Raw genomic sequence first — 57,671 nt, 5'->3', positions numbered from 1 at the left:
GTATCTACCGCAACCACAGGTGGCGTTGCAAACCCCATCTTATCTACAGGGGAATGGATTGGTGCTGCAGTCTTGTCAGTATTGGCCTTTTTAGTCCCATTTTTCGTGGTGATCTTAGTGATTGCGATCGTGATCTGGTTGGTTCGCCGCATTCGCCAAAAACGAACTGTACAAGTCGATACCCCTTTATAAACCAGTCAATATTCCACTCTAAAATGAATCCATCTTTTAGAGTGAGTGATCTGCGTTATGTTTAATAAATATAGAAATAAAAATCCGAAACTGAGTTTTTCAGTGGTTGATAAAGATTATATAAATTATAAAAAGTGCTACTGAGACAGAGAGCATCATACAGTTAGCGACGAGTAATATAGGTTGTCTGATTTGGACGCCGTATTTGTTAATGCCAGTTCAGGTGAAAAATACCTTTATTCAACATTCCAAGCACTCGGCTTAAGCGCAAAAAATGAAATCGAGCAATCCCACCTATCCATCCTAAAAGAGCACATCATTCTGCGTTTAAGTCATCCAAGAGACGCCTAAAAATATCTTTAAAATATGGTTGATTTTTAAACAACAAAGGCATAATTTTAGTATGTGATTATAAATCACATAATTTTTATATGGATTTATTAATCTTTGAATTTTATAAAAAATAATGAGGGGAATGGTAGATGATTAAATTTATAGTCGATGAAAATGCCTTAACGAATGGCTCGCATTTAATTCACAATGGTTCGCAAGGATGTGTAGACATGCCGCAATTTGACCAGCAAATATTGATTGGTTATTTTGCCAATTTCGAACTCGCTTATAAGCGTGCACGAATGAGCTGGCCAACAGAAAAAGTTGTCGGTTGCGATAAATGCTGTAGTCAAAGCTAGAAATTCAACATGCATTAACCTTGAAATAAAGCTGTATATCCAAGAATAATGGCGCAGAAATTGCTAACTAAAACAGGTAATCGCGTTATTAATAGGATATACAGCATGACCACAGAAACCATCCGTTCTACAAAATATCCAGCAGTGGCACATGCCTATGCAGCATGGCCTTTGATCCTGATCATAATTGGTGGTGCGATTGGACTGGTATATGCCGTGATTGCTTATTTGATCAATCTCAAAATATATGCATCAGACCTCAGTCGAATGAATAAAATTTTGGCCAATTTACTCTGTGGTATGGCGGCATGTAGTGGTTGGTGGTTTAGCGCACAGTGGGTACAAAGCTATTTAGCTCATTGACCAATAATGCATTGAATAGATCATCCATTAAATAACTGATGTTACACACTTAAAAGTAGTTTTGCATTTTTAAAATGATTTTTAATTCTATTCGACGGTGTCTTATATCTAGTGATTGAATAAAAGGATTAGCCTTCGGCTGGAGGTACTCTTACGAAACGTTGTTTCTCATTCGGCAAAATGAGAAGCAAAGCTTCGCAAGGAAACCATCTTGCGGAGCAATGCTCCTCACCGCAAAACTCGCTCATTACCGTCAAATTATTCACAGTATCGCAAAAACATTTTTGATTAAAAGTAGCCCTGTCTCAAACACTTGCGGATGACGTTACCGCGTATCGTTCATTTATTTGAAGCAAATTGCGCTTCTGATGTTACTGCGTAACCTCAGTTCAATAAGTAGAACAAAGATAGATCTAGATCATTAGTTACTCACTGAGCGGTGTTTTGTGAGTCGTGTTCAACCTAGATGGATGAAGCAAAGGGGATGAATGCTCAGTGGCGATACATTTTAGAATTTGACGCTGTGTTCGGACATTTGGTCTGTTGTGAAAGAAAAATTTCTTATAATTGGGTAAATCTGCAGATAAAAAACGCTGAAATGAGCTGAAAAGATAAAATATCCTGCTAAACCTAAAATGGCTGAAAAAATTTGCTGAATTTGCAGAAAATTAGAAAAACTTAGGAAATTAATCCCGATGCCCTTTGGTTAAAGTATATCTCAAGGGTGTGATAGAGATTGAAAAGAGTAGCATGCTGTCAGTGGTGCAAAACACGCGTACAGTACTCACCCAAAAGGTCTCGATTCAGCTTAGGACGCTATAAACCAGAAGTTTATAGGCTATAAGATCATGATTTACAAAGTGATGATAGTTGAAGTAAACAACATTGTTTTCTCTTATACCACCCCAAAAATTTAAGCCAAAATAAAAAACAATAATTACTCCTTTAATCCACACAAAACAAACCACACCAGTGAAATCAGCACAAGCTCAAAGATCGTCAGGCATCTCTCTTAAAAATAGTCCTAAGCCAAGTGTTAAATCTGAAGGAATTTCATTTTCATCACATTTTCATCGCATTGAATAGCCTCTGTACTTTTTGCTACTTTTTTCAAGCACACCTCAATTTTCAAATCTCGCTGTGGTATGCATTATTGACTCTTAATCCAGTTGGAGAACTCATTTCAATACAAGTTCTCATTGGTTAAAAGTCCTGTATAAAATTCAAATGATTCCGATGGTTTGAGTGCTAAGCTATGGCGAAAATTCTCGGGAAAAGTCATTTATCAGATGGAAAAAATGCTAAAACTTGATGCAAGAAGAAAATATTTTCAATATATCTTTAAATGTGAAAAATATTTTTAAAATAAGCCAAAAACAGTGATTTTCAGGGAAACAATCCCTCATCGATACCACTACTATATATCTCAAGGGTGTGATAGAGATTGAAAAGAGTAGCATGCTGTCAGTGGTGCAAAACACGTGTACAGTACTCACCCAAAAGGTCTCGATTCAGCTTAGGACGCTATAAACCAGAAGTTTATAGGCTATAAGATCATGACTTACAAAGTGATGATAGTTGAAGTAAACAATACTGTTTTCTCTTACACCCTAAAAAATTTTCAAGAATTCAATCGAATAATAAATCTTTCTATCTTTTTCAAAATTCCAAACTTCGCATTCATTCCCAACACACTTTGATCACTGCTGATGTAATAAATATTACGCAGAACAACTCAAACTTAATCTAAGCTTCAGATTGTCCTTTTTCACAAAGTTGTTATGCTTAACTATCTAAATTTTAAATAATTTTGTTATGGGTTATCTGAATCAATTGATACAGGATTGTCTACAGGCACAGCAGACTAAAGCTGAGCGTATATTTGAGTTTTCAAGTTTTGATGATCTTGCTCAACACGCACATTATATTTATGTGATAGAGCAGGTTGGTGGCGATATACAGCAGACATATCAGGACTATGCTGCATTTAAGTCATTGAAAACCCATGCCTGTGCCAAGTTAAATCAACCCAATCACATTCTGTATGTTGGATCATCACGGACAGGTATAAAGAATCGTTTAAAACAACATTTAGGTTTTGGGCCTAAACAAACCTATGCCTTGCATTTGTCGCAGTGGTTTCAGGGCGAATATCGCATCACACTACATCAGTATCCATTAACCACGAGTTCAAGCATCTTACAATTACTGGAGGATGATTTATCTCATTCATTAGCACCTGCCTTTGGTAAATTGGGGACCAATAATCGTTAGGGTAGAACCTGATCGGTCAAAGTCGATTGACAGCGAATTAGTCAGTTGTTATTTTGCCGACATTCTCCCAGTACACAGTCTGTCCATGCCTTTAGATCCCAACTTTGTCTATGCGCCGCCTCAAGGTCCTCTACGTATTTTGTATGAAGATGCAGACTTGGTTGTCATCGAAAAACCAGCGGAATTGCTGTCGGTTCCGGGACGTTTGCCTGAGCATCATGACAGTGCCTATCTTCGAGTTTTGCAACAGTATCCAGCAGCAAAGATTACCCATCGTTTAGACATGGCAACATCAGGCATTTTGATGTTTGCGAAACACCGCGATGCAGAAGTGGCGGTGAGTAAAATGTTCCAAGCGCGAACGGTTCAAAAGCAATATGTAGCTTTGGTTCAGGGTAAGCTAGAAGGTGAGGGCAGTGTTGAAGTGCCCCTCATTACGGACTGGGAAAATCGCCCACGTCAGATGGTGCATTTTGAATTAGGCAAACCTTCAAAAACCTTGTATCAAGCCATTAGCTATGACGCAAGCAAGGATATTAGCCGAGTATTATTAACGCCAGTGACAGGGCGTTCTCATCAGCTACGTGTACACATGATGCATATTGGGCACCCCATTACAGGAGATCAACTGTATCATCCGAATGCAAAACAGAGCTCACTCGGACGGATGGCGTTACATGCTTGCGATCTGGCATTTACCCAGCCCTTAACCCAACAAGCTGTTCATATTCATTGTGCGGCAGAATTTTAAAGCATATTCATGTGAATGCTCATTGTTCATAAAAACTGCTGCATTGAATTAAAACCTTTGGGACTCGTAAAAAGCGCAGAATATCTACAGCTTTAAATAGGTTTTTCTGCTTAAAAATGATTCATGATATACACTATATCCCCAATTCTGGGGATATATAAATAATTTAAATATCTCTATAAAGTATGTGAAAAATTTAGAAAGATTGATATTAAATTTCTTTGTAGCTTTTAGTAAATAAACGCCATTTTTAAGGTTTTATTATATTTTCTAATGAATATTGAATGATTAATTTTTTAATATAAAAATATTTTATTAAAATTATTTAAAACAGCATTTTAGTTAAATTGTGTGCAAGTGTGTATTTGGTCAGATAAATACAGTTTTTTGCATTTATTCTGCTAATATGAAATAAATTATTGATTTTAACTTTTGTAACTTGGGTTTGTTTTGGGGAATAAACTTAAATTATTGAAGCTTATTTTGAGGATTAGCAAATGATCAATATTGCTTTAATCGTCCTTATCATCCTATTAATTGTGGCTCTCCTTTTTGTTTATAACCGCAAATTGAAAAATGATAAAACCCTACGTTCACTGCAGGAAAACTTCGATCGTGCGCGGTTAAAACTGGCTGAAACAGAGTCGCAACAAGATGAACTGAATTATGAAATCAGTCAATTACGCATTCAAAACAGTGGCTTAAAAATCCAAGTCGATAAAGTAGCGAAATATCAGCATATTGTGGATATTGAACAATATGTTGAGTATCGAACTTTACAGGCTGATGGCTTGTTAGAAGTCACCAAGGCCAATGCCGATATCATGTTGAATGATATTCGCGCACAGATCGAAGAAGTGCGTCAGTATTTAAGCAAATATCAAGAAAAAGCCAAATTACAAACGCAGGAACAAGCTCGTGCTGAGTTAAAGGGTTTATATAGCCAAGCGCTGGATCAACAGCATTTGGAAAATATCAACCGTGCTTTGGACAACAAAATACGGGGCTATCAGTCAGCGTTCTTTTTGCCATTACAGAGTATTTTAGATCAGCTGATGGATGGCATGAATGAATCTGCGGCAAAGCAAAATTTGACTGCGGTGCGCTGCAAAATGATTGATGCGATGGAGCAGCAATCGACTGCAAACTGTAACTATGTCGATGAAGAGCGTCGTTTGGCAGCAATGCAATTATTCACATTGGTGTTTAATAGTCGTGCTGACTTGTATTTGGCTCAATTAAATACCGAAAACTTAGGTGAATTATTGCAGGCTTTGGCGGATGATTTCACCTTGCTCAATGCGCATGGTGTACATTTTAGCCAGGCACAGGTACTCGACAGTTATCTTCAGTTACGCTTAGAAGAATTGAAAATGGCTGCTTTGGTTTTACATCTCAAAGAAACTCAGGCCAATATGGACTTTGCGGTTTAATTTGAATTGTTATCAGAAAGATCGCTTCGGCGGTCTATTTCTGATTAAAGAGATTTAGCTAATGCAAATTGCAACAATTATCCGTTAATCTAAGTCAACAGAATAAAATTCATAAACGATAAGGGAAAGTACAATGACTCGTGATTTTAAACAATTTCCAGATGATGATAATGGCAATGTGCTGTGGCAGATGCAGCAAGATGGTGATGATTTATCTGTGCCGCACGAAATCGAATATTCAATTGCCTTTTCGAACGAAGCGCAGGCTGAACAGTGTGCATTGTATTTATTGAAAGAAGAGCAAAAAATTTCGTTGTTCCAAGATGAAGAATCAGATCGCGAGGAATGGATTATCACGGTCTATGTCTATATGGAACCTGATTATGAAGATATCGTTGATTTAGAGCAGTGGTTTATTAAAATTGCGGAACAACATTCGGGCGAATATGATGGCTGGGGTTGTATGGCTTATATCTATGAAGATGATGATCTGGAAGAAGATGAAGCACAATTGAGCTAAGTCTCACTATTGCATCTTTAGCAACAAGAACCCAGTCTTTCAACTGGGTTTTTTATTATTTAAATTTTAGAGAAATTGTGTAAAATTTTGATTTTTCAATATTTTTATAAAAAAATCAATATGAATGCAGCTCACAAAACATAACACGGCATTGCGTTAAAGTGATGGGATCAATCTGTAGGATTCGCTATAGTATTGAACAGTAATACACCTTTCTCATACGTCGTAACACTGTTTCGCTTAGATCGTTTCAGTGTGATAAAAATGGACGATAAAGCGAGGGTGAATGCATGTGGATGATTCAGTGAAAACAATGACAAAAGGACATCATCATGAGTAATACTGTTCGATTACATCGTGTTTTTAGTGCACCTGTAGAGCGAGTTTATCGTGCCTTTGTGGAGCCAGATGCTTTGGTGAAATGGATGGCACCGCATGGATTTACCGCCCATGTGGAACATTCGGATGTGCGTGTAGGTGGCTCGTACCGCATGTCGTTTCAAAATTTTTCAACCGGAACCACACACGCTTTTCATGGTGATTATCATGAAGTCGTGCCGAATCATTTACTGCGCTATACAGACCAATTTGATATGCCAGAGTTGGCCGGTCAAATCGAGGTCACTGTTGAGTTTAAAGCGGTATCAGTAGGAACCGAAGTGACGATTGTACAGGCAGGGTTGCCGAGCGTTATTCCACCTGATGCTTGTTATTTGGGTTGGCAGGAGTCTTTACAGTTACTGGCTTTTTTAGTAAATCCAGCGATCCCCGATGAATAATCTGAAGAATGATCGAAAAACTGCAAATAGATGAGGGAGGGCTTAATGACCGTACACATTAAACGTATTTATGATGAGATCAGCCCAGATGACGGTAAACGCATTTTGGTCGATCGCTTGTGGCCGCGTGGTATCAGTAAAGTGAGCGCAGCGCTAGATTTGTGGCCGAAGGCATTGACTCCATCGACAGATTTACGTCGTTGGTACCATCAAGACGAAGAAATGGTTTCTCGATGGGACGAGTTTAAGCAGCGCTATTTGCAAGAAATACAGACCCATCAAGCTGAGTTAGAACAACTGCGCACATGGGGAAAAGAGGAGCCCCTGACCTTACTTACAGCGGCCAAACATATGGATAAAAATCATGCGCATATCTTAAAAGCGTTGATATTAAACACCTCATTAGAGATCTAAAATTTAAACCGATTAGTGCTGTGGCGTTGTGTTATTTACATCGTCATAACTTCACTAAACCATACGATATTTATGGTTTTTAAGTTTATGAAATACATAAAAATGTTATATTAAGTTTTTATGGATTTTTGCGTCCATCTTTTTTTGAGGTCTTTTATGTCTTTACCCAATTGTCCCCAATGTAATTCTGAATATACCTATAATGATGGCGATTTATTGATTTGTCCTGAATGCTCACATGAGTGGCGTGAGGGCGAAAGCGCTGCAGATGAACAGGTGCTGATTAAAGATGCCAATGGCAATGTATTGACCGATGGTGACACGGTTACTGTGGTGAAAGATCTTAAAATTAAAGGTTCATCTTCAGTGGTGAAAGTTGGCACCAAAGTTAAAAATATCCGTCTTTTAGTCGATGCAACAGATGGTCATGACATTGATTGTAAAATTGATGGTATCGGGGCAATGAAGCTCAAATCTGAATACGTGAAAAAAGTTTAAGTTTCGTTTTTGTTCGCTCCAAAGCAACTTTCAATCATCCTAAGCGAAGTCAACACTTGGCTTAGGATGTCTACTTAAAGATGAAATAGATAACTAATCCGCTATAGATTTTATTTTTCAGCCTGCATAATAGACGCATTACAGGTTTGAAATGTCTTTACTATGCCGCATATTCATTTGGAATATTCCAATAACCTTGAGCTTGAGGCTCGTCCTTTACTTAAAGCGCTGAACGCTGCCTTATTTGAATCGGGTCATGTGAGTGCCATCAATGATATTAAGAGCCGTGCTGTCGCTCAGCAAGATTTTGTTGTGGGTTTGGATGAACATGCCCAACATGCATATATGCATGCCAAAGTTTCATTATTGACGGGTAGAACGGTTGAAGTGCAAAAGCAAATTTCATTGTTGTTATTGGACGTGTTGAAACAACATGTCACAGCTTCAGCAGTAGAAGTGCAACTTTGTGTAGAAATTTTAGAAATGAATAAAGCGACATATTCAAAGCAGATCGTCAGTCCTTAAAGTCTTTATTCAATGCGTTGAGCAATGTACCTCTATTCACAAATACATCATGATGAAAGAATGATGAAATCCGACTTCGGTCGGATTATTTTTTATTGGAATTATTTATTAAAAATCATTTTCTTAGTGATTAAATTTTAAGCCTTTACTCTGATCAAAAAAGACATTGAAAAATGTGACCGAGTTCATTTATATTCTGTAGATCAGGTTGAATTTCCAACAACAAATCCTGATCGAATAATAGATAAAACAATGAAAATGAAGGGGTAACATATGTCGGGATGGTACGAGATCAGTCATTCTAATGATCAGCAGTTTCGTTTTGTATTAAAAGCAGGGAACGGTGAAATCATTTTAACGAGTGAATTATATAAAGCGAAAGCATCAGCCCAAAACGGGATTGAGTCTGTACAAAAGAACAGTGCAGATGACAGCCGTTTTGAACGACTGACTGCCAAAAATGGCAAACCATATTTCAATTTGAAAGCGGCAAACCATCAAATTATTGGGACTAGCCAATTTTATGCCAGTGAGCAATCGCGAGATAAAGGCATTGAATCAGTTAAAACTAATGGTGCAAGTACCCAAATTAAAGACCTAACGGCTTAAATTTGAAACAACCTGATCGAGACAGTCTTAGCAGGATGAACAAAACCTGAAGGCTCGTCAAAATCACAAGATCAAAAGCAATATGGTTCTCAGATAAGCGCTGTTAGGTAGGATGCTATTCAATCTAGATCAGGCTTATTTGACGGTACAAGGAAGTACCACAACTTCACTGGCTAGAGTGGTGAAAGATGAATAAGCAGAATCATATTTTGTATTATGGGCTCATTGCGATCTTGATCATCGTCGTGGGGTGGATGATTGCGTCTCCGTATTGGGTGCTTTACCAAATACGTCAAGCCTATGAGCACAATCAACCTGAAAAAATTGCTCAATATATCGATTTTTCGGCAGTCAAATCGAGTCTAAAACCACAAGTCGAAGACCTCATTCAACAGAAAACTGGGCTACAGCATTTACCTGAATTCGCCCAGTCTTGGGGTGGGCAGCTCAGCACAGTCCTGAGTGCAACGCTAGTCGACAGTCTGGTCAATCCAACCAGTATCATGCTGCTTTTACAAGGCAAAGCATTAAAAGAGTCGATCCAACTACCAGAAATAACCAGACTGACCAATCCGAGCATGATTAGCCCAGGGATTGAACTATTCACGCATGCTGAAAATAAGGTCGCAGCACCACCTCATGCGTCAACATTATCCAAAAATGATGCAACTACAACCGCTGTCGCTTTAAAACAAAGCCAGCCACTTGAACCCAAAGCAAGCTATAGCGCTTGGAATCGATTTGATCTGTATGTGCCGCTCCAAGGCCTAAGCGAAGCAAAATATACCGTATTTAGTATGCAACGCCGTGGTTGGAGCTGGAAGATCGTTGCAATTCAACTTCCAAACGCCGCCCAGAACAATGCTTCATAAAAAATAAAATAAATAGGTGCCAGAGATGCAAGATAAAATCAAAATAGTCGGTGACCAACAGGCCGCTGACGAAATTCTACAATTTTTAGCCAATTGGGATGAGGTCATCTGCCAATTGAAAATTGAAAATATTGCTGAATCCTGCGCAGCAGATGTGTACTTTTTTGATGCCAGTTGTGAAATGCGTGGCTTAATGGCATATCAAAAAATGTGGGAATTTTATCGGGAGTATTTTCGTGAAGGCTTAAAGATATTTAGGCGGGAACTGGTCATCCATGCAGATCCTGATATTGCCTTTCTGCATTGTTATTCTAAAATTGATGATCAGAGCGGGATACCGACACCGGGGATCTCGTGGTGTCGTAACACCATTGGGATGAAAAAAACGCAGTCTCAATGGAAGATCGTTCATCAACATATTTCTGTTCCAGTGGATATTGTGACTCATCAAAGTAAAGTGATTACCTTTTAATTCCTCTCGAAACGCAGTATGAAAACAGAGCTATAAAGCTCTGTTTTTTTCTTTGCAAATCATTACATGAAATGCGTATGCAGCCCTAAAACTTCAGCCTAAATTAAAAAATAATGACCATCGTTCAGGATAAGAAAATGGATCATAAAAATAATAAATTAGCGCAAGAATTTGAATCATCACCATCAGGTCAAAAGCAAGGCTTGCAAGACCTGAACGCATCGAAGCAAATGCCCCCTGCAGATTTACATAAAGTGATTCGAATCACAGCAGGGTTTATCATCGGCAGTTTGCTGATTGCCGCCTTATATCTTGGCAAAGATATTTTTATTCCATTGGCACTCGCAATTTTATTGGCTTTTTTAGTTGATCCTTTGGTGATGAAACTACGCGGTTGGGGACTTCCGCAGATGCCATCTATATTTATTGTGGTCGGTTTGGCTTTGGCGATTTTATCCGGCGCGGCCTCTTATTTGGGTTATCAACTGGGGCAATTAAGCCAAGAATTACCGCAATATCAGGGCACAATTCAAAAGAAAATGGATTCTATTCGTCAATTTGCACGCGGCCCAAGTGTTTGGGATGGCGCAAAAACCACCATAGATACCGTTGAAAACTCGATAGATGATGTGGTGCCTGAAGAGAAAAATCCTAAAGTGCAGCAAGTGAAAGTGGTGGGGCAACAACAAACCACGGCTGAAGCAGTCATGGCTTGGAGTGAGCGGGTACTCAATCCTTTGGCAACTGCGGGTATTGTTTTTTTGTTTGTGATTCTGATTTTGGTTAATCGGAAAGATTTGCATGATCGGTTCCTTAAGCTGCTGGGCGGAAATTTAAATATCGGAACAGACGCCTTAGATGAAGCGGCCAATCGTATAGGTAAATATTTACGTATGCAGCTGATGGTCAATGTGACCTACGGTATTCCGATGGCCTTGGGACTATGGTTTATTGGGGTTCCGGCAGCAATTATGTGGGGAATGGTGGCGATTGTGATGCGCTTCGTTCCCTATGTCGGCCCGATGATTTCCGCGATTTTCCCCATTGCATTGGCTTTTGCGGTAGATCCCACATGGAATATGGTGCTGTGGACAGTCGGCTTAATCCTGCTCTTGGAATTGGTCAGTAATAATATTATTGAGCCTTGGTTATATGGGGAAAGTACTGGACTTTCGACCTTAGCCATTATTATTGCCGCCATGTTTTGGACGGCGGTGTGGGGGCCAATTGGTTTAATTTTATCGACGCCTTTAACCGCGTGTTTATTGGTGCTTTCGAGCTATGTGCCATCCTTAGGTTTAATTAAAACCCTGATCGGTAGTACACCTGCATTGGCGCCGCATGAGCGCTTTTATCAGCGATTGGTCGCTGATGATGTGCAAGATGCCATGGATGTTGCACAGACTTTTATTGCTGAAAAGTTACCGAAAGATGCCACGGATGAAATCAAGGCACGTCGGGTCAATGCGTTTTATGCCAAAGTGGCGATTCCAGCCATACGGATTTTTTCGAGCGGACACAACACCGAGGCTAGTGCAGAGCATCGACTACACTTACATCAAGGCTTAAAACTGTTTAATCATAGTTTTCAACGGGCATATCCAGTGGCACAGCAGGATCAGAAAGCAGCGGTGTTATGTATCGGCGCACGTTGGGAAATTGATGTTCAAGTATCGGCTATGTTGGCGCATGGGCTAAGTTTAAGGGGTATTCCGGCTCAGGCATTTAGCGACGTATTGATTCAAAATCAGCATCAAAGTATGGATGATATCCAAGAGGATATTCAGATCGTATGTATTTCGATTTTCCATACAGCACCAGAAGCTCAAATTCGCCTTTTAAGCCATGTTTTTAAGGCACAGTTTCCAGATATAAAACTGATTTTTGCACTGTGGAGCTGTGATGAGATATCCCAATTAGATGCGATCAAAGAAAATTTCACCGTCGATGCAGTGGTCAATAATATGAATGACTTGTTATTAACCATTGAAGCTTTTCAATTGAAGCATGGTGAATCTTGGTTGGATGAGCCTGATCCTAGCGTTGAAGCGCAGCGCTTAAAAGCATTAGAAGAACTGAATGTTTTGGATGAGCGGAATTTACCGATCTATGAACAATATATTGAAGAAGCCAGACAAGCCTTCGATGTGAAATATGCACAAATTTCTTGGGTCAAGCAAGACTGGGTCTATACCCCAGGTAGCCCTTTGGCTGAGGCTACCGAGCAACCGATGCAGATACGTCAGTCGAAGCAAGATTCGATCTGCAGTCATTTGGTGTATCAAAATGAACGTTTGATTATTGAAGACCTACAACGTGACCCACGCTTTGCGCATTTACCTGAATTGATGCATAACCGCATTCGCTTTTATGCTGGCGTTGCACTTAGAGACCGCAATGGGGTGGCATTGGGAAGTTTTTGTGTTTTAGATCGGCAGCCGAATCAAATGACCGATGATGATATGAGTCTGTTAAAAGGCCTGGCAGCAGATTTGATGAATACGCTCAGTGATGAAAATGTGAAGCGAAAAAAATGTGAGGAGATACAGCAACTGAATGATTCGTCTTCATAATTTCAAATGATGCAGCAGATCTTTTTAGACTGGAGTTTCAGTGAAAAGCATTTTAAGATGGTTCTAATATAATTATTTTGAGCCAAAGACATGAACAAAAAGAATGTCATCTGGCAACTTCTATTAGGCTACGTTGCTGCATTGGGTTGTAGTGTGAGCTTTGCTCAAATTCAAGGAAACTATTTTTCACATAAGGATTGGGAAATCGCTTGTGATAATACGGGGACTTGTCGCGTTGCAGGTTATCAAGCGGAGGGTAATCAGCCCGCTATTTCTGTGTTATTACAACGTGCTGCGGGCGCTCAAGCGCAAGTCAGCGCACGAGTGAAACTCGATCCTGAAACCTTAAGTGTGGCAAATCAACCACTTCAACTTTACATTTTAGGTAAAAATCAGGGAACTGTGCAGCTTGATGCCAAAACTGCGGAAGGTCAGTTAAGTGCAGCTCAAACTCAAAAACTGATTCAAGCCTTACAAGCCAATCAACCGATTGTGTGGAAAGGCAACAACAAAACATGGTTATTGTCTGTGCAGGGCGCAAGCGCAGTATTACTCCGTATGGATGATTTTCAAAAGCGCATAGGGACAAATTCAGCATTATTGCGTAAAGCCAATAGTAGTTCGGCCAATGTACTCAAACCGAAAAGTATTCCGAAAGTGAATATTCAAAATTACAGTAAGGGCTTACAAACACGGTATGCCGTCAATGCGCCCACAGCCAAACAATTGTTTGGATTGATAAAGAAGAAAACGACAGTAGAAGATTGTCCTCAACTCTTTGATGCAAATTTCTTAGAGGATGATCGGGTCGTGGTGTTTCCAATCAATGGGAAAAATGCCTTGGTCGAAGTGCCATGTTGGCGTGGGGCATATAACAGTGGTAATGGCTATTGGCTGATGGATCGAAATTTAAAGCAAATCAAACAATCCGTGACCTTTTCCGGAAGTGGCTTTAGCGAAGGGCAGATTTTCTCCAATCAACGTGGACGAGGCATTGGCGACTGTCATAGTACGGGGGAGTGGTCATGGAATGGTCAGCGTTTTATCCAAACCTATATGGCAAAAACCACACAGTGCAAAGGATTTGCTGGTGGTGCGTGGGAAATTCCAACCTTGGTCTATCGCGTTCAACTCGACTCTTAATTTGAAAAAGCCCTGATATTCAGGGCTTTAAATGATATAGCGTTTTATTCTATGGGGTTTAAATAAATAACCGAGTACTTTAAAAACGTTTTGGTATTTTTTGTCCACCGACAACCGGTGATTCAGCGATTTTCAACACACCAAATAACCATGTTTCGGCATGATGAACAGCCGTTTTGAGCTCATCACCTAAGGCTAAACGCCCTGCAATAAAACTCGCCAATGAACAGCCCGAACCATGATATTCCCCATCCAGTCGTGGACAACGGGTTTCAGAGACTAATTCACCCTGAACATATAACGAGTTTTGAATATAGTCAGGCGTATTTTCATGCCCACCTTTTACTAATACCGCTTGAGCACCCATCGCAAAAAGTTGCGCAGTTGCTTTAGAAATATCCTCTTCACCTGTGAGCGCACGTAATTCTACGGTATTGGGTGTAAGCACAGTGGCAAGTGGAATTAGTTCTGCAAAGGCTTTGACCAAAGTTGCTTGATCGCCCAAAGAGCCACCACTATTGGCAACTAAAACGGGGTCGAGAACATAATGATATTCGGGATGTTCACGTAAAAACTCAGCGAGAGCCGCGATATTTTCAGTCGTTCCTAGCATTCCTGATTTTACACAGCGAATAGGGAGGTCACCGACGACGGCATGTGCTTGAGCCAGCAATAACTCACGAGAGGTTGCTTCAAACGAATACACTTGTTGTGAGTTTTGAACGGTTAATGCTGTACACGCAATGGCAGCATGTGCGCCACTTTGACCAATGGCTTCAATGTCCGCTTGCAGTCCTGCACCACCTGAAGGGTCAAGACCTGAAAAGCACAGTACAGTAGGGCGCACAATGATGTCCTTATTACACAAAATTTGCGATAGTATAGGCAACTTTGAGCGAACACTCGATAGTATTTTTGCAGAAGTGAATGGATAAGGTAAAAGCTGTGATTAAGAATATATTGATCGATCTCGATGGAACATTAACAGATCCAAAAGTTGGCATTACCACTTCAGCACGCTATGGACTGGCGAAAATTGGACATCCCATTTCGGATGAGACCAATATCGATTGGATCATTGGGCCACCTTTGAAAGCCTCTTTGGCCAAAATCCTCAATGTCGATGTGCATAATGTACTTGCAGATCAGGCTTTACTAGGTTATCGCGAGCGCTTTGCAGTGACCGGCTTATTTGAAAATAAAGTTTATCCTGCCGTTGCCGACACTCTAGCAACTTTACAACAGCAAGGCTTTCACTTGTACGTCGCTACAGCAAAGCCGACGGTCTATGCCCGCCAAATTTTAGAACATTTTGATTTGGCAAAATATTTTACTGTGATCTATGGCAGTGAACTGAACGGTGAGCGCACCAACAAAGGCGATTTAATTGAATACATTTTGCAGCAAGAACAGTTGGATGCGAAGGAATGTGTGATGGTGGGAGACCGTGAGTACGATATTTTAGGCGCACGCCGTAATGCAGTGCATAGTATTGCTGTGAGCTATGGTTATGGTAGTGCAGAAGAAATTCAAACGGCTGCACCGGCACTGGTGATTGATCGTTTTAACGATTTGATTTCGAGTATTGAGCAATTGCAGCAGCAGAAAGTGTCGTAGTTGCACCTAATCAAGAGAATGATGCTGATTATTTAAAGATAATCAGCAAAATCAGAAAAATCAGCCCACAGAAAAACCATTTGAGCAAAGGTGACTCATCATTTTTGATGGTTTCTGCTTCGAGTGCGATGCCATGTTTATCGTAGACAAATACAAAATGTGCATTTGCGCTTAGAGCCATTTCTTGAATGGCTTGTAGCTCGAGTGCGCTGACTTCTTCACTTAAGCGTTCTTTTAACTGAATAAAAATAACCGGCTGTCCAAACTCATACCACTTGAAGTGGATCTGTTGTATGAGTTGGTTGAAGCACTGTTCTGCAACATGATAGTTTCGGACAAAACTTCCACGTTCTATAAAAGCCAGAGGGCAGTTTTGTTCAGCTACAATTTGATGATCACGCGTTAAAACTTGCATTTGATCATAATGAATCTGTACCCAAACTGCGTCAGGAAAAGACGCTAATTTTTCTTTTAACATCACTTTTAGATTTCATTATTTTTTTAATTACTAGCAGTATGTCATTAAAATTTAGAGAAAAATATAGCTGAGATATAAAAAACACATTGATCTATCGAGTTTTTGTCTTAAAACGTCTTTCGCAGTTTTGTCACTTTGAATTTTTACTTCCATAATTGAAATATCTAACGCTTAAGTAGGTTTTTAAAACCATTATCCTTTTTCTAGAAAACTGTTTCTCATCTGATTTATGTAATCGATCTTGTAACTGTTTCAGGCTTTTGAAAAAATTCAGACAGAAAACAATAAAGCTGAATGCTATGTCCAAATCATTTTTATTCCCTAGTCAGTGGCTCAAACCTTTGCACCCACGTGATCCACATGAGCATCATCGTGTCGCGACCTCTTTAGAATTGCTTTTTGACTTGATCTTTGTCGTGGCGATCGCAACAGCAGGGCAGCAACTGCATCATGCCATTGTTGAAAATCATTTAGCTCAGGGTTTAACGCTGTATGGCATGGTGTTTTTTGCCTTGTGGTGGGCGTGGATGAACTTTAGTTGGTTTGCTTCGGCGTATGATAATGATGATGCGCTCTATCGAATCTTAACTTTCGTACAGATCATTGGTTCTTTGGTCATTGCTGCAGGTATTCCAAGCGCTTTTCAAAAGCAGGATTTTGACGTAATTGTGATTGGTTATGCCATTATGCGTCTGGGCTTAGTTACAGCAGTGGTTTAGCGTTGCAAAGCATGATCTGTCCCGTCGGAAAACAGCATTACGCTATGCTTTTGGCATCATACTGGTGCAAGTGGGGTGGCTGTTCTTTCATTTTTCACCGCTGCATTTCACAGTTTATCTTTTCATTTTGCTCGCAATTGCTGAACTGTCTATCCCAGTTTTTGCAGAAGCTGCAAGCCGTACACCTTGGCATGCGCATCATATTGCAGAGCGATATTCACTGCTTACCATTATTGTTTTAGGCGAATCTATTGTCGGATGCTCGATTGCCATAACCGATGCATTAACGAATCAGCGTTTTAGTACTGAACTGATCTTTTTGATGGTGGGCGGCCTGATGATGATGTTCACCATGTGGTGGTCTTATTTTGATACCAGTATTGCAGAGCGTTTAAATAGCCGAAAAATGGCATTTACTTGGGGGTATGGACATTTCTTTGTCTTTATTAGTATTGCGGCGATTGGTGCTAGTTTAGCTGCCGCAGTCGATGTGGTTTCGCATGAGGTACTGATTAGTTCTGAAAAAGAAAGCTACTTTGTGGCGATCAGCCTCGTGATTTATACGACAAGTTTATATTTACTCCATGAATTGCATCATCAAAGTGGCTTTAGAAAACTTTTATATCCTTTAACCGTGGTGATTGTTTTGTGTATTCCGTTGTTTATTACTCCTGCGGGTTATGCAATATTTGCGATGGCAGTGGTATATGCATTGAGATTGATGTTTACAAAATGCTATTTGGCAAGATAAGTTAATGATATGATATTCATCAATAATTCGTTATATTGCTGATGAAAATAACGTCCAAGAATCATCAAATAAAGATAAAACATAGAGGATTATATGAAAGGGCAAATACTCGATTTTTCTGTTCAAAATAATACAGGCATCATCAGTGGAGATGATCAGAATCGTTATCAATTTTCTGGAAGCGATTGGAAAGGACAAACTGTTCCTGCTCGTGGACAATTTGTTGATTTTGAGACAAGTGGATTGGGTTACGCAACCGATATTTACTTAGTCGCTGTGCCGAATGCTTTAGGCACGCAATACGGTCAAAAGAGTCGTATTGTTGCTGCACTCTTAGCATTCTTCCTTGGTGGATTTGGTATACATAAATTCTATTTGGGTCGTATTGGATGGGGGATTGTGTATCTGCTATTCTGTTGGACCTTTATTCCATCCATTGTTGCTTTTATTGAATTTATTATTTATCTATGCACTTCAGATGAAGATTTTGCGCGTAAATATGGCTAAAGTTTTTTGTTAAAAGATAAGGCGCATTGTGCGCCTTATTTTATTGTTGCAGATCTCTAGCGGGTTGACCCCATTGGTTGTTCTCGGCTTTGGTGTCTGTAGCCCACCATATAATCAGTGGAATGATTCCAATGATTGTGAGCATTAAAAGTTGCCACCAACCTGAACGTCCTGTGTCATGTAGTCGACGTGCGCCAACAGCTAAGCTAGGAATGAGTAAAACGATATTGGTAATATTTTCTAGCCAAGGTTCACTGCCAATAACGAAATCGCAAACAGAGGCAAGTATAATGACCAATATACAAAATAGCCAAAAGAACCAGAACTCTTTACGTCGAGCACGTCCTTCAAATTCAGCAAACTTTTTCAGTGGTTTGAATGACCACGCGAAAAAGTCATAGTTTTCCTCTTCTTCACTGTAGTTTGTTCGCGTATTCGTGGAAAAACTTTGTTGGCGTAATGCAATATAGACTTGAATTGCTTGCCCACTTTCATCCAAAGCAAAATCAACCTGTTCTCCACGTGTAGGTGGTCTTTGACCTCGCCATTCATGACCAGCAAATTGATAGTGTTTTCCATCTTCAGCACTAATCACCCCAGTATTAGTTTGAATCGAAAAATCTAGTATTTGTCCTTTCATATTTTTCCTGAGTTAATGTGCTGTAGATAGGGTGGCTACATAAATAGTAGCCACGATTTTTTATTTATTTGGCAGGTTGTCCCCATTGGTTTACTTCAGGTTTGGTTTCTGTTGCAAGCCAAATTAGAACCAGAATTGGTCCAACGAGCGGAATCATTTGTATTAACCAATACCAACCAGATTTATTAATATCATGTAAACGACGTACTGCAACGGAAAGGGACGGAATAACCATTGCTAAGATGAAAATACCTGTGAATATTCCTTTGGTTCTAAGCACTGAATCGACAATCAGAGTAATAATCATTGCGATAAGATAGACCAATACAAAAAACCAATATTCTTTACGGCGTGCACGTCCAGTAAAGTTGGCATAATTTTTTAGACATTTGACAAACCAATCAATCATGTTGAATTTTGATTCAGCTTGGTCTTGGTTTGAAATTTTATCGAGTTGCTGTGAAATTTGTTGAATAGGATTACTGCTGCCAAGAGCATTGAATACTTGAACAGCTTGACCTTCTGGACTGATATCGAAATCTACATGATCGCCGCGTTTAGGTGAGTTTTGGCCACGCCATTCTGCACCTGTAAACTCATAACGGTTTTGATCATCTCCACTGATAATGCCTGAATTGGTTTGTACTGAATAATCTAAAATCTGACCTTTCATTCTGTCCTCTTTTATTATGTGATTTTTATTAATTGATGTATTTTTATACCGTTTTATATTAGCAGAATATGAATTAAATTAAATGCATAGATTTGCTTGGGTGAATGAAATTCTTCATAAAAAAAGCGGAACACTTTGTTCCGCTTTTGATATTTCGCTGAAAAATTTATTACCAGCTTAACGCTCCACCAGTTTGGTAGTCAGTTACGCGAGTTTCAAAGAAGTTCTTCTCTTTACGTAAGTCCATCATTTCTGACATCCACTGGAATGGGTTATTCACACCAGCAAATTGTTCAGGTAAGCCTAATTGGCTCAAACGACGGTTACAGATGAACTTCAAGTATTCTTCCATCATGCCTGCATTCATACCCAATACACCGCGTGGCATAGTGTCACGTGCATATTCGATTTCAAGCATTGTACCTTCAAGAATCATTTGAATGATTTCTTCTTGGAACTCAGCAGTCCATAGGTGAGGGTTTTCGATCTTGATTTGGTTGATCATGTCGATACCAAAGTTCAAGTGCATAGATTCATCACGTAAGATGTATTGGAATTGCTCAGCAACACCATTCATCTTGTTACGACGACCCATAGACAAGATTTGGCTGAAACCACAGTAGAAGAAGATACCTTCAAGTACGCAGTAGAACGCGATCAAGTTGCGAAGCAAGATTTGGTCGTTTTCAGGTGTACCTGTTTTGAACGTAGGATCACTTAAAGATTGTGTATATTTCAGACCCCAAGCTGCTTTACGAGCCACTGAAGGAATTTCACGGTACATGTTGAAGACTTCGCCTTCGTCCATACCTAAAGATTCGATACAGTATTGGTAAGCGTGCGTGTGAATCGCTTCTTCAAATGATTGACGTAAGATGTACTGACGGCATTCAGGGTTGGTAATGTGACGGTAGATTGCAAGAACCAAGTTGTTTGCAACCAATGAATCCGCAGTCGAGAAGAAACCTAAAGAACGCATAACAATGGTACGCTCATCTTCGGTTAAGCCATTTTCAGACTTCCAAAGTGCGATGTCATGGTTCATGTTCACTTCTTGCGGCATCCAGTGGTTTGCACAACCGTCTAGATATTTTTGCCAAGCCCATTCGTATTTGAACGGTACAAGTTGGTTTAAGTCAGCGCGGCAGTTGATCATCGCTTTATCGTCAACTTGAACACGCTGAGCACCCATTTCTAACTCTTCTAAGCCAGGTGCAACGTCTAGATTTTCTAGAGCGTTAGATGCTCTTGCCAACGGATCGGTTGGATCTGTTGGTCGATTTGTACTGGTTCGAGCGGGTTGTGCAGCTGCCAAATTCGGCGATGAGTGCTGTGCATTAGATACCACTTGCGAATCAGTCGTTTTTTGCGGTTCGACGGGCGCAGGCTGGTGAGCTTGTGCAGCTTGTTTCGGTTCATCATCTTCGAAATCGTCCCAACTTAGGATAGACATAACAGTTCTCTCTTCGTTGCTTTATATCTTTTATAGACATCCAGCGTCGCTGAGATGTCCTACTATACGCTCAATTTGTGTAAGCAAAATTAAGTTTTGTCGATCACTGCTCTAAAAGTGTTCGGTAGAGCAAATATCCCCACTACTTATTTTGATTACGCGATTTATATGCCTTAAACCAGAAATAGGCGATCGGGACATAAAAAGTCAAAATAAAGGAAACCACCAAAGCAATAAGCCCTAACTGATAGTTATGCGTCATATGTGGCATTGAGGTTTCCTTTTTGTTAAATAAACATATTTAAATATGTTTATTTATCCAATTCCATGTTTCTTGTCTCAACCATCCAGAATGGTTTTTTGACACTTGTATTACAAAAATCAGATCGTTGTCATCAGTATGCTTTCGTAGTCTTTCTCTTACTTGTTCAGCAGATAAAACAGCACTGATGAGCCAATAAGAATCCATAACATGACAACAATCAGCGAAACTTTTAATTTCTTTGATTAGATCATCATATTTTTGACCAGACTTCATTAAGTCATAACTTATAGAATAAACTGTCATTTTGCTTTACCTCGCATATATGTTGGACAGTTGTTACTTAAAAGTCCTTGACGATATTGCGAGATCAGGCGATCATTCACCTGCTTTTTGCGAAGCAATACGTCGAAGAACTCGCTTCTTAGACTGGAAAGGGGATCTGTAGGAAGATTCCCTTTTTTTATGTCTAAAATTTATCTCTTAGGTTTGGCTGTAGGATGTGCTTTGCCTTCGAGTGTTATGACTATTGAAATAATCAAAACAAAATTTCTTTCAATTTTTTAATCCCCCTAAATCCCCCTTTTGCAATGGGGGGACTTGCATCCCGCCATTTGCTTCGAGGAATCTCCCTCCTTTATTAAAGGAGGGTTGGGGAGGATTTAAAACCTGTCAGATTACTGACAAGCCTCACAATCAGGGTTGTCAATTGAACATGCCATTGGCACTGGAGCTGCTTGACCAAAACCTTCTTCTTCAGCAGCAACTTCAGCTTTAGGTTCTTCTTTCGCAACAGCAGTTACAGGTGCTGCAACAGTAGCAGGCTTAACCGCGTTCAATGCACCAGTATTAATGGTTGATTTCTCAGCAGAAGTCGCACCTAATGCACGTAGGTAGTAAGTAGTTTTTAGACCACGTAACCATGCCATTTTGTACGTCATGTCGAGTTTCTTACCGTTTGCACCAGAGATGTAAAGGTTAAGAGACTGAGCTTGGTCGATCCATTTTTGACGACGTGATGCAGCATCAACAATCCAACGTGGCTCAACTTCGAACGCAGTCGCGAAGATTGCTTTAAGCTCTTCAGGAATACGTGCGATTTTTTGAACCGAACCTTCGAAGTGTTTCAGGTCGTTGACCATTACAGAATCCCAAAGACCGCGATCTTTTAACGCACGCACTAGGTACGGGTTGATCACTGTGAATTCACCAGAAAGGTTAGATTTCACATACAGGTTTTGGAATGTTGGTTCGATTGACTGTGATACGCCACAAATGTTCGAAATGGTTGCAGTTGGTGCAATCGCCATCACGTTTGAGTTACGCATACCGTCTTTTTGAACTTTAGTACGTAAAGTATCCCAGTCCAAACGTGTTGTACGGTCAACTTCGAACATACGGTCAGGACGTGCTTTTTGTACGATATCTAAAGAGTCAATTGGCAAGATACCTTGATCCCAAAGTGAACCTTTAAATGTCTCGTAAGTACCACGTTCAAGTGCCAAGTCGCTAGATGTTTGAATCGCGTAGTAAGAAATCACTTCCATAGATTCATCAGCGAACTCAACCGCAGCATCAGAACCATAAGCCAATTTCATTTCGTATAAAGCATCTTGGAAGCCCATGATACCCATACCCACTGGACGGTGTTTCAAGTTCGAGTTACGAGCTTGAGGAACAGCGTAGTAGTTGATGTCAATCACGTTGTCGAGCATACGAACAGCAGTTTTAACTGTACGAGCAAGCTTTTCACGATCTAACACACCGCCTTGAACGTGTTGTACAAGGTTAATTGAACCTAAGTTACATACTGCGATTTCATCTTCGTTAGTGTTCAGCGTAATTTCTGTACACAAGTTAGAAGAGTGAACTACACCAACGTGTTGTTGTGGTGAACGTAAGTTACATACGTCTTTGAATGTGATCCAAGGGTGACCAGTTTCAAACAACATAGACAACATTTTGCGCCATAAGTCTTTCGCACGGACTTTCTTATGTAGCATGTTGGTTTCTTTCGCAATGCCTTCGTAGTAAGCATAGCGTTCAGCAAATTCTGCACCTGTTAGGTCATGCAAGTCAGGTGTTTCAGATGGTGTGAACAGAGTCCATTCAGCATCTTCGAATACACGTTGCATAAACAAATCTGGAACCCAGTTCGCTGTGTTCATGTCATGGGTACGACGACGGTCATCACCTGTGTTCTTACGAAGCTCTAGGAATTCTTCGATGTCCAAGTGCCATGTTTCAAGGTATGCACATACTGCACCTTTACGTTTACCACCCTGGTTGACTGCAACGGCAGTATCGTTGGCAACTTTAAGGAACGGTACAACACCTTGTGACTTACCATTTGTACCTTTGATGTACGAGTTAAGCGCACGAACTGGCGTCCAGTCATTACCTAAACCACCCGCCCATTTAGACAACATTGCGTTATCACGCATTGCGCCATAAATGTTGTAAAGGTCATCTGAAATCGTTGTTAAGTAACAGCTAGATAACTGTGGACGTAAAGTACCCGAGTTAAATAGAGTAGGCGTAGACGCCATGTAATCGAAGCTAGACAATAAGTTATAGAATTCGATTGCACGTGCTTCACGGTTGTCTTCGTTCAATGAAAGACCCATTGAAACACGCATGAAGAATAATTGTGGTAATTCGAAACGTACGCCATCTGAGTGGATGAAGTAACGGTCAAATAAGGTTTGTAGACCTAAATAAGTAAATTGGTTTGAGCGTTCTGGTTGAATCGCAGCAGCCAATTTTGCAAGGTCAAAGTTAAGAAGTTCTGGAGAAAGAAGATCAAGTTCGATACCTTTCTTCAAGAAAGTTTCTAAAGCGTCGCCTTCGTTCGTGTCAGTATCTAAACCTAAGAACTCTAACCCTGTAGCAACAAGGTCGTTACGCAATAAACGCGCAGTCACGTATGTATAGTTTGGCTCTTGTTCGATACGTGTACGAGTAGCCATCATCATGGTCGTTGAGATGTCTGACTCTTTTACGCCGTTATATAGGTTTTTCACAGTCTCATCGATAATCGCTTGAACATCGATGCCTTCTAAACCTTCAGCTGCTTTGACAATATTTGCCTCAAGCGCGCCAAGATCAAGCGGTTTAAGCTGACCGTTTGAACCCGTCACTTGTAAAGTAGGGTGGTGGTGAGCACCAGTTTGTTTACGAGCTTCAGCACGTTGTTCGCGGTAAATCACGTAAGAGCGAGCAACTTTTTGCTCACCTGTACGCATAAGCGCAAGTTCAACCTGATCCTGAATTTCTTCAATATGAATGGTACCGCCAGAAGGTAAACGACGGTTAAAGGTATTCAGTACCATCTCAGTTAATTGAGAGATACGGTCATGAATACGACTGGAGTCAGCGCTTTGCTGGCCTTCAACGGCCAAGAACGCTTTACCAATCGCCACAGAGATTTTTTCTGCATCAAAAGGTGCAACGTCACCGGTGCGTTTAATCACCTGAATTTGACCAGGGGTTGAATTCGTTACGCTCATGCTAGCATAGCTCCATTTGTCATCTATTTTTATGTTAGGACCGTTTGAACTGGGCAATTTTTATGCCACAGTGTTTGAGGTTTAAACACAAGACCTAGTGGTTTAAAAATTTATTGAACACAAGATACGGGAAAATTCAGGGTATATCAATATTGACATTTTACTAAATGCTTTGAACATTTCTGGCAGAAATCCATCTCAAAAAATCCCTATTTTTTATCTTTGTTATATATGCCTTATCCGACAAGGGCATAGCATAGCAAACTCGAAAAAGAGTGCTTATAGATAACATTGTGGATAACTTCAGAAAGCCTAAAAAGTTGTGAATTAATCAGTCAGTTTTTATTCGATGAAAATGTATCCAAATTTATAATTGTTGGTATTGTGAGCAATAGGGCATGGAAATGATTGGTAAATACGGCTGCAAAAATGTAGCAGGTTAAAATTTATTACAAAATACGATATTGATGTATCAGTTTGGTGAATGCCATCTTGTTTACAATGTAAACGTGTGTATATTGCAAACTATGTTTAAGCGTATCTATCGGATTTCAAATAGGATACGCCCAATCAAATAAGGGGCAATCAATGAGCCAAGAAGAAAAGTTACCTAAAATTTTAATTGTTGAAGACGATGAGCGTCTTGCTCGTTTAACTCAAGAATACTTAATCCGTAACGGACTTGAAGTTGGGGTAGAACCAGACGGTAATCGTGCGATTCGCCGTATTATCGCTGAACAACCAGATATGGTATTACTCGACGTGATGCTTCCGGGTGCCGATGGTTTAACCATTTGTCGTGAAGTTCGTCCACACTACCATCAACCAATTTTAATGTTGACTGCACGTACCGAAGACATGGACCAAGTGTTGGGTCTAGAAATGGGTGCAGATGACTATGTTGCAAAACCTGTTCAACCTCGCGTTTTACTTGCGCGTATTCGTGCATTATTACGTCGTACAGACAAAGCACCAGAAGATGAGGTTGCACAGCGCATCGAATTTGATGATCTTGTAATTGATAATGGTGGTCGTTCTGTCACACTCAATAATGAGTTGGTTGACTTTACCAGTGCAGAATATGACCTTTTATGGTTGTTGGCATCTAATGCAGGTCGCATTCTTTCTCGTGAAGATATTTTTGAGCGTCTGCGTGGTATTGAATACGATGGTCAAGATCGTTCAATTGACGTGCGTATCTCGCGAATTCGTCCAAAAATTGGCGATGATCCAGAAAACCCGAAACGCATTAAGACCGTACGTAGTAAAGGTTATTTATTCGTAAAAGAAACCAACGGCATTTAATGTAAAATACCGTCCCTTAGTTTGGCAAAGTAGGACACTTTTACGTGTTTAAACACAGTATATTTTTGCGCGTTTATGCGGGGCTACTGATTTTAGTCTTTTTAGTCGCTACATTTGGCTATTTGCTGGTGCAAATCATTAACTACCAGCGCGCGCAAGAATATCGTGAATCGCTTACTGACGGTTTGGCTTTCATTATAAGTGAAGGTATTGCACGTCAGCCAAATGAACAACAAAAGTCAGATTGGGTGTCAGATGCATCTGATCTACTTGAGTTGCCTATTTATTATGTAAAAGCTAATCAGGTTGATTTAACCCGAGCGGAAACAAAACGTATAGAAGAGCGTAAAGCTGTAGTGCGTTGGGACGCACAAACCACAGCAGCTTATATTATTATTGGTTTAAAAGATGATCCTGCACATCTACTGTATATAAAAGCTGATAATATTTCAGAACGCCAAATGAAGGCGTTGCCTGTCTTTATACTGGATTATTTGGTTTATTACCCAGGTCAAGAAAAACAATATCTTGAAAAAATTCAGCATCATTTTTCATATCCAATTTCAATTCAAAATGTTCAGAGTTTGCCTTTAGATTCTGAGCAAATCGGCCGGCTACGTTTAGATCACAGTATTATTTTGTATCGTGACAGTGCGACGGAACGCGGCACGACCATTTCGATCGTATCGCCAATTCCAAGCTCAACTTCAGAAGTCTTGGTTATGGGGCCGGTACCGCTATTCAATTGGATGCCTTTTCAGTTGGCAGCCGGTATTACGCTACTGAGCTTGTTTGTCTTGAGCTTGGGTGTTTATGGTCTATTGGTGCCGATGCAACGTAAGCTGCGTGCTGTAAATTATGCGTTAAATAAAATGAAGGGCGGGGACTTATCTGTACGTCTGCCTGTCGAAAGTACCGATGAATTTGGTACCTTGGCATCGAGCTATAACTCAATGTCAGATCATATTGAACGTTTAATTGAAGCACAGCGTGAGTTGATGCGCGCGGTATCGCATGAACTGCGAACACCTGTGGCGCGGATTCGCTTTGGTGTAGAAATGATGGCGGATGAAGACGACTACGACTACCGTCAGCAGCAAGTTGAACAAATCGACAAAGATATCGAAGCTCTCAATACCTTGATTGATGAGATCATGACTTATGCCAAGCTCGAACAGGGCATGCCATCTTTAGAGTTTGAAGATGTCAGCTTGTTTGAAGTTTTAGATCAGGTCTTGATTGAAACCGAAGCCTTAAAGACAGGGAAAACCTTGGAATTGCAAGCACCACCGATTGGGGTGATTGTGGAAACCGAGCGTCGCTATTTACATCGCGTTGTACAAAACTTGGTGGGTAATGCAGTGCGTTATTGTGATGATAAAGTGCTGATCAGTGGTGGTGTGAATGATGAAGGCATGGCCTATATCTGTGTTGAAGATGATGGCCCCGGCATTCCAGAAGAAGATCGTAAGCGTATTTTTGATGCCTTTGCACGCTTAGATGATAGTCGTACCCGTGCTTCAGGGGGCTATGGTTTAGGTTTATCGATTGTTAGCCGTATTGCTTATTGGTTTGGTGGAACAGTTGGTATTGATGGAAGTCCAACATTGGGTGGGGCGCGTTTTACCATGACATGGCCTGCGACACGTTTTAAGAAGAATAAGCCGAAGCTAGATGGTAAAGAGCTTAGTGCCAATGACAGCTAAGCGAGCTAAGAAATCTAGCTCAGCTGCATTTAGCGAATGATACATATAAAAAAGCCATTCAATTTGAATGGCTTTTTTATATCAGGTTTTTACTTATTCGGTAATCGTTGCATCAGGTTCAATAATGGGTTTGCCATTTTTCAGAGCAGAAAGGGCATCTGTATTGAAATCGATGAGTAAAGAGTTGTTTTTTGCATCGATAGAATAATTGCTAATGAGTTTTTGGTCGCCGTTTAGGGTTTCAAGTTTATATTCATCTGCAATATTCATAATCCCGTTAAGGTTGGTGGTTGCAGAAGCTAAATCTTGACGTAATAATTCATAGATATCACGTAAATCAAAAATGGCATTTTGAGCATCAGGGTGCTTATCTAAGTAGTTTTTAATATGGTGAATCACCAATTGCGCAGATAGAAAATAATCAGGTTTATGCGTAAATTCTAAAGTCATTATTGTCTCTCCGTTGTGATTGCTTTTTGTGTTTTAACTACAAATATCACACTCTTTATAGGTCGTGTCAAAGAATTGCAAAAAAGCCACAAGAAGCTAAAAAAATGTCTTTTTACATAGAACCAATACAGCTGGCTTTTCATTTGAAGAAAAGATCAAAAGCAAAAGAAGTGAATAAAGAAACAACAAAGTTGAGGTGGGGGAGTATTTATTTAATAAATGACACAGTTGATAAAAATGCGGCAAATTTGCTGTGTATGCTGAGAAATGAAGGGTTTGTTGATGAAACTGAACAGTCATAATTTTCTGATAAAATCACATAAATGTAATAATTAATAAAAAAATGCAATCTAATCTAATTAAGCGATTAATCCTAATTTTAAGGGAGTAAACCCAATTTAAATGCTGAAATGATTAAAAAATCATCCTAAAGACGAATACCGATAAGCTAGCAAGAAGCCTCCTCAATCAGGTACAATTGGCGGGATTAATTTTGTGTTTGGTGTATTTGAAGGCCAATACATACATTCTTTGTTAATAAATAGGCCTGCCAGGAGTTATCCCCGCATGAGTGCCATTACTCCATACGATTGGGCAATTATTGCCTTCGTGATCGGCGTTACATTCCTTTGCGTCTTTATGCTGACCGTCCCTTTACTCCTTGGGGGTAAATCATGGGGTCGTGCTAAGCAAGAGCAGTTTGAGTCAGGTGTAGTAGGTGCTGGTGGTGCACGTATTCGCTTGTCTGCGAAATTCTATTTAGTTGCAATTTTCTTCGTCGTGTTTGATATCGAAGCACTTTATCTTTATGCATGGTCTACTTCTGTTCGTGAAGCAGGCTGGTTTGGTTTTACAACCGTGGTTATTTTTGTGGTCGATTTATTGATTGCTTTAATTTACGCGGTAAAAGTAGGTGCATTAGATTGGGCGCCTTCTGATAAGCGTAAAGCTGCAGGTAAAGCGTTGAAAATTGGTTCACCAAATATGGACATCGCAGAAATCACACGCTTTAACTCTATTGAAGAGTTGGTTATGGACCCTACAGGTCAAATTCCAGCGCAATCATCTGGTCGTGTGAAATCTAAGTCACCGACTGCATCATCTGACAAGGAGTAAGACGGGATGAAATATACATTAACCCGTGCGAATCCGGATGCTGATCAATATCCACTTCAAGAGCGTCAAATCGTTACCGATCCGCTTGAAGAAGAAGTGAATAAAAATGTGTTCATGACTCGTTTAGAGGATGTTGCACATACAGCAGTAAACTGGGGTCGTAAAAACTCAGTTTGGCCGTTCAACTTTGGTACATCTTGCTGCTACGTAGAGTATGCAACGACTTTAACAGGCGTGCATGACTTGTCACGTTTCGGTGCCGAGGTTATTCGTGCTTCACCACGTCAGGCTGACTTGATGATTGTTGCAGGTACATGCTTCATGAAAATGGCGCCTGTAATTCAACGTTTGTACGAGCAAATGCTTGAGCCTAAATGGGTAATCTCAATGGGCGCATGTGCAAACTCTGGTGGTATGTACGACATTTATTCAGTTGTACAAGGTGTGGATAAAATCATCCCTGTCGATGTGTATATCCCGGGTTGCCCACCACGTCCTGAAGCTTTAATTCAGGCATTGATGTTATTGCAAGACCAGATTCAACTTGAGCGCCGTCCTTTATCGGCCGTGATTGGTGATGATCTTAAGCCAGTGTATAAGCCAAAGATGATGCCAGAACGTGACCGTAAGAACGCACAGCGTATTGCAGTGAAAAACTTACGCTCAATGGATGAAATTAAATAATCACTGCGACGAAATATTGATACACCCGGACTGGGTGTAATTGTCGTTTTGATTGACTGAATTTGTATTAAATAGGAAGCCAAGCCAATGGCTGAAACTGACATTGCTATGCCAGAATCAACTCCAGTTGATTCCCGCCCTGCATTTGCAATTGTAGAAGAGCTCAAAACCAAATTTGGTGAGAACTTCTACGTGCAAACGACTTTTGAAGACTTTCCAACAGTCTGGGTTGAGCGCGCACGTGTACAAGAAGTTTTAATGTTCTTGCGTACGGTGTCACGTCCATACGTGATGCTGTTTGACTTGTCTGCGGTTGATGAGCGTTTACGTACACACCGCGATGGTCTGCCTGCATCTGACTTCACTGTGTTCTATCACTTGTTATCGTTAGAGCGTAACAGTGATATTCGTATCAAGGTTGCATTAGCTGAGAATGATGTAAACATTCCAACGGCAACGAATATTTGGCCTAATGCCAACTGGTACGAACGTGAAGCTTACGACATGTTCGGTATCAACTTCGAAGGGCATCCAATGCTCCGTCGTATCTTGTTGCCAACATATTGGGAAGGTCACCCGTTACGTAAAGAATATTCTGCGCGTGCGACTGAATACACGCCTTATCGCCAAAACCAAGCGAAACAGGATTACGAACAAGAACATCTTCGTTTCGTACCTGAAGATTGGGGTATGAAGCGTGGGAACGATGATGAAGACTTCATGTTCCTAAACTTGGGTCCTAACCATCCATCTGCGCACGGTGCCTTCCGTGTGATCTTGCAGTTGGACGGTGAAGAAGTGAAAGACTGTGTACCTGACATTGGCTATCACCACCGTGGTGTGGAAAAAATGGCTGAGCGTCAAACATGGCACTCATTCATTCCGTATACAGACCGTGTTGACTACTTAGGTGGTTGTGCGCAAAACATGCCTTACGTTCTTGGCGTAGAGCAAATGGCAGGGATTACGGTTCCTGATCGTGCACAATGTATCCGTGTCATGATGTCTGAATTGTTCCGTATCAATAACCACTTATTGTTCATTGGTACTGCGATTCAGGATGCCGGCGGTATGACCCCAGTATTCTATATGTTCGCTGACCGTCAAAAAATCTATGACGCGATCGAAGCGATCACGGGTTACCGTATGCACCCAGCATGGTTCCGTATCGGTGGTACAGCGCACGACTTGCCAAACAACTGGCAGCACCTCATTCGCGAAATCCTAGATTGGATGCCGAAGCGTATGAACGAGTACTACACTGCGGCACTGAAAAACTCAGTGTTTATCGGTCGTACCCGTAATGTTGCTCAGTATGATGCAAAATCAGCATTGGCTTGGGGTGTAACAGGTACAGGTCTACGTGCTACAGGTATTGATTTCGACGTTCGTAAATACCGTCCTTATAGCGGCTACGAAAACTACGACTTCGATGTGCCTTTAGAGTACGAAGGCGATGCTTATGCACGTGTTCTTGTTCACTTCCGTGAAATTGAAGAATCACTGAAAATCATCAAACAATGTTTAGACAACATGCCTTCTGGTGCATACAAAGCAGACCATCCATTGGCTGTTCCACCACCAAAAGATAAAACTTTACAAGACATCGAAACATTGATTACGCACTTCTTGAGCGTGTCATGGGGTCCTGTAATGCCAGCAGGCGAAAGCTCTGTAATGGCGGAAGTGGTAAAAGGTGCGTCGAACTACTACTTGACTTCAGACAAGTCAACGATGAGTTACCGTACACGTATCCGTACACCAACCTTCACGCACTTACAGCAAATGCCTTCTGTGATTAACGGCAGCTTAATGTCTGACTTAATCATTTATTTAGCGACAATTGACGTCGTAATGGCTGACGTGGATCGCTAAGGGGTAATCGCATTATGATGATTTTGACTGACAAAAAACCACGTGTGAACGTTGAAGGGATTTTAACTGCGGAAGAAATCCACGATATCGAACATCACATTGGTCACTATCCGTACCCACGCGCAGCATGTCTTGATGCGCTGAAGTGTGTACAACGCCGTAATGGCTGGGTAGATGATGCACAGATGAATGCTATTGCTCAATTGCTTAGCATGAGCCTTGCAGACTTAGAAGGTGTTGCTACTTTCTATAACCGTATTTACCGTCAACCAGTTGGTCGCCACGTAATTTTATTATGTGACTCGATTGCTTGTTTCTTGATGGGTGCGGAAACACTTGCTGAAGCATTCCAGCGTGAATTAGGCATTTCATTTGGTCAAACGACTGCAGATGGTCGCTTTACTTTATTGCCAATTTGCTGCCTAGGTAACTGTGACAAAGGTCCGACGTTAATGATTGACGAAGACACTCACGGTTTAGTTGAAGTGACTTCAATTAAACAGTTATTGGAGAAGTATGTATGAATACTGAACCAAAACCAATTTATGGCGACGGTAACCCAGAAACTCACCCATTAACTTGGCGTTTGAGCAAACAGGAACACGTTCGCAGTGCAGATGATTACGAAGCACTTGAAGGTTATGCCGGCTTTAAGAAAGCTGTTGGCATGCAACCGAAAGAAGTGCTTGAAGTGATCAAAGCTGCGACTGTAAAAGGTCGTGGTGGTGCGGGCTTCCCAGCAGGGATCAAATGGTCGCTTATGGCACCAAATGATAACTCAGGTCCTCGTTACCTCATCTGTAATGCCGATGAAATGGAACCAGGTACCTTTAAAGACCGTCTGTTGATGGAAAAACTTCCTCATCAGTTGATTGAAGGTATGTTGATTGCTGCTTATACATTAGAAGCAACACAAGGTTATATCTTCATCCGTGGTGAATACATTGAAGCGGCTCAATACTTAAATGAAGCATTGGACCAAATTCGTGCCAAAGGCTACTTGGGTGAAAACATCCTAGGTACAGGTTGGAACTTTGAGTTACACGTGCATACCGGTGCGGGTCGTTATATCTGTGGTGAAGAAACTGCATTGATTAACTCGCTTGAAGGTCGCCGTGCGAACCCTCGTACTAAACCGCCATTCCCACAAGTTGCAGGTGCTTGGGGGCGTCCTACGATTGTTAACAACGTAGAGACTTACAACAACTTACCCGCAATTATGCTTCGTGGCCCTGAATGGTATATCGGTTTATCAGAAGGTAAGTCGAAAGATCCAGGTACTAAAATCTACGGTGCATCAGGTAAGGTGACTTTCCCAGGTCTTTGGGAACTTCCATTTGGTACAACTGCGCGTGAAGTGATTGACGATCATGCTGGTGGTATGCGTGATGGTTTAAAACTCAAAGCATGGTTACCGGGTGGTGCTTCTACAGACTTCCTTGCTGCTGAACACATTGACCTTCCTATGGATGCTGAAAGCATCATGAAAGCAGGTTCACGTTTAGGTACGTGTTTGCTCATGGTGGTTGATGAAACTCAGTGTATGGTTTCTGCGACACGTAACTTAGAAGAATTCTTTGCGCGTGAATCTTGCGGTTGGTGTACACCATGCCGTGATGGCTTACCTTGGGCGGTTAAAGCGCTTAAAGCCTTGGAAGATGGCACAGGTAAGAAAGAAGATATCGATCACTTACAAGAACTTACTCGTAAGCTTTGGATTGGTAAAACTTTCTGTGCGCATGCTCCAGGTGCGATGGAACCGTTAATGGGCGCACTCAAACATTTCCGTGGAGAGTTTGAAGCTAAAGTCGTAAATGCGGCAGCTCAAACTAGCAACGTAGAACAAGCTTAAGGAATTCGACTATGGCTACAATTCATGTCGATGGAAAATCGTATGAAGTCAACGGCTCAGAGAACTTGCTACAAGCATGTCTTAGCCTTGGCATCGACATCCCATACTTTTGTTGGCATCCATCCTTAGGTTCTGTCGGTTCTTGCCGTCAATGTGCTGTGACTCAATACGCGAATCCTGAAGATACTCGCGGTCGTTTAGTTATGTCATGTATGACGCCTGCATCTGACAATACCTACATCTCGATTGAAGATGACGAAGCAAAAAATTTCCGTGCTTCTGTTGTTGAATTCTTGATGACCAACCACCCACACGACTGCCCAGTCTGTGAAGAGGGTGGTCATTGTCATTTACAAGATATGACTGTAATGACTCAGCATGACCGTCGTCGTTACCGCTTCACAAAACGTACGCATTACAACCAAGAGCTAGGCTCTTTCATTTCTCATGAAATGAACCGTTGTATCGCGTGCTACCGTTGTGTGCGTTACTACAAAGATTATGCAGGTGGTACGGACTTTGGTGTGTATGCAAACGCTTCGCGTGTTTACTTTGGTCGTCCAGAATCAGGTACTTTAGAATCTGAATTCTCTGGTAACTTGACTGAAGTTTGCCCAACAGGTGTATTCACAGATAAAACTCACTCTGAACGCTATAACCGTAAATGGGACATGCAGTATGCGCCAAGCGTATGCCAAGGCTGTTCTTCAGGTTGTAACATCTCTCCGGGTGAACGTTATGGCGAACTACGTCGTGTAGAAAACCGCTTTAACGGTGACGTGAACCAATACTTCCTTTGCGATAAAGGTCGTTTCGGTACAGGTTATGTGAACCGTGAAGATCGTCCACGTCAACCACAATTCCGCTCTGGTGCAAATGTGACTACAGTTTCTGTAGACCAAGCATTGGATACCGTAATTGAAAATATCCAAGGCAAAAAAGTATTGGGTATCGGTTCACCACGTGCGTCACTTGAATCAAACTTCGCGCTTCGCGAACTTGTAGGTCAAGACAACTTCTCAACAGGTATGTCTCAAAAAGAGCAAAAACTTGTTGAGCTTGCAGCTTCTATCATGCAAACCGAAGGTGTTTATAACCCAGGTATGCGTGAAATCGAAAGCTACGATGCTGTGTTGATTTTGGGTGAAGACTTAACTCAAACTGCACCACGTATGGCTCTATCTGTTCGCCAAGCTGCGAAAAATAAAGCCAAAGAAATGGCTGCAGAGCGCCGTACGCAAGAGTGGTTGGCTGAGCCTGTACAACGTATTGCTCAAGATGCGAAATCTCCGATTTACATCCTTGCTGCAACTCAAACACGTTTAGCTGATGTTGCAACAGGTGAAGTTGTTGCATCACCTAACGACATTGCACGTTTAGGTTTTGCGGTCGCAGCTGCTGTCAAAGGTGAAGTGATCTTAGGTTTGGATGACGATGCAAAAGCATTTGCACAAACCATTGCTGACACTTTAAAAGCTGCGAAAAAACCATTAATCATCTCTGGTACAAGCTTGCAAGACGCATCAATCATGGAAGCTGCTGCACAAGTTGCACAGAACCTTGGTAATGCGGGCTTAACATTGACTGTTCCTGAAGTGAACTCAATGGGCTTAGCGATCTTTGGTGGTCAAAGCTTAGAACAAGCATTTGCACAAGATTACGATACCGTGATCGTGGTGGAAAATGACCTTTATCGTCGTTTACCAGCCGCTCAGGTGAATGCTGCACTTTCTGGTAAAGAAGTGATTGTACTTGATCATTCTGAAACTGAAACTGTGAAGAAAGCCAACATCGTACTTTCTGCTGCTTCATTTGCTGAAGGTGACGGTACTGTTGTCTCTCAAGAAGGCCGTGCACAACGTTTCTACCAAGTGTATGACCCAAGCTACTATAAACCTGAACTTGCGATCAAAGAATCTTGGCGCTGGTTACATGCCATTGAAACTGGCGTGAAAGGCAAAGCCATTTCTTGGACACTTCTTGATGACGTGATCGAGTCAGTAGCGAAAAACGTTCCTGCACTTGAAGCGATTCAAGATGTCGCACCAGATGCTGGCTTCCGTGTACATGGTCTGAAAGTGGCACGTGAACCACGTCGTTACTCAGGTCGTACAGCGATGCGCGCACCACTTTCTATTCATGAACCAAAACAACCAGTCGATAAAGACTCTGCGTTGACGTTCTCTATGGAAGGTTATGTAGGTAACCAAACTCCAGCTTCACTTGTACCATTTGCTTGGTCTGCAGGTTGGAACTCTCCACAAGCTTGGAACAAATTCCAAGACAACGTGGGTGGTCACTTAAAAGGTGGTGATGCAGGCGTTCGTTTATTCGATCGTTTAGCGAAACGTCCAGCACGTACTTTCGTTGCACCTGCACCTGTTGCGGTTAATGGTGAAAGCTTCCGTCTTGTACCGATGCATCACATCTTCGCTTCTGGTGAATTTACAGTGAAAACACCTGCGATGGAATCACGTATTCCTGAAGCAATGTTTGCTGTGGGTGAGCAAGATGCAGCACGCTTAAATGTTCAAGATGGTCAACGTATCGCTGTGAAAGCAGGGGATGCAGAAATCATCCTTCCAGTTCAAGTGATTGAATACTTACCTACAGGTTATATCGGTTACCCAGTGGGTCTTGCACCTACAGTATCGCTTGCAGAACCTGTTTCAGTCGCGGTAGGAGTGTAATTCATGGAACAAGAATTAATCCGTCAAACGCCGCTGTGGGCTGAAAACTGGCCAATCGCCTATTCAGTTCTTCAAGCAATTGTGATCTTACTGGTTGTGGTATTGATCGCTGCGTTGATGTCTTTTATTGAACGTCGTTTACTCGGCTTGTGGCAAGACCGTTACGGTCCGAACCGTGTAGGTCCGGGCGGTATGTTCCAGATTGTTGCCGACATGCTGAAAATCATGTTCAAAGAAGACTGGACACCAAAATTTGCTGACAAATTGACTTTCCGTATGGCTCCAGCAGTGGCGATGGCAACTGCGGTGCTATCGTTCATGGTTATTCCTGTTTCACCTTATTTAGGTGTTTCAGACATGAGCATCGGTCTATTGTTCTTTATGGCAATGGCTGGTATTGCGGTATACGCAGTATTGTTCGGTGGTTGGTCATCAAATAACAAATACGCATTACTTGGTGGTTTACGTTCTGCTGCTCAAACCATTTCTTATGAAGTGTTCTTGGGTATTTCACTAATGGGTGTGGTTGCGATTGCAGGCTCATTCAACATGCGTGAAATTGTTGAAGCTCAACGTGATGTTTGGTTTGTTATTCCTCAGTTCTTAGGTTTCTTGATCTTCGTGGTTGCGGGTGTTGCGGTAACTCACCGTCATCCATTTGACCAACCAGAAGCAGAACAAGAATTGGCGGAAGGTTACCATGTTGAATACGGCGGTATGAAATGGGGTATGTTCTTCGTTGCGGAATACGTCAACGTAGTACTGATCTCTGCATTAATCGTGACTTTATTCTTCGGTGGTTGGTTAGCGCCTTTCAACCTAGATATTCCATTCATTCCAGCTGCGTTCTGGTTCATTATTAAAACAGCATTCTTTGTCATGATGTTTGTCTTGGCTCGTGGTTCTTTAATGCGTCCACGTTATGACCAAGTCATGAACTTTGGTTGGAAAATTTGCTTGCCATTGGCGTTGGTTAACCTTCTGGTAACTGGTGCTGTGATTCTGATGAATCAGGCCTAAGACAGCAGGGAGAATAAAATGTTTAAATTTCTAGCTGGATTTGGGTCAATTGTACGTTCGTTGTGGATGGTATTCTCACACGCGACACGTAAACGTGACACCATTTTATATCCAGAGGTTAAAGCGGAAGACATCGTACCACCACGTTTCCGTGGTCGTATCGTGTTAACGCGTGACCCTGATGGTGAAGAGCGCTGCGTTGCATGTAACCTTTGTGCGGTTGCATGTCCAGTCGGCTGTATTTCACTACAAAAAGCTGAAAAAGAAGATGGTCGTTGGTATCCGGAATTTTTCCGTATCAACTTCTCACGTTGTATTTTCTGCGGTATGTGTGAAGAAGCATGTCCTACAACTGCGATTCAAATGACACCTGACTTTGAGTTAGGTGAGTATGTTCGTCAGGACTTAGTTTATGAGAAAGAAAACCTTCTTATCTCAGGTCCTGGTAAATACCCAGACTATAACTTCTACCGCGTAACAGGTATGGCTGTTGCTGGTAAAGATAAAGGTCAGGCTCAACGCGAAAGCACACCAGTTGATGTACGGAGTCTATTACCATGATGTGGCCATTTTATTTGATGGCGCTTGTGGCCATCGTCTCTACCGTTCGTGTTGTAACTAACACGAACCCAGTACACGCTTTATTAAGCTTGATTATCTCTTTACTTGCAGTTGCAGGTATCTTCATGATCGTGGGTGCGCCGTTTGCCGGTGCCCTCGAAATTATCGTTTACGCTGGCGCAATCATGGTGCTATTCGTATTCGTCGTGATGATGCTGAATCTTGGTCAAAATACAGTTGAACAAGAAAGCAAATGGCTGACTTCTTCAGCGTGGGCATATCCTGCGTTGATGAGCTTTCTAATGGGTCTAATCCTTGTTTGGATGTTGAAGTCAGACTACACAACTGCAGGCACTGTCATGGGTGCTCAAGTTGTCGGTCCGAAAGAAGTGGGTACTTCACTCTTTACTCAGTACTTATTGCTGGTTGAAGTTGCTGCGATGTTATTGCTTGGCGCACTTGTCGCTGCATTCCATCTTGGCAAACGTGAGCCAGGTGCAGAAGAGGACAAAGAATAATGGGCAACATCCCTTTAGAACATGGTTTGATCGTTGCAACCATTCTTTTTGCACTGGGTTTTTACGGTGTGATGGTTCGACGCAACCTACTATTTATTTTAATGAGCCTTGAAATCATGATGAACGCTGCTGCTTTAGCGTTCGTTTTGGCAGGAAGCGCATGGGCACAGCCAGATGGTCAAGTGATGTTTATCTTGATCTTAACGCTTGCTGCAGCAGAGGCGTGTATCGGTCTTGCGATCGTCCTTCAGTTCTATCATCGCTTCCATCATCTGGATGTGGATGCTGCTAGTGAGATGCGCGGATGAGTTATTTATATTTAACAGTACTTTTCCCGCTAATTGGTTTTATCCTGTTGGCGGCAGGTCGTAAAAATCTTCCTGAATCAGTTGCTGCAATTATTGGTGCAGGTTCAGTTGGTCTTTCAGCTTTATTTGCTTTAATTGCGGGTATTGACTTTGTTAATAATGGTTCAGTTGCAACAACTCAGCATCTTTGGACTTGGTTCAGTGCAGGTAACTTAGCACCGGGCTTCACGCTTCATTTAGATGGCTTATCATTATTGATGATGGGCATGATTACAGGTGTGGGTTTCTTAATTCACATCTTTGCAACATGGTACATGCGTGGCGAAGAAGACTTTGCACGTTTCTTCTCATACTTCAACTTATTCGTAGCAAGCATGCTGCTTTTAGTGTTGGGTGACAACTTAGCGTTGTTATTCTTGGGTTGGGAAGGTGTAGGTCTATGTTCATACCTATTGATTGGTTACTACTACCAAACACCTGCAAACGGTTTTGCTGCAATTAAAGCATTCACTGTGACACGTGTGGGTGACGTATTCTTACTGATTGCATTGTTCTTGATCTACCAACAATTCGGCACTTTAAACATTGCAGAAGTTGTGGCTGCTGCGCCAACAGTTTTGGCTCAGAGTTCTTCGATTGCAATTTGGACTGCATTGATGTTGTTCTTGGGTGCTGCAGGTAAATCTGCTCAGATCCCATTACAAACATGGTTGGCAGATGCGATGGCTGGTCCTACACCAGTATCTGCATTGATCCACGCAGCAACAATGGTAACAGCAGGTGTTTACCTATGTAGCCGTATGTTCAGCGTGTTTGAACAAGCGCCAGAAGTGATGATGTTCATCTCAATCACAGGTGCGGTAACATTGTTGGTTGCGGGCTTTGCTGCATTGGTACAAACAGACATCAAACGTATTCTTGCTTACTCTACTATGAGTCAGTTGGGTTATATGTTTATGGCTGTAGGTGCTGAAGCTTACCAAGCCGGTCTATTCCACATGCTGACTCACGCATTCTTCAAGGCATTATTATTCTTGTCTTCTGGTGCTGTGATTTTGGCTTACCATCACGAACAAAACATCTTCAAGATGGGTGGTCTATTCCACAAAAACAAATTCTTGTTTGCTTGTTTCGCGATTGGTGGCGGTGCATTGGCAGCGATTCCATTCATCACGATCGGCTTCTTCTCGAAAGATGCGATTCTTGGTGCGGTATGGGTGAAAGGTCAAGCGATTGCAGTTTATGACTGCTTGTACTGGACTGGTGTAGCAGGTGCGTTCTTAACTTCAATTTATACATTCCGTCTTATTTGGGTTGTATTCTTTGGTAAAGAAAACACGCCTTACCATGAAATCAAAGGTGTTACTTACTGGGGTCCATTGGCGATTCTTGCAGTGCTTTCAACTGGTTTAGCTTATGTATTAAAAGCACCAGTAACGAATATTTTAAATGCTGCACAAATCCCAGCGTTTAATATTCCAGAAGCGCTAGAACATGGTATGCATAGCGCTGAATACACAGCTGTTGGTATTGCACTTGCAGGTCTTGCAGTGGGTGTGGTGTTATTTGCCTTTGCTTATGGTGCAGTGAAATCGTTCGCGAAAACTTCACTGGGCGCGGGTCTTGCAAATATCTGTCGTAATGCACTTGGTTTCGATGCTTTGTACAACATTGTTTTCGTTAAGCCTTATTTGCTACTGGCTAAAATCTTTGGTCGTGATCCAATTGACGGCTTATGGCTTGTATTGCCTGCACTTGTTAAAGGCGGTAATAGCTTTACAAGTTCACGTCAAACAGGTTCATTGCGTGAATACGCATCTAGTATGGCATTCGGTACGTTTGCATTACTATTGATCCTGGTCGTGATTCAGGTCGTGGGGAAATAAAATGGAAACTCCAAACAATTTAATTCTACCCGCTCTGATCCTTATTCCGTTCATTGCAGGTTTTGTATGCTGGCTTGTCGATAAACTCGACAAGCACTTACCACGCTATATTGCCTTAATTGGTATGCTATTAACGTTGGTGTTAACCGTCGTTTTATGGCAAAGCGGTACTTATAACTACGAGTTGGGTACACAAGCTCCACAGTGGGCTGCTCAATTTAACCTACCGTGGATTACCACTTTAGGGATTAACATTCACCTTGCGGTGGATGGTCTTTCACTGCTTATGGTGGGTTTAACTGCATTACTGGGTGTACTTGCGGTCGGCTGTTCATGGGGTGAGATTCAAAAGAACGTTGGTTTCTTCCACTTAAACCTACTGTGGTCTTTAGGTGGTGTGATCGGTGTATTCTTAGCGATTGACATGTTCCTATTCTTCTTCTTCTGGGAGATGATGCTAGTACCAATCTACTTCTTGATCGCACTTTGGGGTCATAAAGGGGCAGAAGGTAAGTCACGCGTTTACGCTGCAACTAAATTCTTTATCTATACTCAGGTTGCGGGTCTGATCATGTTGATCGGTATCTTGGGTCTAGTGGTTGTTGGCTTCCAACTTCACGGTCAAATCAGCTTTAACTATGACTTCTTGATGAGTGTTGCACACACTGTTGAGGCGAAAGCTCCAGCACTTGCGTATGCATTCATGATCTGTATGTTCATTGGTTTTGCGGTAAAACTTCCAGTTTTCCCATTACACGGCTGGTTACCAGATGCACATGCACAAGCACCTACAGCGGGTTCTGTCGACCTTGCAGGTATCTTGATTAAAACTGCGGCTTATGGTCTTTTACGTTTCGTTATTCCATTCTTCCCAGTAGCATCTGCTCAGTTTGCTGACATCGCGATCATTCTTGGTCTAATCGGTATTTTCTACGGTGCATGGTGTGCATTCCAACAAACAGACATGAAACGTCTGCTTGCGTACACATCTATTTCGCACATGGGCTTCGTACTTCTTGCTTTGTATGCAGGTAACATCCTGACATTCCAAGGCTTGATGATTATGATGCTGGCTCACGGTCTATCTTCTGCTGCATTGTTCATTATGTGTGGTCAGGTTTACGAACGTCTGCATACACGTGACATGCGTTTGATGGGCGGTATCCGTGGTCAGTTCCAATACCTTTCATTCTTCTTAATGTTCTTTGTTGCGGCACTTGTAGGTATTCCGGGTCTAGGTAACTTCATCGGTGAATTCCTGATCTTGATGGGTTCTTATGACAAGTTCCCTGTGTACACAATCCTTGCTGCAGTAAGCTTAGTATTTGCCGGTCTTTACGGTTTAATCCTGATCCACAAAGCGTTGTTTGGTACACCAAACGAAGAACAAAAACAGCATTACGCAAATCCGTTGAAAGACTTAAATGCGCGTGAAGTTGTGATTCTTTTAATCTGTGCTCTTGGTCTAGTATGGCTTGGTCTATTCCCACAAACTTTCCTTGATATTTCAAATTCAAGCATGGCGTGGATTGCAAATAGCTATATTCCAGTTCAAGAAGTCGTTGATGTTGTGCAGCAGATTGCTGTACAACCTGAAAATGTGGAGATGCAATAAGCCATGGACTTCACAATGTCATTTTCTGAGCTTATGCCATTAGCTCCTGTGATGATCGTGGCTTTAACTGCGATCGTCGTGATGTTGCTAATTGCAATCAAGCGTAACCACAATTTAGTTGCAACGACTTCCGTTATCGGTCTGAACCTTGCAGCCTTTTATATTATTTTTGTTTTCGTTGCAGGGCAGTATGCACCTGCAAACGTAATGAATTTGTTCATCGTAGATCCATTTACGATGTTGTACCAATTCGTGATTTTGATTGCAGCACTTGCTTGCTGTACATTGTCACATGCGTATATCGAAACCTATAAAGATAACCGTGAAGAACTTTATATCTTGATGCTGTGCTCTGTAACAGGTGCATTGTTAATGGTTGCAAGTTCTCACTATGCGTCATTCTTTATCAGCCTTGAGTTAATGTCGATTCCTGTATACGGCCTATTGGCTTATACACACCAACGTTCACAGTCGCTTGAAGCGGGTGTGAAATACTTGGTGCTTTCAGCAACCGCTTCTGCGATGTTGTTGATGGGTATGGCTTATGTATATGCGTATACAGGTACAATGGCATTCGTTGCTGAACCAGGCAAAATGTTCACAACATTCAGCCAACCGGGTGTAGTCCTTGGTCTTGCACTGATTGTATTTGCTGTTGCATTTAAATTGTCTCTTGCGCCATTCCACAAATGGACACCAGACGTGTATGCAGGTGCGCCAGCGCCAATCGCGACATTCTTAGCGACTGTGGCTAAAGTGGCAATGATCGGTCTATTCGTTCGTTATTTCTTGGCTTCTGGCTTAATCCTTTCTGACAGCTTCATCACGATCGTGACCATCATTGCAGTATTGTCTATCCTTGCGGGTAACTTACTAGCAGTACGTCAAGTGAACTTGAAACGTATCCTTGCATACTCTTCAATCGCTCACTTTGGTTACTTACTTGTTGCGATTGTCAGTGCACGTAATACTGACTTTGTTCAAGTACAAGGCTTTGCAACATTCAGCAGCGTCAACGTTTATGTGATTACTTATGTATTAACAACGATTGGTGCGTTCGGTGTTGTGACACTGATGTCTAGCCCTTACAACAACAAAGACGAAGCAGGTAGTCTTGCTGAGTACCGTGGTTTGTTCTGGCGTCGTCCAGTGTTGACTGCAACACTCACTGTCATGATGTTATCTCTTGCAGGTATCCCATTAACAGCGGGCTTTATTGGTAAGTTCCTTGTGATCAAAACAGCAGTTGCTGGTGGTTCATGGTTCTTAGCTGCAATGGTGATCCTTGGTTCAGGTATCGGTTTGTACTACTACCTACGTGTGATGGTTGTGATGTACATGACTCCACCGGAAAACCCACGTATCGACGCTGTCGATCATTGGGGTCAAAAAGTGGGTGGTATTATGGTGCTTGGCGCAGCTGCACTTGTGTTGTTGATCGGTGTATATCCAGATCCAATCATTGCAGTTTCTCAAGTGGCATACTTTGCGATCTCACCTGAATTACAACAGTTCATTTTTAGCTTAATTCAAAGTGGTTTTAACTAATGAATTAAGCAATTAATTTGCTTATTACAAAAAAGCCTCCTGTAAAGGGGGCTTTTTTATTTTTATCATTTGTTAAATAGCTTTATAATGGTTGAAATTTTATCTTAACCTTTTAGGTGTTCTCCCGTGGCTATCCATGAAATCCGTCATCCGCTTATTCGACATAAACTCGGCTTACTTCGTCGTGCAGATATTAGTACTAAAAACTTCCGTGAGCTTGCTCAAGAAGTGACTATGCTTCTGACTTATGAAGCAACGAAAGATTTACCAATGGTCGATCATGAAATTGATGGTTGGAATGGTAAAGTAACTGTAGATCGTATTGCCGGTAAAAAAATAACAGTCGTACCGATTTTACGTGCAGGTATTGGTATGTTGGATGGTTTCTTAAACCTGATTCCAAGTGCAAAAGTATCTGTATTGGGTTTAGAGCGTGACGAAGAAACTTTAGAAGCGCGTACTTACTACAAAAAATTAGTACCAGACGTACAAAACCGTTTAGCCATGATTATTGACCCAATGCTTGCAACAGGTTCATCGCTCGTCGCTGCTATTGACGTTCTAAAAGCCAGTGGTTGTAAAGATATTCGTGTCATGGTGCTTGTAGCAGCTCCAGAAGGCATTAAACGTGTGAATGAAGCTCACCCAGATGTGACCATTTATACAGCATCTGTAGACCAAGGTTTAAATGAAAACGGTTATATCGTTCCTGGTCTTGGCGATGCAGGCGATAAAATTTTCGGTTCAGTTCAAAAAGAATAATTTTTGCATCATGAACAGAAAAGGGGCTTTTATAGCCTCTTTTTTATATACTAAAGACATTGGAATAAATGGAATAGGGTACTTTATGAAGTCCGAACAATATAAAGGTAAAGTGAAGCAGTACAATCCTGAAAAGGGCTTTGGCTTTCTTTCATGTGAAGAAGGTGATGTATTTTTCCATATCTCTGACTTTCCCGCAGATGGTGTCGAGCCAAAACGTAATGATCGTGTGAAATTTAATGTGGTGAAAAATGGTGATCGTTATAAAGCCATAAACATTGAGCGTGAAGAAGACAAATCTGCAAAAGCTAAAAAATCTAAAGTAGTGGCAAATAACCAGTCAATTACTTCAGCTTTGCTTTCGAATTTGCGTAAATAATGTGATTGTAAGATTTCATGGAAATCTTTGAAATAAAAAGAGGTCTATCTGGCCTCTTTTTTATTATGATAAGAGTATTAAAAGAAAAGATGAGAGACAATTTTTATGTTTAAAGAGGGGAAAATCAAAAGCTATAACGTTGAGCGCGGCTTTGGATTTATACAACAAGATCAAGCACAGGATTTATTTTTTCATATTCGTGATTTTCCTAGCCGACACATCGAACCACGTGTTGGAGAAAATCTCAAATACAGGATTGAAGCAGATCAAGGTAAATTTAAAGCGGTAAATATCATCCGTTTAGATTTGAAAAAAAAGCAGTCCACTCATGAACAGATAAATCCGCCATTTGAATCAATGACAGATCGAGTGAACGATCAAGCTACTCCTCACGATACAGCCAAAGTCACAGTTTGGGGCAGTAAAATCTTCAGCATGATTGGACTCATTGTAATTCTAGTATTAGCTGTGGCTGTTTATGGGAAATATCAGCAGTACCAAGAACAGAAGCAGCTACATTTACAACAGCTCATGCAAGAAAATGAAAACATTGTAAAAGAACAACGTAAAGCTCAGGGGGATTTACCCGATCGGGTGCTGACTGAGCAAGGTGAAAAAAATCTATACGGCACAGCTTCAACGCAAGCTCAGTCTGTTGTTCAATACACTGCGCAGGCACCTTCTTCAAGTGATACGCCAAGGGCAGTAGAGAAAGCACAGTTTAGTTGTGATGGGCGTACGCATTGTAGTCAGATGCGTTCATACGAAGAAGCAGTGTTCTTTAATAATAATTGTCCAAATACGAAAATGGACGGCAATAATGATGGCGAACCATGTGAACGCCAATTTAAAAATAGATAAAAAAGCGCCTTAAGGCGCTTTTTTTATTTTTCACAAAATTGCATAAAGGCTTTGAGACCCGGTCCTTGGTATTTCTGACGATGTACCAACATGAATAATGGACGGGCTAGTTGCCAGAACGGCGTATCTAAAACCACCAATTGACCTTTTTCACGTAAAGGCTCAATCGCAAGTTTAGAAATACATGACATACCAAGACCACCTGCCACGATTTTTAGAATGGCTTCGTTATGACCCAAGGTTAAACGTATATTGGCATCTGGCAGGTCTTTTAAAATTGCGTTGTCAAATACTTCACGTGTGCCTGAACCTTCTTCACGTAAGATCCATTCCACGTTATCAAAGTCAGCTGCAGTGAGTGCACGATCCAACTTCGCTAAAGGGTGCTCTGGTGAACAGCACACGGCAAGTTCATCGTCACGCCAGTGAATACATTGCAACTGTGGCAGATGGCATGAACCTTCAATTAAGGCCAAATCCAACTGAAATTGGTTTACCGCTTCAATCATTTGGCGGGTATTGCCGACTTGAAGTTGTAAATGTGCTTGAGGCTGAATTTGTAAGAAATCTGCCATGAGGTCTGGCATCAAGTAGTCACTGATGGTTAGGGTCGCACCTAAACGCAGATCAATACTTTGTAGTTCGCCTTTGGCTGCTTGTTCAAAAGCTTCGCAGCGCCCTAAAATCTCCAAAGCTTGTGGCAATAAAAAACGACCCAAGTCATTCAATTGCAAGCGTTTACCAAGTCGGTCAAACAGTGGAGCACCGAGACCATCTTCGAGGTCTGCCAATGCCATACTTGCTGCACTTTGAGTAAGTTTGACAGCATCACTGGCTTTGGTAACGGTACCTTCTTGAGCGACTGCTACAAAAACAGCCAACTGGCGTAAAGTCATGCGCATGAATCAGGCCTTAACATTTAAAAAATATTAATAAATTATGCTGTCATGCTAACATGAGCACAGTCTGTCACGCCACGTTCAAATCATGTCAATTGAAAAATTTAGCTTAGAAAAGGTTTTATCTGTACACCGTTGGACCAATACTTTGTTCAGTTTTACCATGACACGCCCTGCACATTTTAAATTCACCGCTGGTCAGTTCGCACGAATTGGTTTGAAAGTGGGCGATGAATTGGTGGTTCGTGCCTATTCTGTGGTGTCGTCACCTTTTGATGAAACTTTAGAATTTTTCTCTATCGTCGTTCCAGATGGTGCGTTTACTTCAAATTTGCAGCATCTACAAGTGGGCGATGAGCTGTATTTAGAAAAAGTCCCTTATGGCTTCCTCACCTTGGCGCGTTATCAGTTGCCATTGCCAAAGGACTTATGGCTGTTGGGGACAGGAACGGGTCTTGCACCATTTTTATCAATGCTACAAGACTTTGAAACGTGGTCTAAATACGAAAAAATTAATCTAGTCTACAGTGTGCGTACAGCATCAGAACTGGCTTATGTCGAGCGTATTCAAGAAATCTCCGAGACCTTTGGCGAAGGGCATACGGGCTTCAAATTTATACCTATTGTGACACGTGATCCAAATGCACCGCTGCATGACCGTTTACCAGTTTTAATTGAAAATGGCGAGTTAGAACAGGCGGCAGGCTTAGCGTTTAATGTGGAAACGACGCATGTCATGTTGTGTGGTAATCCACAAATGGTTGATGACACCAAGGCGGCATTAAAGGCGCGTGGTTTGACTATGAACCGTCGTGGTGAAGGCAATATTGCTGTAGAAAATTATTGGTAATCTGCCATGAAAAAAAGCTCATCGATGGATGAGCTTTTTATTTTCGGAAATTAAATAACTGATGTTACGCATGCAAAAGTAATTTTGCATTTTTAAAATGATTTTTAAGCCAATTCGACGGAGTCTTACATCAAGGGAATGAATAAAGTGATTAGCCTTCGGCTGGAGGTACTCTTACGAAGCACGCTTCTCATTAGGCAAAATGAGAAGCGTGCTTCGCAAGGAAACCATCTTGCGGTGCAATCACCTCACCGACAAAACTCGTTCACAAGCGTCTAATTATCTAAAGTATCGCAAAAACATTTTTGATTAGAAGAAGTTCTATCTCAAACACTTGCGGATGACGTTACCGCGTATCGTACTTTTATTTGAATCAAATTACGCTTCTGATGTTACTTCGTAACATCAGTTAAATAAACGTTTTGATGTTAATGCAGAATTTTATTTAAGAACTGCTGCGCTCGTTCACCACGAGGAGCATTAAAGAAATCATCTTTGCTGCAGTCTTCTACAATTTTTCCTTGATCCATAAAGATCACTCGGTCTGCAACCTGACGAGCAAAGCCCATCTCATGGGTTACACACATCATGGTCATACCTTCTTTGGCAAGACCCACCATTACATCAAGCACTTCGTTAATCATCTCTGGATCAAGTGCCGAAGTTGGTTCATCAAACAGCATGGCAATCGGGTCCATACTGAGCGCACGTGCAATGGCAACACGTTGTTGCTGTCCACCTGATAACTGTGCAGGAAATTTAGCGGCATGCGCACTCAAACCCACACGATCTAAATAAGCCAAGCCTTTTTTCTTGGCTTCGGCTTCTGATCGACCCAAGACTTTAACCTGCGCAATGGTCAGGTTTTCGGTAATGGATAAATGTGGAAACAGTTCAAAGTGCTGGAACACCATACCGACACGACTACGCAATTTATTTAAATCGGTTTTTGGGTCATTAATGGAAATACCGTCGACTAAAATCGTACCGGCTTGAAAAGGCTCAAGTCCATTGACGGTTTTAATGAGCGTTGATTTGCCTGAACCTGAAGGTCCACACACGACAACCACTTCACCTTGTTTAATTTGAGTCGTGCAATCGGTAAGCACTTGAAAATCTTTATACCATTTACTGACATTTTGGAGGTCAATCATCGTTTTTTGATCGGTCATACACTTAACCTCCGTTGTAATTTTTTAACTGCATAGGTAGCGATCATACTAATAGTGAAATACACCAGACCGGCAAACAGAATGTATTGAGTTAACAATGACATGAGGTCGCCTCGAACATAGTTGGTGCGGAAAAAGTCTAACAGTCCGATGGCATATACCATGGTTGAATCTTGGAACAGAATGATGGTTTGCTGTAAAAGCAGTGGCGTCATTTTGCGAAAAGATTGCGGCAAAATAATTAAGCGCATCGCTTGGCTATAGCTCATACCGAGAGCATAAGCTGCAGAAGTTTGACCTTTAGGAATTGACTGAATCCCGGCACGGACAATCTCTGAAAAGTAAGCCGCTTCAAATAGCATGAAGGCCACAATACTCGACACGAGGGCAGTATCAATCGTCAGATAGTTACCTGTAATCCCTGTGTAGATAAAGGGTACGGCAAAGTAGAACCACATCAGCACCAAGAGCAAAGGAATAGAACGAAAAAGGTTCACATAGCCTTTAGCAAAAATATTAAATACTTTAATCGAGGACAGGCGCATCAACGCCAATAAAGTCCCAATAAAGACACCACCAATGGTTGCCGTGATCACCACTTTTAGCGTGATGCTGAAACCATGCCATAGTGCAGGGCCAGACGCTTGGAGGTCTTGAATAAAAGAACTGAGCCATTCCATTATTTATCTCCTGCAATTAAGCCAGGAACGCGTAGGCGTTTTTCCAGAAAATTCATGAAACCAATTAAACAGATGTTGATCACGATGAAAATAATGGTGACGTAGGTATAAATTTCGATGGTGTTTTGCGTGTATTCACTGATGGTTTTCATCTGCGAAATGATTTCTGCAACACCGACCAAAGACGCGACTGAGGTGTTTTTGACACAGTTGGTCAACTCAGAGCTGAGAGGTGGCAAAATCGTGCGGAATGACTGCGGTAAGATCACATAGCGGTATAGTTGAGCCGTACTAAATCCCATGGCATAACCTGCATTGGTTTGCCCCAAAGGAAGCGCTTCAATACCTGTCCTGACTTGCTCACAGACTCGTGCAGCTGTAAAAAGACCCAAGCCGACACTTGCAGAAATTAAGGCGGTCGTATTTGCCCCAAGGTCATTCATCCACCAGCTTTTAATCGCATCGGGGAGGAAGTTGGGTACAACATAGAACCATATAAACAGTTGAATCAATAAGGGTACATTTCGGAAAATAGTCACGTAGGCCGTACCAATACCTCGTGCTACAGGACTCGGTAGGGTACGCATAATACCCAAGATGCTGCCAAGCACCATCGCAATGCTCCATGCCACCAAAGCGATGACAAACAGCCAGCCGATCCCAATTAAAATCCAATTCAGGTAGGTCGAATCACCTACACCTGTAGATTGGAACAGCACACCCCAATTCCAGCTATAATTCATAGGAACTCCCTATAATGAGCTTAAGCCAAAATCCGTTTGGCTTAAGCATCTTTAGAATGTTTAGGGAAAGTTATTCGTCACGGTCATGTGGATTGCTAATCAATGCTTTTAATTGATCAGACATCGGGAAATTCAAATTGATATTTTTTGGTGGAATTGGCGTTTGGAACCATTTTTTATACATGTCATTGATTTCACCAGAGCTATAGGTCGCTTTGATTGCATCATCAACCACTTGTTTAAAGCCAGTATCGCCTTTACGTAGCATACAACCATAAATTTCTTGAATCGGTGCTGTACCCACGATTTCCCATTTATTTGGATCTTTGGCTTTCGATTTTTCACCCGCCAGCAAAATATCATCCATCATAAATGCCGCTGCACGACCATTTTGTAGCATGAGGAAAGACTCAGCGTGGTCTTTGGCAGAAATGACTTCACCAATACCTAACTCTTTTTCATGTTGACGAATATAACGCTCAGATGTAGTTCCTGCCGTGGTGACTAATTTTTTACCTTTAAGGTCAGCGAAGTCTTTAATCCCAGAGTCTTTTGCAGTAAGTAAGCGTGAACCCACTTCAAAGAAACCTGTTGAGAAATCAACTTGTTGTTGGCGTTCTTTATTGTTGGTGGTTGAACCACACTCTAAGTCGACGGTGCCATTAGAAACTAATGGAATTCGGTTTTGGCTGGTCACTAAGTTATAACGGATTTTTAAATCGGGAAGATTTAATTGTTTTTTTACTGCTTCAACTACTTTTAATTGAAGATCATGCGCATAACCCACAGGTTGGTTTGGATTATCTGCGATATATGAAAATGGAATCGATGAATCGCGATAGCCTAAAACAATCGTGCCCGATTTTTTGATCTTATCTAAAGTCCCTGAGTCAGAAACAGCAGCTTCACTTCCTGCAGCTTTATCCGTTGTAGGTGCTTTATTGTCACTACATGCGCTAAGCCCTAAAGTGAGCGCACTTGCACAGAACAAAGTTGCTAAATGTTTTTTTGACGTCATCGTTAAAACTCCTTTTACCCTGATTTAATATCCACTTTTTATGATCTTGTTACGTATTTAGTTTTATTGCTCTGTTTTTAAGAATGTTTCAACAATAAAAAAGAGATCATTTTCTACATCTTAGGTGATAAATCGAACAAGGCTCAAGCAAAATTTATTGCCGAATTGTTACTAAGAAATGGGATAAGTTATGAACATTTTTTATAAGAAAGTTTGCTATAAGTCATTAAATATAAAATAATTTAATTTTATTGTGAAATAGATAATGAAAATAAAAGGGCATAAAAAAACCTCCAAATGGAGGTTTTCGGGATTAAACTTTAGTTTAATCTCCGTGTTAATGCACAAACATATCCATAAATTCACGAATTTCTTGAATCGCTGTGTCTACGTCGGAAGTCAACCAAGTCGGTTCAAAAAAGCCAGCATAATGCTCCAGTCGATCTTGGGGAACAACTAAGCGAATCGGGCATTCTTCTTCGAGCAAGCGCCAAGGAATAATAGGCACTTCATTATCTAAAAAAGCCGCAATATTTCGAATATCAATCACCATCGCATTGATGCATTCAGGGAATGGCATCACTGAAAACTCTTCAGTACGTCGGCGGAAATATTCCAAATCACCCCATTTCAACACATAACTTGGCTTACTAAATTCAATAATGCCAATAAGATGCTGATCACGAGTGTAATGAAGGGAACATTGATGAGTGACGTCAGTGTCAAGATCAAGCGTTACACCTTGTTGATGGTACGCCATAGATTTGATAACAGGTGAAAAATAAGGTGCATGATTATAGCTCATTTCATTCATCAAAAGCAGAGAATTCCATCTAGCTCAAAAAAGCATTTATTTTTGCAACACTTGATACTCTGAAAATGAATACGATTGAAATGGTACATTCATTTCATGCTCCGATATTTTTACCTTAGCGATTGATTTTAAATCTAAAAATCAGTCATCTATTTAAACAGCAAGACGGATGTAAATTGAACTGATCTTTCAAGTTACATGTTTTCACGGATTGTAATTGTTCTTCACACAACAAAGGATATTGTATTGTTAGTATAAAAAGTGAACGACGAACAACAAAATAGCGAGGGGAATATGACACACGATTTTAATAAACCGCCCCATACCACCAGCGCAGAAGAAACAACACAAAAAAAACGTATCCCAGTGTATATGCTAATTTTAGTGGGTATCTTCTTAATCGCGTTATTGTTTTATATGTTTGCAGATATGAAACCGTCTGCTTCGGATGCACCACCTGATCATCCTGCACCCAATGCACAAACTGCAACTGCCAATGATACGACTAGCGGTACAGCGGGGGATGAAGCTGTTGCCAATGATTCAAATACTGCAACTGCGACAGATCATTGATGATAAATACATGAGTCAGATTTACATGATTGCAAGATCTGAACCTTAAGCATCTCATCAGAATGACACAAATAAAGCCTTGGTTATGCCAAGGCTTTTTTACATTCAATTGTGAGCTTTTGTTGGAGTTATGCATACTTTGGTTGATTAAAAAATACGCAAAAACTAAGGTGGAAAAGAAAGCTTAAGTTCAAAGCATTAATGCTGTGTGATACGCGGCATACGTAAAAATGCACATAACAACAGATCATGTATAACAATGAGGGCGAACGTATGAATGATTATCTGGGTGGTCCGCGTGGCCGTTTTGATGCCATGTATTATTGGGAACAGTTTCACCCCATTTTAAGTGCAGTAGCAATTCTCCTGATAGGTTGGGTCATTGCTTTATTGGTTGCTGCTGGCGTCAAAAAAGTTCTGCAAAAATTAGGTACAAATCAAAAACTTTCAAATGCAACTGGGCACCGTTCCAATGTTGAAAATATAGTCTCCAGAGTTGTGTTCTGGATAATTTTGATCATTGCCGTCATTGGTGCACTCAATGTACTGAATTTGACTAGTGTCAGTGGCCCATTCAGTAACATGATTCAGCAGTTCTTGTTATTTATTCCACAGCTCTTGGCTGCGGTAGCTGTAGGTTTTATTGGTTGGATCGTGGCGAGTTTGGTCAAAGTCGGTTCAAAGAAACTGCTTGATAAAACCCAACTCGATGAAAAACTTAGTTCTGAGGTTGGTGTCAGCCCAATCAGTCAAAATATCAGTGAAATTGTATATTGGCTGATTTTGTTACTTTTCCTACCGATTGTTTTATCGATCTTGGGTTTGAACGGTCTATTGTTCCCAATCCAAAATATGGTCACTGAAGTTGTTTCTTATCTTCCCAATATCTTTATTGCCGGTGTCATCGTCTTTGTGGGGTACATCTTGGCGAAGATTGTGCGAGGTATCGTGGAAGGCTTGGTGAACAGTTTGAGTTTGCAGCAGCAAGTCGAAAAAGTGGGCATGTTTAAAAACGCAAAACTTGCTCAAGTTTTGGGTAATTTTGTCTTTGCTATAGTTATTATCACTGCTTTAATTGTGGCTTTCGAAGCACTTGGTATCGAGGCGATTTCTCAGCCTGCAACAGCCATGTTGCATGAGATCATGTATGCGATACCGAACATCATTGCCGCAGGTTTAATCTTAATCTTGGCTTATGTGGTATCACGTTTTGTGGCACGTCTAGTGGTAGATGTGATCTCGGGTACTGGTGTCGATGCTGTACCAGAAAAATTAGACATTCAACGCTTTTTGGGCAATACCAAAGTGTCGGATGTGGTCGGTTGCCTGATCGTATTTTTCACCATGTTGTTTGCGGTATCTGAAGCTGCTAACCGTTTAGGCTTTGAGCAAATCAGTGCCCTTATTGCTATGTTTATCCAGTTCGGTGCAAGTATTTTACTTGGTGCTGTAATCTTGGTGGTGGGTTTCTGGCTTGCCAATATTGTGGCAAATGTGGTGCAACGAGGGGAATATAACAGTTCACGTTGGTTAGGTAATTTGGTTCGTGTGCTGATTATGGGCTTGGTTGTTGCCATGGGTTTGCGTGCCATGGGTATTGCCGACTCGATCGTGAATTTGGCCTTTGGTTTAACTCTCGGTGCGGTTGCAGTTGCTTTCGCTTTGGCCTTTGGTTTAGGTGGTCGCAATCCGGCGGAACGATTGTTATCAGATCTTATCGATAAAGCGAAACGTGAAGCCAACGAACCGAATCCAGTACAGGAACAGGCGAAGGCAAAAACCACCTTTAATACGCCTACATCGTCTGTAGCGAGTCCAACGCCATCAACATCTGTGATGACTTCTGAAGTGAAAATCGACGATGGCTATCCAAACATTCAACAGGCTGCACCCGGCGTCAGTGAAAAAGAAACGGCCACGCCAGATCAGTTGGATGTAAACCCAAGTGATCAACCACAAAATAATCCATTTGGATCGACAGGCGAGGCTGAAAAACAGGTCGATGCACCTTCGGCACCTGTAACTCCGCCAAAACCGGATGACCCTAATTAACCTGTTCCGTCTTTAGAAAATCGGCCACGCTTAAGTGGTCGATTTTAATGCTCTATTAAGGAATATTGTATGGCAAAAGCACCGAATAAATTTTTAGCCCCAGTGATTATTGCAGGGATCACGGTGGGTTTTTTGGCAAGCGCACGACGCTTTATTTTTGCAAAATCAAAACGCACTAATTTGGAGCAGGCAGAACAATCACCGCCAAACAGTGAAAAAAATTATACCAATCAGTCCAAAAATAATGATTGAAATTTACCCGAAAATTGGTATTTTAAGTAATAGTGATATATGGAATATTACTTAAAATATAAAAACTTAGGATTCATATTGCTGTCATGAATGACACTTATGATCCGTGCAAAGGAATGGCAAAATGGGGGTAATTTCAATGCTCAATACTTTAGTATCGACACTCAAACAAACCGCAAGTGTGCAACCACAACATATTTCAGTTGCCGTTGAAAAAATGGATTTGACGATTCAACGAACTTCGACGTCGTCGGTATCATTATTTAAAACTGACTATCTTGAATAAATCAGATCGGATAAGAAAAAGGGCTGAATGAATCAGCCCTTTTTTATGCAGAGATCATCTGCAGGTTATGTTTAATTAATTCTTGTCGAGATCAGACGTATTCGGAAGCTGCATGCGCAGAAGCCCATGCCCATTGGAAGTTGTATCCACCTAAATGACCTGTTACATCAAGTACTTCGCCAATAAAGTACAAACCTTTCTGTTTTTTACTTTCCATGGTTTTTGATGAGACTTCAATGGTATCGACACCACCCAGTGTAACTTCAGCAGTACGGTAACCTTCAGTGCCTGATGGTTTTACTTCAAAGCTTTCTAAACGGCTTGCAATGAGTTCTAGTTTTTCATCACTGATATTGCCAATGGCTAATTCAGCTTGTTCAGGCCAAATCAGATTTTGTAATTCCACAACCACGCTTTTCGGTAAGTGTTCATTGAACAGTGTGCGCAGTAACACTTTTGGTTGACTAGATTTCTTAGATTTGAGGAAATCTAAAACATCTAAAGTTGGCAGGAAATTGATGTTAAAGCGTTGACCGACATCCCAGTAGTTTGAAAGCTGCAATGAGCTTGGGCCACTTAAACCGCGGTGAGTAAAGAGTAAAGCCTCGGTAAAACTATTTAACTCATTCGATAACGTGGCTTCAACAGCATTGCCGCTCAAGCGTGTGGTGACTTCTTTAAAACTATCTGAGAAAGTGAAGGGTACTAAGCCTGCGCGAGTGGGGTAGACAGAATGACCAAATTGTTTGGCAATCTCATAGCCAATTCCTGAACCACCTAAAGTAGGAATAGAAAGACCGCCACTGGCAATAACCACCGATTCTGCTTCAAAATAGCCTAGATTGGTTGCCACTTGAAAGCCTTGTTCTGGCAAGGCATTGACTGCTTTTACTTCACAGTTGGTTTTAATATCCACCAAGCCTGTTTTGTCACATTCTGCCAATAGCATGGCGAGAATTTCTTTTGCACCATTTTGGGTAAATAACTGCCCATGTTTGCGCTCTTCGTACTCAATGCCATATTCGCAGACCATACCAATGAAGTCCCAGTTGGTATAGCGAGTTAATGCTGAAATAACAAAGTGCGGATTATGTGAAATATAATTTTCTGGTTCGACATATAAATTGGTGAAATTGCATTTACCGCCGCCAGACATTAGGATTTTTTTGCCAACTTTATTAGCTTTTTCAACCACCAAAACTTTGCGTCCACGCTGCGCCGCTTTAAATGCCGTCATTAAGCCTGATGCGCCAGCACCTAAAACAAGGACATCATATTGATTTTGCGACATGGTAAGTTTCCGCGTGGAAGAAAGGACGCAGGATTATACGCTTTTTAGCGCTTCGGTTGAACCTTTCAGGCGACCTTGTAGGCCACCAGTATGAATCACTAAAACACGTTGATGGCTTGTAATTTGACCCCGCTCAATCATGCAGAAAATACCTCGCAGCATTTTAGCCGTATAGACCTGTTCTAATGGAATCGCATAGCGTTGCTCAAAGTCATGCATAAACTGTAAAAGTTCCGGCGTTGTTTTGGCATAGCCACCACAGCAAAATTCATCACTGATGCTCCAATTGGTTTTCTGCGTCAGCTGAGCAACATCGTCGCAAAGAAAATTGCCTTTGAGCGCTGAAAAGCCAAGAACATGTTGATGTTCAGCACTGGCTTCAATCAAGCCCGTTATGGTTCCACCTGTACCGACTGCACAGCAGATGAGATCAAAATTTTTTTGATTTTCATGGCTTAAGATTTCTCTACAGCCACGGATAGCCAATGCATTGGTTCCACCTTCAGGAATGACATAATGTTCGGGAAATTCCTGTCGTAATTGCGCTAAAGCGTCTGCTTGTTTCTGTTCTCGATACTGTTGGCGTGTGACAAAACTGAGCTGCATACCAAACTGTTCGGCGGTGGCTAAAGTAGGATTTCGGGCTTGATGTTGTAATTCTTCTCCACGAATGATGCCTAGACTACCGAATCCAAATAAATGTGCAGCATATGCTGTGGCTGCAATGTGATTTGAATAAGCACCGCCAAAGCTAAGCACCTGTTTAAACCCTAATTTCTGCGCCTCAATAAAATTATATTTGAGTTTATAAAATTTATTGCCTGATATTTGTGGGTGTACCAAGTCCAAACGCTTAATACACAAATCAACCCCTTGATATTGAATAGTCTGCTCAGGAATGGCGTGGGCGATAGATTCAAACATGTTGGTAATCGTTATCTTGGTGGTTAGAGGTCAAATAGGTAGGCATTGTAAAACGGTAGGTGCGGAAGATGAAATCCTTTACATCTTGTTCAGCTCAACTTTACTTAATGCACTTCACTACCAGCATCCGCTAACTAGCAACATCAACAGAGGTCACGACAGACATACCGGGTCTTAAGTTTTCCAAACCTTGTTGATTGGGATCAATCGCAATTTTCACGGCAATGCGTTGCACGACTTTGGTGAAATTTCCTGTGGCATT

At 41.4% G+C, this 57,671-nt stretch carries 59 protein-coding genes and 1 pseudogene (2 of these 60 cut by a window edge); 43 read left to right on the top strand and 17 right to left on the bottom strand.

Going from position 1 to position 57,671, the window contains the following annotated elements; translation table 11 throughout:
• The 16 genes from FTU79_RS04280 to FTU79_RS04200 form a co-directional block, all read left to right on the top strand.
• Positions 1-192, top strand: partial view of a DUF4126 domain-containing protein gene (locus tag FTU79_RS04280; RefSeq protein WP_111884815.1) — the end only. It extends 384 nt beyond the left edge of the window; 192 of the gene's 576 nt are visible here — the last part of the coding sequence; its start codon lies off the left edge, out of view; the stop codon is at positions 190-192.
• 482 nt (positions 193-674) lie between these two features.
• Complete coding sequence (locus FTU79_RS04270) at positions 675-884, top strand: hypothetical protein (protein WP_180004724.1); 210 nt, start codon at positions 675-677, stop codon at positions 882-884.
• 105 nt (positions 885-989) lie between these two features.
• A complete protein-coding gene (locus FTU79_RS04265; protein WP_180004725.1) occupies positions 990-1,247 on the top strand; it encodes a hypothetical protein in 258 nt (85 codons plus the stop codon).
• A gap of 1,815 nt (positions 1,248-3,062) precedes the next feature.
• Positions 3,063-3,521 (top strand): GIY-YIG nuclease family protein, encoded by a 459-nt coding sequence (locus tag FTU79_RS04260; protein WP_180048974.1) that lies wholly within the window; start codon positions 3,063-3,065, stop codon positions 3,519-3,521.
• 85 nt (positions 3,522-3,606) lie between these two features.
• Entirely contained in the window at positions 3,607-4,272 is a 666-nt protein-coding gene (locus FTU79_RS04255) for a pseudouridine synthase (protein ID WP_111884818.1), read from the top strand.
• A 497-nt stretch (positions 4,273-4,769) separates the two neighbouring features.
• Positions 4,770-5,705: a hypothetical protein gene (locus FTU79_RS04250; RefSeq protein WP_180048973.1), complete on the top strand. Its 936-nt coding sequence runs from the start codon at positions 4,770-4,772 to the stop codon at positions 5,703-5,705.
• Between the two features lie 133 nt (positions 5,706-5,838).
• Positions 5,839-6,225 carry a ribonuclease E inhibitor RraB gene (locus FTU79_RS04245; RefSeq protein WP_180004730.1) on the top strand — a complete coding sequence of 129 codons (387 nt, stop codon included), beginning with the start codon at positions 5,839-5,841 and terminating at the stop codon, positions 6,223-6,225.
• Between the two features lie 332 nt (positions 6,226-6,557).
• Positions 6,558-7,004: an SRPBCC family protein gene (locus tag FTU79_RS04240; protein WP_180009873.1), complete on the top strand. Its 447-nt coding sequence runs from the start codon at positions 6,558-6,560 to the stop codon at positions 7,002-7,004.
• A gap of 45 nt (positions 7,005-7,049) precedes the next feature.
• Positions 7,050-7,418, top strand: coding sequence for a DUF488 domain-containing protein (locus FTU79_RS04235; RefSeq protein ID WP_180048972.1), 369 nt, complete (start codon positions 7,050-7,052; stop codon positions 7,416-7,418).
• A gap of 156 nt (positions 7,419-7,574) precedes the next feature.
• Positions 7,575-7,916 (top strand): zinc ribbon domain-containing protein YjdM, encoded by a 342-nt coding sequence (locus FTU79_RS04230; RefSeq protein WP_180041515.1) that lies wholly within the window; start codon positions 7,575-7,577, stop codon positions 7,914-7,916.
• Between the two features lie 162 nt (positions 7,917-8,078).
• Positions 8,079-8,441, top strand: coding sequence for a 5-carboxymethyl-2-hydroxymuconate Delta-isomerase (locus tag FTU79_RS04225; protein ID WP_180048971.1), 363 nt, complete (start codon positions 8,079-8,081; stop codon positions 8,439-8,441).
• A 273-nt stretch (positions 8,442-8,714) separates the two neighbouring features.
• Entirely contained in the window at positions 8,715-9,050 is a 336-nt protein-coding gene (locus tag FTU79_RS04220) for a YegP family protein (protein ID WP_078191118.1), read from the top strand.
• Positions 9,051-9,238: 188 nt separating this feature from the next.
• Positions 9,239-9,922, top strand: coding sequence for a DUF2939 domain-containing protein (locus FTU79_RS04215; RefSeq protein WP_168378557.1), 684 nt, complete (start codon positions 9,239-9,241; stop codon positions 9,920-9,922).
• Between the two features lie 25 nt (positions 9,923-9,947).
• Positions 9,948-10,394, top strand: coding sequence for a nuclear transport factor 2 family protein (locus FTU79_RS04210; RefSeq protein ID WP_218945383.1), 447 nt, complete (start codon positions 9,948-9,950; stop codon positions 10,392-10,394).
• Positions 10,395-10,531: 137 nt separating this feature from the next.
• Positions 10,532-12,967: an AI-2E family transporter gene (locus FTU79_RS04205; RefSeq protein ID WP_257224249.1), complete on the top strand. Its 2,436-nt coding sequence runs from the start codon at positions 10,532-10,534 to the stop codon at positions 12,965-12,967.
• Positions 12,968-13,057: 90 nt separating this feature from the next.
• Positions 13,058-14,110: a DUF1176 domain-containing protein gene (locus tag FTU79_RS04200; RefSeq protein ID WP_180048970.1), complete on the top strand. Its 1,053-nt coding sequence runs from the start codon at positions 13,058-13,060 to the stop codon at positions 14,108-14,110.
• 79 nt (positions 14,111-14,189) lie between these two features.
• On the opposite strand, the gene FTU79_RS04195 is transcribed toward FTU79_RS04200, so the two are convergent.
• Complete coding sequence (locus FTU79_RS04195; protein ID WP_078191115.1) at positions 14,190-14,957, bottom strand: hydroxymethylpyrimidine/phosphomethylpyrimidine kinase; 768 nt, start codon at positions 14,955-14,957, stop codon at positions 14,190-14,192.
• Between the two features lie 98 nt (positions 14,958-15,055).
• On the opposite strand from FTU79_RS04195, the gene FTU79_RS04190 reads away from it, so the two are divergent.
• The gene (locus FTU79_RS04190) at positions 15,056-15,727 is read left to right on the top strand and encodes an HAD-IA family hydrolase (RefSeq protein ID WP_180049011.1); all 672 of its coding nucleotides are present in this window, start codon (positions 15,056-15,058) and stop codon (positions 15,725-15,727) included.
• Between the two features lie 28 nt (positions 15,728-15,755).
• Here the strand turns inward: FTU79_RS04190 and FTU79_RS04185 are convergent, their stop codons facing one another.
• On the bottom strand, positions 15,756-16,205 hold the full coding sequence (locus tag FTU79_RS04185; protein ID WP_180048969.1) for a hypothetical protein: 450 nt from the start codon (positions 16,203-16,205) through the stop codon (positions 15,756-15,758).
• 299 nt (positions 16,206-16,504) lie between these two features.
• Between FTU79_RS04185 and FTU79_RS04180 the strand changes: the two are divergent.
• Both FTU79_RS04180 and FTU79_RS16520 read left to right on the top strand, forming a co-directional pair.
• Positions 16,505-17,675 (top strand): annotated as a pseudogene (locus tag FTU79_RS04180) (low temperature requirement protein A).
• A 93-nt stretch (positions 17,676-17,768) separates the two neighbouring features.
• Positions 17,769-18,182, top strand: coding sequence for a TM2 domain-containing protein (locus FTU79_RS16520; RefSeq protein WP_257220987.1), 414 nt, complete (start codon positions 17,769-17,771; stop codon positions 18,180-18,182).
• 40 nt (positions 18,183-18,222) lie between these two features.
• Here FTU79_RS16520 and FTU79_RS04170 read toward each other — a convergent pair whose 3' ends face one another.
• The 5 genes from FTU79_RS04170 to FTU79_RS04150 form a co-directional block, all read right to left on the bottom strand.
• Positions 18,223-18,822 carry a DUF805 domain-containing protein gene (locus FTU79_RS04170; RefSeq protein WP_180004738.1) on the bottom strand — a complete coding sequence of 200 codons (600 nt, stop codon included), beginning with the start codon at positions 18,820-18,822 and terminating at the stop codon, positions 18,223-18,225.
• Between the two features lie 64 nt (positions 18,823-18,886).
• A complete protein-coding gene (locus tag FTU79_RS04165) occupies positions 18,887-19,495 on the bottom strand; it encodes a DUF805 domain-containing protein (protein WP_168378561.1) in 609 nt (202 codons plus the stop codon).
• 169 nt (positions 19,496-19,664) lie between these two features.
• On the bottom strand, positions 19,665-20,948 hold the full coding sequence (locus FTU79_RS04160) for a ribonucleotide-diphosphate reductase subunit beta (protein WP_078191110.1): 1,284 nt from the start codon (positions 20,946-20,948) through the stop codon (positions 19,665-19,667).
• A gap of 301 nt (positions 20,949-21,249) precedes the next feature.
• Positions 21,250-21,516, bottom strand: coding sequence for a hypothetical protein (locus FTU79_RS04155; protein ID WP_180048968.1), 267 nt, complete (start codon positions 21,514-21,516; stop codon positions 21,250-21,252).
• Between the two features lie 371 nt (positions 21,517-21,887).
• Entirely contained in the window at positions 21,888-24,719 is a 2,832-nt protein-coding gene (locus tag FTU79_RS04150) for a ribonucleoside-diphosphate reductase subunit alpha (protein WP_180048967.1), read from the bottom strand.
• Positions 24,720-25,307: 588 nt separating this feature from the next.
• On the opposite strand from FTU79_RS04150, the gene bfmR reads away from it, so the two are divergent.
• Both bfmR and bfmS read left to right on the top strand, forming a co-directional pair.
• On the top strand, positions 25,308-26,024 hold the full coding sequence (gene bfmR / locus FTU79_RS04145; RefSeq protein WP_067764711.1) for a response regulator transcription factor BfmR: 717 nt from the start codon (positions 25,308-25,310) through the stop codon (positions 26,022-26,024).
• Between the two features lie 44 nt (positions 26,025-26,068).
• Positions 26,069-27,730, top strand: coding sequence for a sensor histidine kinase BfmS (bfmS, locus tag FTU79_RS04140; RefSeq protein ID WP_180048966.1), 1,662 nt, complete (start codon positions 26,069-26,071; stop codon positions 27,728-27,730).
• Positions 27,731-27,823: 93 nt separating this feature from the next.
• Here bfmS and FTU79_RS04135 read toward each other — a convergent pair whose 3' ends face one another.
• On the bottom strand, positions 27,824-28,180 hold the full coding sequence (locus FTU79_RS04135; RefSeq protein ID WP_078191107.1) for a hypothetical protein: 357 nt from the start codon (positions 28,178-28,180) through the stop codon (positions 27,824-27,826).
• 104 nt (positions 28,181-28,284) lie between these two features.
• Between FTU79_RS04135 and FTU79_RS04130 the strand changes: the two genes are divergently transcribed.
• The 17 genes from FTU79_RS04130 (at position 28,285) to FTU79_RS04050 (ending at position 45,855) form a co-directional block, all read left to right on the top strand.
• Positions 28,285-28,482, top strand: a complete 198-nt coding sequence (locus FTU79_RS04130) for a hypothetical protein (RefSeq protein ID WP_180048965.1) — start codon at positions 28,285-28,287, stop codon at positions 28,480-28,482.
• A gap of 265 nt (positions 28,483-28,747) precedes the next feature.
• Positions 28,748-29,296, top strand: a complete 549-nt coding sequence (gene ndhC / locus FTU79_RS04125) for an NADH-quinone oxidoreductase subunit A (RefSeq protein ID WP_078191106.1) — start codon at positions 28,748-28,750, stop codon at positions 29,294-29,296.
• Between the two features lie 6 nt (positions 29,297-29,302).
• Positions 29,303-29,980 (top strand): NADH-quinone oxidoreductase subunit B family protein, encoded by a 678-nt coding sequence (locus FTU79_RS04120; RefSeq protein ID WP_078191105.1) that lies wholly within the window; start codon positions 29,303-29,305, stop codon positions 29,978-29,980.
• Positions 29,981-30,067: 87 nt separating this feature from the next.
• Positions 30,068-31,855, top strand: coding sequence for an NADH-quinone oxidoreductase subunit C/D (gene nuoC, locus FTU79_RS04115; RefSeq protein ID WP_078191104.1), 1,788 nt, complete (start codon positions 30,068-30,070; stop codon positions 31,853-31,855).
• A 14-nt stretch (positions 31,856-31,869) separates the two neighbouring features.
• Positions 31,870-32,379 carry an NADH-quinone oxidoreductase subunit NuoE gene (nuoE, locus tag FTU79_RS04110; RefSeq protein WP_078191103.1) on the top strand — a complete coding sequence of 170 codons (510 nt, stop codon included), beginning with the start codon at positions 31,870-31,872 and terminating at the stop codon, positions 32,377-32,379.
• The gene (gene nuoF / locus FTU79_RS04105) at positions 32,376-33,707 is read left to right on the top strand and encodes an NADH-quinone oxidoreductase subunit NuoF (protein WP_180009321.1); all 1,332 of its coding nucleotides are present in this window, start codon (positions 32,376-32,378) and stop codon (positions 33,705-33,707) included. The genes nuoE and nuoF overlap by 4 nt, the downstream gene beginning before the upstream one ends.
• Positions 33,708-33,718: 11 nt before the next feature.
• Positions 33,719-36,397, top strand: a complete 2,679-nt coding sequence (gene nuoG / locus FTU79_RS04100; protein ID WP_180009323.1) for an NADH-quinone oxidoreductase subunit NuoG — start codon at positions 33,719-33,721, stop codon at positions 36,395-36,397.
• Positions 36,398-36,400: 3 nt separating this feature from the next.
• Positions 36,401-37,417 (top strand): NADH-quinone oxidoreductase subunit NuoH, encoded by a 1,017-nt coding sequence (gene nuoH, locus FTU79_RS04095; RefSeq protein ID WP_078191100.1) that lies wholly within the window; start codon positions 36,401-36,403, stop codon positions 37,415-37,417.
• 18 nt (positions 37,418-37,435) lie between these two features.
• On the top strand, positions 37,436-37,978 hold the full coding sequence (nuoI, locus tag FTU79_RS04090) for an NADH-quinone oxidoreductase subunit NuoI (protein WP_078191099.1): 543 nt from the start codon (positions 37,436-37,438) through the stop codon (positions 37,976-37,978).
• Positions 37,978-38,496 carry an NADH-quinone oxidoreductase subunit J gene (gene nuoJ, locus FTU79_RS04085; RefSeq protein WP_171262661.1) on the top strand — a complete coding sequence of 173 codons (519 nt, stop codon included), beginning with the start codon at positions 37,978-37,980 and terminating at the stop codon, positions 38,494-38,496. The genes nuoI and nuoJ overlap by 1 nt, the downstream gene beginning before the upstream one ends.
• Entirely contained in the window at positions 38,496-38,804 is a 309-nt protein-coding gene (nuoK, locus tag FTU79_RS04080) for an NADH-quinone oxidoreductase subunit NuoK (RefSeq protein WP_067665227.1), read from the top strand. The genes nuoJ and nuoK overlap by 1 nt, the downstream gene beginning before the upstream one ends.
• A complete protein-coding gene (gene nuoL, locus FTU79_RS04075; protein ID WP_078191097.1) occupies positions 38,801-40,690 on the top strand; it encodes an NADH-quinone oxidoreductase subunit L in 1,890 nt (629 codons plus the stop codon). The genes nuoK and nuoL overlap by 4 nt, the downstream gene beginning before the upstream one ends.
• Position 40,691: 1 nt before the next feature.
• Complete coding sequence (nuoM, locus tag FTU79_RS04070; protein ID WP_078191096.1) at positions 40,692-42,305, top strand: NADH-quinone oxidoreductase subunit M; 1,614 nt, start codon at positions 40,692-40,694, stop codon at positions 42,303-42,305.
• 3 nt (positions 42,306-42,308) lie between these two features.
• Positions 42,309-43,853 (top strand): NADH-quinone oxidoreductase subunit NuoN, encoded by a 1,545-nt coding sequence (nuoN, locus tag FTU79_RS04065; RefSeq protein WP_078192290.1) that lies wholly within the window; start codon positions 42,309-42,311, stop codon positions 43,851-43,853.
• Between the two features lie 126 nt (positions 43,854-43,979).
• Positions 43,980-44,615 (top strand): uracil phosphoribosyltransferase, encoded by a 636-nt coding sequence (gene upp / locus FTU79_RS04060; protein ID WP_180009325.1) that lies wholly within the window; start codon positions 43,980-43,982, stop codon positions 44,613-44,615.
• An 85-nt stretch (positions 44,616-44,700) separates the two neighbouring features.
• A complete protein-coding gene (locus FTU79_RS04055) occupies positions 44,701-44,994 on the top strand; it encodes a cold shock domain-containing protein (RefSeq protein ID WP_078192288.1) in 294 nt (97 codons plus the stop codon).
• Between the two features lie 105 nt (positions 44,995-45,099).
• Positions 45,100-45,855, top strand: coding sequence for a cold shock domain-containing protein (locus tag FTU79_RS04050; protein ID WP_180009327.1), 756 nt, complete (start codon positions 45,100-45,102; stop codon positions 45,853-45,855).
• A 23-nt stretch (positions 45,856-45,878) separates the two neighbouring features.
• On the opposite strand, the gene gigC is transcribed toward FTU79_RS04050, so the two are convergent.
• Positions 45,879-46,757, bottom strand: a complete 879-nt coding sequence (gene gigC / locus FTU79_RS04045) for a LysR family transcriptional regulator GigC (protein WP_111884894.1) — start codon at positions 46,755-46,757, stop codon at positions 45,879-45,881.
• Positions 46,758-46,842: 85 nt separating this feature from the next.
• On the opposite strand from gigC, the gene FTU79_RS04040 reads away from it, so the two are divergent.
• Positions 46,843-47,604 (top strand): ferredoxin--NADP reductase, encoded by a 762-nt coding sequence (locus FTU79_RS04040; RefSeq protein ID WP_180009329.1) that lies wholly within the window; start codon positions 46,843-46,845, stop codon positions 47,602-47,604.
• 428 nt (positions 47,605-48,032) lie between these two features.
• Here FTU79_RS04040 and FTU79_RS04035 read toward each other — a convergent pair whose 3' ends face one another.
• The 5 genes from FTU79_RS04035 to FTU79_RS04015 form a co-directional block, all read right to left on the bottom strand.
• Positions 48,033-48,776, bottom strand: coding sequence for an amino acid ABC transporter ATP-binding protein (locus tag FTU79_RS04035; RefSeq protein WP_078191089.1), 744 nt, complete (start codon positions 48,774-48,776; stop codon positions 48,033-48,035).
• A complete protein-coding gene (locus FTU79_RS04030) occupies positions 48,773-49,456 on the bottom strand; it encodes an ABC transporter permease subunit (RefSeq protein ID WP_168378570.1) in 684 nt (227 codons plus the stop codon). Before FTU79_RS04030 ends, FTU79_RS04035 begins: the two co-directional genes overlap by 4 nt.
• Entirely contained in the window at positions 49,456-50,199 is a 744-nt protein-coding gene (locus FTU79_RS04025) for an amino acid ABC transporter permease (RefSeq protein WP_180007506.1), read from the bottom strand. The genes FTU79_RS04030 and FTU79_RS04025 overlap by 1 nt, the downstream gene beginning before the upstream one ends.
• Positions 50,200-50,269: 70 nt before the next feature.
• Positions 50,270-51,217 carry a transporter substrate-binding domain-containing protein gene (locus FTU79_RS04020; RefSeq protein WP_180004747.1) on the bottom strand — a complete coding sequence of 316 codons (948 nt, stop codon included), beginning with the start codon at positions 51,215-51,217 and terminating at the stop codon, positions 50,270-50,272.
• 337 nt (positions 51,218-51,554) lie between these two features.
• Positions 51,555-51,977: a hypothetical protein gene (locus FTU79_RS04015; protein WP_078191199.1), complete on the bottom strand. Its 423-nt coding sequence runs from the start codon at positions 51,975-51,977 to the stop codon at positions 51,555-51,557.
• 348 nt (positions 51,978-52,325) lie between these two features.
• Here FTU79_RS04015 and FTU79_RS04010 point away from each other — a divergent pair, with 348 nt between their 5' ends.
• From FTU79_RS04010 to FTU79_RS03995, 4 genes are all read left to right on the top strand, one after another.
• Positions 52,326-52,604, top strand: a complete 279-nt coding sequence (locus FTU79_RS04010) for a hypothetical protein (protein ID WP_078191085.1) — start codon at positions 52,326-52,328, stop codon at positions 52,602-52,604.
• A gap of 273 nt (positions 52,605-52,877) precedes the next feature.
• Complete coding sequence (locus FTU79_RS04005) at positions 52,878-54,656, top strand: mechanosensitive ion channel (protein ID WP_180007507.1); 1,779 nt, start codon at positions 52,878-52,880, stop codon at positions 54,654-54,656.
• 69 nt (positions 54,657-54,725) lie between these two features.
• Complete coding sequence (locus FTU79_RS04000) at positions 54,726-54,908, top strand: hypothetical protein (RefSeq protein WP_180025849.1); 183 nt, start codon at positions 54,726-54,728, stop codon at positions 54,906-54,908.
• Between the two features lie 124 nt (positions 54,909-55,032).
• The gene (locus FTU79_RS03995) at positions 55,033-55,194 is read left to right on the top strand and encodes a hypothetical protein (RefSeq protein WP_162689753.1); all 162 of its coding nucleotides are present in this window, start codon (positions 55,033-55,035) and stop codon (positions 55,192-55,194) included.
• Between the two features lie 91 nt (positions 55,195-55,285).
• Here the strand turns inward: FTU79_RS03995 and FTU79_RS03990 are convergent, their stop codons facing one another.
• The 3 genes from FTU79_RS03990 to FTU79_RS03980 all read right to left on the bottom strand — a co-directional run.
• Positions 55,286-56,485, bottom strand: a complete 1,200-nt coding sequence (locus tag FTU79_RS03990) for an NAD(P)/FAD-dependent oxidoreductase (RefSeq protein ID WP_180007509.1) — start codon at positions 56,483-56,485, stop codon at positions 55,286-55,288.
• 33 nt (positions 56,486-56,518) lie between these two features.
• Positions 56,519-57,409 (bottom strand): 1-aminocyclopropane-1-carboxylate deaminase/D-cysteine desulfhydrase, encoded by an 891-nt coding sequence (locus tag FTU79_RS03985; RefSeq protein ID WP_180025847.1) that lies wholly within the window; start codon positions 57,407-57,409, stop codon positions 56,519-56,521.
• A gap of 130 nt (positions 57,410-57,539) precedes the next feature.
• On the bottom strand, positions 57,540-57,671 hold the 3' end of the coding sequence (locus tag FTU79_RS03980; RefSeq protein WP_180007511.1) for an HlyD family secretion protein. 987 nt of this gene lie beyond the right edge of the window; 132 of the gene's 1,119 nt are visible here — the last part of the coding sequence; its start codon lies beyond the right edge, outside the window; the stop codon is at positions 57,540-57,542.

It is taken from the genome of Acinetobacter sp. YH12144 (genome assembly GCF_013418345.1).
In the GTDB taxonomy this organism is placed as follows: domain Bacteria; phylum Pseudomonadota; class Gammaproteobacteria; order Pseudomonadales; family Moraxellaceae; genus Acinetobacter; species Acinetobacter amyesii.
The sequence above is the reverse complement of the archived record's forward strand: the minus strand, read 5'-3'. Positions and strand labels throughout refer to the sequence as shown.

What these genes read in the sequence shown, in the direction of transcription:
- FTU79_RS04155 (WP_180048968.1), bottom strand. Translation starts at nt 21,516, where the DNA reads ATGACAGTTTATTCTATAAGTTATGACTTAATGAAGTCTGGTCAAAAA.
- nuoH (WP_078191100.1), top strand. Translation starts at nt 36,401, where the DNA reads ATGGAACAAGAATTAATCCGTCAAACGCCGCTGTGGGCTGAAAACTGG.
- FTU79_RS04150 (WP_180048967.1), bottom strand. Translation starts at nt 24,719, where the DNA reads ATGAGCGTAACGAATTCAACCCCTGGTCAAATTCAGGTGATTAAACGC.
- FTU79_RS04135 (WP_078191107.1), bottom strand. Translation starts at nt 28,180, where the DNA reads ATGACTTTAGAATTTACGCATAAACCTGATTATTTTCTATCTGCGCAA.
- nuoF (WP_180009321.1), top strand. Translation starts at nt 32,376, where the DNA reads ATGAATACTGAACCAAAACCAATTTATGGCGACGGTAACCCAGAAACT.
- FTU79_RS04160 (WP_078191110.1), bottom strand. Translation starts at nt 20,948, where the DNA reads ATGTCTATCCTAAGTTGGGACGATTTCGAAGATGATGAACCGAAACAA.
- bfmR (WP_067764711.1), top strand. Translation starts at nt 25,308, where the DNA reads ATGAGCCAAGAAGAAAAGTTACCTAAAATTTTAATTGTTGAAGACGAT.
- FTU79_RS04220 (WP_078191118.1), top strand. Translation starts at nt 8,715, where the DNA reads ATGTCGGGATGGTACGAGATCAGTCATTCTAATGATCAGCAGTTTCGT.
- FTU79_RS03995 (WP_162689753.1), top strand. Translation starts at nt 55,033, where the DNA reads ATGGGGGTAATTTCAATGCTCAATACTTTAGTATCGACACTCAAACAA.
- FTU79_RS04000 (WP_180025849.1), top strand. Translation starts at nt 54,726, where the DNA reads ATGGCAAAAGCACCGAATAAATTTTTAGCCCCAGTGATTATTGCAGGG.
- FTU79_RS04205 (WP_257224249.1), top strand. Translation starts at nt 10,532, where the DNA reads ATGGATCATAAAAATAATAAATTAGCGCAAGAATTTGAATCATCACCA.
- FTU79_RS04005 (WP_180007507.1), top strand. Translation starts at nt 52,878, where the DNA reads ATGAATGATTATCTGGGTGGTCCGCGTGGCCGTTTTGATGCCATGTAT.
- FTU79_RS16520 (WP_257220987.1), top strand. Translation starts at nt 17,769, where the DNA reads ATGAAAGGGCAAATACTCGATTTTTCTGTTCAAAATAATACAGGCATC.
- nuoK (WP_067665227.1), top strand. Translation starts at nt 38,496, where the DNA reads ATGGGCAACATCCCTTTAGAACATGGTTTGATCGTTGCAACCATTCTT.
- FTU79_RS04250 (WP_180048973.1), top strand. Translation starts at nt 4,770, where the DNA reads ATGATCAATATTGCTTTAATCGTCCTTATCATCCTATTAATTGTGGCT.
- FTU79_RS04035 (WP_078191089.1), bottom strand. Translation starts at nt 48,776, where the DNA reads ATGACCGATCAAAAAACGATGATTGACCTCCAAAATGTCAGTAAATGG.
- nuoN (WP_078192290.1), top strand. Translation starts at nt 42,309, where the DNA reads ATGGACTTCACAATGTCATTTTCTGAGCTTATGCCATTAGCTCCTGTG.
- FTU79_RS04050 (WP_180009327.1), top strand. Translation starts at nt 45,100, where the DNA reads ATGTTTAAAGAGGGGAAAATCAAAAGCTATAACGTTGAGCGCGGCTTT.
- FTU79_RS04225 (WP_180048971.1), top strand. Translation starts at nt 8,079, where the DNA reads ATGCCGCATATTCATTTGGAATATTCCAATAACCTTGAGCTTGAGGCT.
- FTU79_RS04240 (WP_180009873.1), top strand. Translation starts at nt 6,558, where the DNA reads ATGAGTAATACTGTTCGATTACATCGTGTTTTTAGTGCACCTGTAGAG.
- FTU79_RS04015 (WP_078191199.1), bottom strand. Translation starts at nt 51,977, where the DNA reads ATGGCGTACCATCAACAAGGTGTAACGCTTGATCTTGACACTGACGTC.
- nuoC (WP_078191104.1), top strand. Translation starts at nt 30,068, where the DNA reads ATGGCTGAAACTGACATTGCTATGCCAGAATCAACTCCAGTTGATTCC.
- FTU79_RS04235 (WP_180048972.1), top strand. Translation starts at nt 7,050, where the DNA reads ATGACCGTACACATTAAACGTATTTATGATGAGATCAGCCCAGATGAC.
- FTU79_RS04200 (WP_180048970.1), top strand. Translation starts at nt 13,058, where the DNA reads ATGAACAAAAAGAATGTCATCTGGCAACTTCTATTAGGCTACGTTGCT.
- FTU79_RS04215 (WP_168378557.1), top strand. Translation starts at nt 9,239, where the DNA reads ATGAATAAGCAGAATCATATTTTGTATTATGGGCTCATTGCGATCTTG.
- FTU79_RS04265 (WP_180004725.1), top strand. Translation starts at nt 990, where the DNA reads ATGACCACAGAAACCATCCGTTCTACAAAATATCCAGCAGTGGCACAT.
- nuoL (WP_078191097.1), top strand. Translation starts at nt 38,801, where the DNA reads ATGAGTTATTTATATTTAACAGTACTTTTCCCGCTAATTGGTTTTATC.
- nuoJ (WP_171262661.1), top strand. Translation starts at nt 37,978, where the DNA reads ATGTGGCCATTTTATTTGATGGCGCTTGTGGCCATCGTCTCTACCGTT.
- FTU79_RS04260 (WP_180048974.1), top strand. Translation starts at nt 3,063, where the DNA reads ATGGGTTATCTGAATCAATTGATACAGGATTGTCTACAGGCACAGCAG.
- FTU79_RS04170 (WP_180004738.1), bottom strand. Translation starts at nt 18,822, where the DNA reads ATGAAAGGACAAATACTAGATTTTTCGATTCAAACTAATACTGGGGTG.
- FTU79_RS03985 (WP_180025847.1), bottom strand. Translation starts at nt 57,409, where the DNA reads ATGTTTGAATCTATCGCCCACGCCATTCCTGAGCAGACTATTCAATAT.
- FTU79_RS04270 (WP_180004724.1), top strand. Translation starts at nt 675, where the DNA reads ATGATTAAATTTATAGTCGATGAAAATGCCTTAACGAATGGCTCGCAT.
- FTU79_RS04130 (WP_180048965.1), top strand. Translation starts at nt 28,285, where the DNA reads ATGTCTTTTTACATAGAACCAATACAGCTGGCTTTTCATTTGAAGAAA.
- FTU79_RS04055 (WP_078192288.1), top strand. Translation starts at nt 44,701, where the DNA reads ATGAAGTCCGAACAATATAAAGGTAAAGTGAAGCAGTACAATCCTGAA.
- FTU79_RS04040 (WP_180009329.1), top strand. Translation starts at nt 46,843, where the DNA reads ATGTCAATTGAAAAATTTAGCTTAGAAAAGGTTTTATCTGTACACCGT.
- nuoE (WP_078191103.1), top strand. Translation starts at nt 31,870, where the DNA reads ATGATGATTTTGACTGACAAAAAACCACGTGTGAACGTTGAAGGGATT.
- ndhC (WP_078191106.1), top strand. Translation starts at nt 28,748, where the DNA reads ATGAGTGCCATTACTCCATACGATTGGGCAATTATTGCCTTCGTGATC.
- FTU79_RS04230 (WP_180041515.1), top strand. Translation starts at nt 7,575, where the DNA reads ATGTCTTTACCCAATTGTCCCCAATGTAATTCTGAATATACCTATAAT.
- FTU79_RS04255 (WP_111884818.1), top strand. Translation starts at nt 3,607, where the DNA reads ATGCCTTTAGATCCCAACTTTGTCTATGCGCCGCCTCAAGGTCCTCTA.
- FTU79_RS04020 (WP_180004747.1), bottom strand. Translation starts at nt 51,217, where the DNA reads ATGACGTCAAAAAAACATTTAGCAACTTTGTTCTGTGCAAGTGCGCTC.
- FTU79_RS04210 (WP_218945383.1), top strand. Translation starts at nt 9,948, where the DNA reads ATGCAAGATAAAATCAAAATAGTCGGTGACCAACAGGCCGCTGACGAA.
- FTU79_RS04120 (WP_078191105.1), top strand. Translation starts at nt 29,303, where the DNA reads ATGAAATATACATTAACCCGTGCGAATCCGGATGCTGATCAATATCCA.
- gigC (WP_111884894.1), bottom strand. Translation starts at nt 46,757, where the DNA reads ATGCGCATGACTTTACGCCAGTTGGCTGTTTTTGTAGCAGTCGCTCAA.
- nuoM (WP_078191096.1), top strand. Translation starts at nt 40,692, where the DNA reads ATGGAAACTCCAAACAATTTAATTCTACCCGCTCTGATCCTTATTCCG.
- FTU79_RS04165 (WP_168378561.1), bottom strand. Translation starts at nt 19,495, where the DNA reads ATGAAAGGTCAGATTTTAGATTATTCAGTACAAACCAATTCAGGCATT.
- FTU79_RS04245 (WP_180004730.1), top strand. Translation starts at nt 5,839, where the DNA reads ATGACTCGTGATTTTAAACAATTTCCAGATGATGATAATGGCAATGTG.
- FTU79_RS04185 (WP_180048969.1), bottom strand. Translation starts at nt 16,205, where the DNA reads ATGTTAAAAGAAAAATTAGCGTCTTTTCCTGACGCAGTTTGGGTACAG.
- FTU79_RS03990 (WP_180007509.1), bottom strand. Translation starts at nt 56,485, where the DNA reads ATGTCGCAAAATCAATATGATGTCCTTGTTTTAGGTGCTGGCGCATCA.
- FTU79_RS04030 (WP_168378570.1), bottom strand. Translation starts at nt 49,456, where the DNA reads ATGGAATGGCTCAGTTCTTTTATTCAAGACCTCCAAGCGTCTGGCCCT.
- FTU79_RS04025 (WP_180007506.1), bottom strand. Translation starts at nt 50,199, where the DNA reads ATGAATTATAGCTGGAATTGGGGTGTGCTGTTCCAATCTACAGGTGTA.
- nuoI (WP_078191099.1), top strand. Translation starts at nt 37,436, where the DNA reads ATGTTTAAATTTCTAGCTGGATTTGGGTCAATTGTACGTTCGTTGTGG.
- nuoG (WP_180009323.1), top strand. Translation starts at nt 33,719, where the DNA reads ATGGCTACAATTCATGTCGATGGAAAATCGTATGAAGTCAACGGCTCA.
- FTU79_RS04010 (WP_078191085.1), top strand. Translation starts at nt 52,326, where the DNA reads ATGACACACGATTTTAATAAACCGCCCCATACCACCAGCGCAGAAGAA.